The following is a 54871-nucleotide window of genomic DNA, read 5'->3' on the forward strand; positions in this document are numbered from 1 at the left end:
CGCCCGGTTACATTCCGAACCCGGAAGCTAAGCCTTACAGCGCCGATGGTACTGCAGGGGGGACCCTGTGGGAGAGTAGGACACCGCCGAACAATCTTTCAGAAGAGGCCCACACCGAAATGGTGTGGGCCTCTTCTTTTTTCTGCACTACGGTGACTTCATGAACAGCCCCGACAGTGACGAGAAGTACCTGGTCCGTGCCATACGCACCGACGAGTGGCCCGCCGTGAAGGCGCTGAGGCTCCGTGCGTTGCAGGACCCGATCGCCCACCTCGCCTTCCTGGAGACATACGAGGACGCCGCCGCCAAGCCGGACTCCTTCTGGCAGGACCGGGCCGTCGGGGCCGCCGAGGGCTCGACCGGAGTGCGCCAGTTCATCGCGGAGGATCCCGTCGGCGAATGGGTCGGGACCGTCACCGTGCTCATGGAGGAACCCGGCACGACGGACTGGGCCGGCTGCCCGGTGGACCGCTCCCAGGGCCATGTCGTCGGCGTGTACGTGCGGCCCGAGCACCGGGGCTGCGGACTCACCGAGGTGCTGTTCGACGAGGCCGTGCAGTGGGCCTGGGAGAGCGGTGTGGACCGGGTGCGGCTGTTCGTGCACGAGGACAACGGACGGGCCCAGCGCTTCTACCGGCGGTTCGGGTTCGTGCCCAGCGGCCACACCGTGCCGATGTCCGGCCACCCCGAACAGACCGAGCTGGAGTACGTCCTCGAGCGGGCCTGACGGCCGGGCCGGAAGGCCGGGTCGCACGACGGATCGACAGATCCTCAGGCGGGTACCGGCGGGGCTTCAGACGGGCAGCTCGTCGTGGGGCCAGCGAGCGCGGCCCTGTTCCCGGGAGCGGAGCAGGGCCAGAGTCGGCAGCCCCTGGCCGGCCCCCCCGGCCAGCAGCTCGGGGAGCTGCGGCAGCGGGGCCACGGCCGCCACGTCGTCCAGGACGAGGGCGAGTGGTGGGTCGAGCCGACCGGAGGATGACCGTTCGGCCATGCGCCGGCCGCGCTCGACCACGCTTGCGGCGAGCGCCGTCAGAAGGGGCATGGCGCCCGGATCGGTGCGGGGATCCTCGATGGATTCCCCCACCACGTAAAGCGTTCCCCCTTCGTTGACGAAGGAATCCAAGGCGAGCGCATCAGTTCGGTTGGGAGTGCAGGCTTCGCGGATGTTCACCGTGGAGAGCGCGGCGAGGGCACGGCTCGTCAGTCCCTGGGCGATGTCCCGGCGTTCGGTGTGCGAGGTGAGGGCGGCCTCGAGTTCGCCCGCCGATCCCGCGGCCGCCTTCGGGTTGGTGCGCAGGGCCCGTACGGCCTCCTGGAGCTGGGCGCCCTGCGACCAGCGGTGGACGTGGCGGATGGTGCGGCCGTCGATCGCGGCGGCGTGGAGGAAGCTGCGCAGCAGCGTTTGAGCGGTGTCCGCCACCGCCTGGTCGATCTTCGCGGTCGGGCGGACCGGGGCGAGCAGCGCGGCCGCCCGGGACAGAGCGGTCTGCTTGTCCTCGCAGCCGGCCGTGGGGGACCAGTGGAGACGGGCCGGGGTGTCGCACAGGTGCGCGGGGTCGTAGAGGAGGACCGGGCCGAGCTTGGCGCGGGAGTCCTTGGTGTCCTGCCACAGCGCCGGGTTCGAGGTGACCACGAGGGCGGGACCGGCCGCGTCGCGGATCGCCTGGGCTGCCGCGCCCTGCCGGTTCTCCCGCGGCGCGACGAGGACGGTGGGCCGCGCGGTCGCCGGGAACGACGCCGGCGGTGTCGGTGGGGGTGTCGAGGACGGGAACGGCGGCGAGGGGGGCGGTGCGCCGGTTTCCGGCTCGGCGGGCCGTACGGCCGGCCGGGGTGGGGTGAGCGGGTTCTGCGCGGGGGCGGGGGCTGGGCGCTGGCCGGGGACGTCGTGGGGCGCGGGAACCTCCCATGGGACCGGCGCCGGCTCCTGACGAGGCTCGGTCTTCGGGGCTCGGCCCCGGGCCGCTGCGCGGGCCTCCTCGCGGGCCGCCGCCTTCTCCGCCCGCTGCCGGGCCCGGACGGTCCGCCACCGGGTCACTGTGCCCAGCAGGAACACGGTCAGCACGAACAACACCATCAGCTGGCCGATGAACAGGCCCCAGAACAGCCCGTACCCGGAGAGCCGGTCCGCCGGGGTGTCGGGCCAGGCGCCGGGGATGTCGTGCGGCTCGGCGACGAGGTGCCGCATGGCCAGGGGCGTACGGGTGAAGGCGACGCCGGAGGGCCAGGAGCCGTGGGTGAACAGGCCGGCCAGGCCCGTGGCCGTCCACACCAGCAGGGTCATGCCGAGGAGGAAGGCGAGAAGGCCGATCAGCAGGCCGTCGGGGATGCCGCCCTGGCCCTCCCGACGCCCACCGCCCTGCCCGCGGTCGTCCGGTCTCACCGCTGCGTGCCTTTCTGTAGGCCCTAGGCCACCGTCGACTCGGAGGAGCCGCCCAGGTCGGGGACGTGCTGCTCCACGAAGGCCGCGGCCCGCGCCTCGGCCTCCAGTTCGGCGGCGCGCAGGGCGTCGTCGGCCAGGCGGTCGAGGGAGGACTCGGTCATGGCGCGGTCGGTGAAGACCAGCGGCCGTTCGGTCTCGGTGATCAGGTGTTTGACGACCTGGACGTTGCCGTTGACGTCCCAGACCGCGATACCGGGGGTGAGCGTCGGGATGATCTCCACCGCCCACCGGGGCAGGCCCAGAACCCGGCCGGTGGCCCGCGCCTCGTCGGCCTTCTGGGCGTAGATGGTCCGGGTTGAGGCCATCTTCAGGATCGCCGCCGCCTCCTTGGCGGCCGCGCCGTCCACCACGTCGGACAGGTGGTGGACGACCGCGACGAAGGAGAGGCCGAGCCGGCGCCCGAACTTCAGCAGCCGCTGGAACAGCTGGGCGACGAACGGGCTGTTGATGATGTGCCAGGCCTCTTCGACCAGGAAGATGCGCTTCTTGCGGTCGGGGCGGATCCAGGTGTGCTCCAGCCACACGCCGACGATCGCCATGAGGATCGGCATGGCGATGGAGTTGCGGTCGATGTGGGACAGGTCGAAGACGATCAGCGGCGCGTCCAGGTCGATGCCGACCGTGGTCGGGCCGTCGAACATGCCGCGCAGGTCGCCGTCGACCAGGCGGTCCAGGACCAGGGCGACGTCCAGGCCCCAGGCGCGTACGTCGTCTATGGCGACGTTCATCGCCTCGGCCGACTCCGGTTCCGGGTGACGCAGTTGTTCGACGATGTCGGACAGCACCGGCTGGCGCTGGACGATCGTCTCGTTGACGTAGGCGTGGGCGACCTTCAGGGCGAAGCCGGAGCGCTCGTCGAGGCCGTGGCCCATCGCGACCTCGATGATGGTGCGCAGCAGCGCCAGCTGGCCCGTGGTGGTGATCGACGGGTCCAGCGGGTTGAGGCGGATGCCGTGGTTGAGGGCGGCGGTCGGGTCGAGGCGGATGGGAGTTATGCCCAGCTCCTCGGCGATGAGGTTCCACTCGCCGACGCCGTCCTCGCCCTGGGCGTCCAGGACGACGACCTGGCGGTCGCGGAAGCGCAGCTGGCGCAGGACGTAGGTCTTCTCCAGCGCCGACTTGCCGTTGCCGGACTCGCCGAGGACCAGCCAGTGCGGGGCGGGCAGCTGCTGGCCGTACAGCTGGAAGGGGTCGTAGATGTATCCCTTGCCGGAGTACACCTCGCGGCCGATGATGACGCCGGAGTCGCCGAGGCCGGGCGCGGCCGTGGGCAGGTAGACGGCCTGGGCCTGGCCGGTGGAGGTGCGCACCGGCAGGCGGGTCGTCTCGACCTTCCCGAAGAGGAAGGACGTGAAGGCGTCCGTGAGTGCGGTCAGCGGGTCCCGCATCAGAGCATCAGCCCCTACCGTCGGATTCCGGTGGCGAACGGGAGCGTGTTCACGAAGGCGCGGTGGTGCTCGCGGTCGCACCACTCCAGCTTGAGGTACGACTTGCCGGCCGACGCCCTTATCGTCCGCTTGTCGCGGGCCAGGGCCTCCGGGGTGCGGGAGGAGACGGTGATGTAGCCGACGAGGTTGACGCCGGCGGCGCCGCTGGCGAGGTCCTCGCCGCGCTGGTCGATGCGGTTGTGGGCGGCGACGTCGCGAGGGTCGACGGTGCGGTTCATCTTGGCGGCGCGGCTGGCCTCGGCGACGTCGTTCGTCTTCTCGGTCAGCATGCGCTCGATGGCGACCTCGGTGGGTTCGAGGTCCATGGTGACGGCGACGGTGCGGATGACGTCCGGGGTGTGGACGAGGAGGGGCGCCAGGAAGTTGACGCCGACCGGGGTCATCGGCCACTCCTTGACCCAGGCGGTGGCGTGGCACCAGGGCTCGCGGGTCGAGGACTCGCGGGTCTTGGCCTGGAGGAACGTGGGCTCCCGGGCGTCCAGCTCGGCGGGCCAGGCGTTGCGCCGGGTCATGGCCTGGATGTGGTCGATCGGGTGGTCCGGGTCGTACATGGAGTGGATCAGCGAGGCGAGCCGGCCCTGGCCGAGGGGCTGGCGCACGCGGATGTCGGCCTCCTGGAGGCGCGAGCAGATGTCGGTCAGCTCGCGGGCCATGACGACGGCGAGGCCGGCGTCGCGGTCGAGCTTGCGGCCGGCCTGCGGGCGGGCGGCGCGGGCCATGGCGTGTGCCTCGGCGGCCAGTTCGCGGGTGAAGTGCATGCAGGCGACGAGGTAGGCGCGGTGCTGCTCGCTGCTGGTGGACACCATGGACTGCAGTTGGTCGTACGACTGCTGGAGCCAGCCCGGGGCGCGCTCGTCGCCGCGCTGGGCGACGTCCTTGGCGTGGGCGTCGGGGTCGGCGGGCAGGGTGCGGGCGAGCATCTGCAGGCGGGTGACGAAGCCGTCGCCGTTGGCCACGTGCTTGAGGAGGGTGCCGAAGCGGTCGACGAGGGCTTCCTGGTCCTCGGAGTCGCGCAGGCCGACGCCGGGGCCCTCGATCTCGATGGCGGCGGTGACGGTCTTGCGGTCGGCGTGCAGCAGGACGGCGATCTCGTCGGGGCCGAAGGGCGCGGCGAGCCAGGTGATGCGGCCGATGCCGGGCGGCGGGCCGATCTCGATCTCGCGGCCGTCGACGCGGGTGCCGGCCTCCATCACGCCGGAGCGGTAGGCGGCGTTGCGCTTGACGGTGCGCTTGTAGCTGCGGTTGATCTCGAACCACTTGTAGAAGGTGCGGTGCCGGTAGGGCACGTAGACGGCGGCGAGGGCCAGCAGAGGGAAGCCGGTCAGCAGCACGATGCGCAGGGGCAGTACGGGGACGAGGAGCCCGCACATCATGCCGATGGCCGCGCCCACGACGATGAGGGCGATCTCGCCGGTCTCGCGGTTGCGGCCGACGATCGCGTTCGGCCGGGCGCGGCCGATCAGATAAGTACGGCGGGGCGTGACCGCGGGGGACACGTGGGACTCGGTCGTCAACGCCCTTCACCTCCCGTGCGGTTGGTACTGCTGTTGCGGGTGCTGCTGGCGTGCGGGGTGTTCACCGGGCTGGGTGCGCGGGGGGCCGGGGTGGCGGAGGGGACGGCTCCGCCGCCGCCGTCGGAGGCGCGCGAGCCGTGCGCGGCGAAGCCTCCGGAGGCGGGGTTGGCGGGGCGGGGGCCGGAGGACGCGCCTGCTCCGCCGTTGCTGTCGGCGCGGGTGCTGTGGGTCTTGATGCCCTGGGCGACCATGGTGGCCGGGGAGCTGATGACGGCGGCGGCCTTGCGTTCGGCGCCCTGCATGATGCGGTTGTTGCGGCCGGCGGCGATCTCGTCGCCGAAGCCGGGGACGAAGCGGTAGATCATCGCGCTGGCGAAGATGGCGAGCAGGATGATGGCGAGGCCGGAGACGACGGCGCCGAGCGCGTCGGGGCCGCCGTCGGTGGTGAGGGCGCTGGCCAGGCCGAGCACGATGACGATGACCGGTTTGACCAGGATCACAGCGATCATGATCCCGGCCCAGCGGCGGACGTGGCCCCAGAGGTTCTTGTCGACCAGCCCGGAGTAGACGACGACGCCGAGCAGGGCGCCGACGTAGAGCAGGATGGCGCGCAGGAACATCTCCAGGTAGAGCACGCCGGCGGCGAGGATGGAGATGAGCGAGACCAGGATCAGCATGATCGGGCCGCCGCCGATGTCGGTGCCCTTGTCCAGGGCGCCGGCGAACGTGCCGAAGAACGTGCCGGTCTGGTCGCCGGTGGCCTTGGCCAGGACGTCGCTGACGCTGTCGGTCGCGGAGACGACGGTGTAGAGGATCAGCGGGGTGAAGGCGGAGGCGAGCACGGTCAGCCACAGGAAGCCGACGGCCTCCGAGATGGCGGTGGTCAGCGGTACGCCGCGCACGGCCCGCTTGGCGACGGCCAGCAGCCACAGCAGCAGGGTGAGGATGGCCGAGGCCGCGAAGACGATGGCGTACTGCTGGAGGAACTTCTGGTTGGTGAAGTCGACGGCGGCGGTCGACTGCACGGCCTTGCTGAGCTCCTTGATGGTCCAGGAGGCGGCGTCGGCGCAGCCCTTGGCCAGGGAGGAGAGGGGGTCGAGGGTGGCGGTGGGGTCGGAGGTGGTCGCTCCGCCTCCGCTGCTCTCGTTGCCGCGCTCGCAGTACTTCTTGGCCTCGCCGAAGATGAGGTCGCAGTTGTCCTTGCTGGGCGACGGCGACGGGGAGGGCGACGACGAGGCCGGGCCCGAGGGTGTCGTGCCGGGCGAGGGGGGCGCGGCGACGGCGCGGGTCGCCAGCAGCACGACCGACGTCTGCACGGCTGCCACGACTCCGGTGAGCCCCAGCGCGCGCTGCTTGCTACCGGGCATACGTGAACCCTCCGTACTCTTCGATGGCCTTGCTGATCTCGGCGGAGGTGGCGGCCCTGTCGTCACCGGGGACCGGGGCGGGGCCGTCCTTCTGCGAGTCGGCGACGATCTTCCAGTCGTTCCCGGCCCACCGCAGGTCGAACGTCCAGGTCTTCCAGGACGCGGTGATCGGGTCGGTCGAGCCCTTGCCGGACATGCCGATGAGCCCCATGTACCAGACCGCGACCCGGGCGTCGCTGTCGCTGTACTGCTGGACGGTGGTGCCGAGAGGGGCCACTCGGGAGACGAAGGTGTTGCCGGACGGCGCCTTGCCGTTGGCGTCCAGGCCCATCTTGCCGAGGAAGCCGGTGGAGTAGGCCTGGTCCATCGGGCCCTGGAGCTTCGCGGCCGCCTCGGAGGTGTAGAGGAGGCCCAGGAGGGTGTGCCGGCTGGCCTTGTTGAACATGCCGGTGGAGCCCAGTGCCACGGCGTAGTTCGCCGCCGCGCTCTGTGCTCCCTGTTCGTCGTGGGGGAAGCCGGAGGGGATGCCGGCGGTCTTCGTCGTCACCGGCCGCTTGCCGGTGGCGGCGGTCGCCGCCGCCTTCGGTGCGGCGCCCTTCCCGCCGTCGGCGGCCGAGCCGCCGTCGTCCCCGCCGCCGCCGCGGTTCGCGAAGGCGATCGCGCCGATCAGGAGGACGACCACGGCGACCACCGTGACCAGGCCGCGCGAGGACGAGCGGGGGCCGCGCCGGGCGCCTCCGTAGGGGTCGCCGGCGCGGTCAGGGAATCTGGTGCGGGTGCGTGCGCCGTCGTAGTACTCGTCGTCGGCGCGTGCGGAATCACCGAACCCGTGCTCGTCTCCGAGACTCATGCCCCGTACGCTCCCTCGACCTCGACCTCGACCTCGTACCGGAACGCGTAGAAGTACGACGGTAGCCGTGCTGGTTCCCGCGTGGGCGCGGTGTGGTGACTCGACATCAGGGAAACGCAACCTCGGCCGGTGGGCACGGTGGGTGGGTGGGGGCAGCGGGGGCACCGGGCGCGTCCGGAGGGTCCGGCCGGCGGCGCGGGCGGAGCACCGTGCGCGGCATGCGCGGGTGTGCGCCGGTCACACGGTCTACACGGCCATGCCGTACACGATGGTGAACAGCGTGCCGAGGGAGCCGATGATGAACACGCCTGTGAGGCCGGCGATGATCAGGCCCTTGCCCTGTTCCGCGCTGAACGTGTCGCGCAGGGCGGTGGCGCCGATCCGCTGTTTGGCGGCCCCCCAGACGGCGATGCCGAGGCAGAGCAGGATGGCCACCGCCATCACCACTTCGATCATCACCTTCGCCTCGTTGCCCAGGCTGCCGAAGGGACCCCAGTTGGGAGCGATCCCGCCGATGATGGTGTTGATGTCTCCCTTGTCGGCCGCAAAGAGCATGTAAGTCACCGCCCCTGGTGGGTAGTTCCGCGGCCCCTGCGGGCGTGCAGAGGTCAGGCCTCATTGTCGCCGACGATGATGCCCGCGTATGTCGACTTGGCGCCATTGCCTGGCGAGTTTCGTGCGTATGGTCACTGTGTGTATCACGGCAGGTCACGCCGGGCAATGAGGTGCGACCGGAACCTGCCGTGTGGTCCCGTCGTTGTCACTTTTCACGTCCCGGCACGGTTCCTGACGGCCAGTCGGGTGAGTGGCGTTCCGATGGTCTCACGCTTCGCCGGTCCGGCCACCCCTGCCGGTGACGACTGAGGGGGCGTGGTGGGGGAATCAGGTGCGGCGGAGACGCGGTGGGCGGCGCCGGTCCGTGCGCCGGCCGTGCTCCCCGACCGTGAACGGGACAAGGAGGACGATGCGGGGCACAGTGTGCGGTGAACGGGGGTTTCACAGGAAAATCTCAGCGAAGTCGGGATCCGTTTCTCACCTTCGTGGGTCACAGTGGGGCCTGATGAAGCGCACCTCAGGCATCCAGAGTCCCGCTCGTCACGGACGCCGTCGCCACCGCGCCCGGAACCAGGCGCTGTTCGTCGGCCTGACGCTGATCGCGGTGACCTCCGCGTCCGTCGCCGCCGCCGATGACGGGGCCGGCCCGCTCGGAGTGACCGCGGTGTCCGCCACGACCCCGCCGAGCGCCCGGGTCGGTGCGCTGTTCGGCGCGGACAAGGCCGGCGCCCTCGCCGGGAACCACTTCTGCACGGCCTCGGTGGTGCACAGCGCCGGCCGGAACCTGATCCTGACGGCCGCCCACTGCGTGACCGGCGACGGCGACCTCGTCTTCGTGCCGGGGTACCGCGACGGCAAGGCGCCGTACGGCGTGTGGTCGGTCAGGAAACGCTTCGTGCCCGACGGTTGGTCGCGCGACCAGGACGAGGACAGCGACTTCGCCTTCGCCGCGCTCGCGCCGCTCAAGGGGGACGAGATCGAGGACGTCGTCGGCGCCAACCGGTTCACCACGGGGCGCAAGACCGGGGCGACGCCGGTGACCGTCACCGGATATCCCGACGAGCGCGAGGTGCCGGTCAGCTGCACCAACCGGCCCAATGCGCACAGCGGTACCCAACAGCGCATCGAATGCCCGAAGTTCACCGGCGGCACCAGTGGCAGCCCGTGGGTCAACGGCAAGCACGAGGTCGTCGGCGTCCTCGGCGGGCACGAGATGGGCGGCTCCACCCCGGACGTCTCCTACAGCGTCGTCTTCGGCGACGAGGCGGCGGGGCTCTACGAGGACGCCGCCGGCGGAGTCGGCTGACCGGACCGTGGTCCGGCAGGCCCCCCGCGGTCGGGGCGCCGGTGGCCGAGACCGTGCGCCACCGGTGTGCTGCCCTCTCAAAAATCGAGCGGCGCGCCCCTAGACTGACGCCGGGAGACTCCCGTTCGCTGAAGGGCGGTTGACGGTGCGTAAGGGTCGGGTCGTAGCGCTCGCCGTCGTCGGCTCAGGGCTCTCCTTCGCACTGGCGCTGATCATCGGTGTGTACCTCGTCGCCGGGAACGGCGTCGGCGGCGTGGGCGGGGGGTCCGTCGGGCTCGCCAAGGGCGCCGTGCCGGCCGCCTACAAGTCCCTCGTGCAGAAGTGGGGAAATCTCTGCCCCGCCATCAACCCGGCGCTGCTGGCCGCGCAGTTGTACCAGGAGAGCGGGTTCGATCCGAACGCCAGATCGGCCGCCGCGGCCGAGGGGATAGCGCAGTTCATCCCCGGCACCTGGGCCACGCACGGCGTCGACGGCAACGGCGACGGCAGACGCGACGTCTGGGACCCGAATGACGCGATTCCGTCGGCCGCCTCCTACGACTGCGAGCTCGCGAAGTACGTGCGGACCGTGCCCGGCGACGCCACGCACAACATGCTCGCCGCCTACAACGCGGGGGCGGACGCGGTCATCAGGTACGGGGGCGTGCCGCCGTACGCCGAGACGCAGAACTACGTGAAGACGATCACCACGCTGGAGAAGAGCTTCGCCGCGCCCGTGACCCGGCTGGACCCCTCGCAGCAGGCGGCTCAGGCCATCTCCTACGCCCAGAGCAAGCTGGGGACGCCGTATCTGTGGGGCGGTGAGGGCACCGCTGAGCAGGGCGGACGGTTCGACTGCTCGGGGCTGACGCAGGCGGCGTACGCCAGCGCGAAGATCTCGTTGCCGCGGGTCGCCAACGACCAGTACAACGCGGGGGCGCATCCCAAGCGCGAGGAGCTGCTGCCGGGGGACCTGGTGTTCTTCTCCGACGATCTGACCAACTCGCGGGCCATCCGGCACGTGGGTATCTACGTCGGCGGCGGGTACATGATCGACGCACCGCGCACAGGGGCGGTGATCCGGTTCGACCCCATCGACACACCGGACTACTTCGGGGCCACCCGGGTGACCGAGGATGGCGCGAAAGCGCTCACCACCTCGGTGTGAACCGAGCGTGAACCCCGCCCCTGAGCTGCGGTGACGAGTCTCTCTTCGGTAACGTCTGCGTGATCGTTCGGTGGAGTGCGGAACGTATCGATCGGGCTCGTGCGTTCCTGTTGACGTAGCCAAGCCGACGTCGGACGGAGGGCGTGCGGTACGCGCGCGCACGCAGCGGGAGCGGATCTACGACCACGGGGGTGGCAGGAGCGGCGCACGCTGGGTGCGCCCGGAACGACACGACGAAGGGGCCGCAGCACCATGGCTGGACTCGCCGAATCCGGGTCGAACCCCGACGTCGACCTGCTCTACGACATCAACGGCCTCGCCAAGGACGCCCCCCACTGGTTCGACAAGGCCATGGAGTTCGTCGGCGAGTACGGGCTGCTGCTCGCCTCGGTGCTGCTGGTGCTGTGGTGCTGGTGGTCCGTGCGGCGGCGGGGCGGGGAGAACGCCGCGGCGTCGGTCGCCGCGCTGGTGTGGGCGCCGCTCGCGGCCGGGATCGCGGTGCTGGTGAACGTGCCGATACGGGGTTTCGTGGAGCGGCCCCGGCCGTTCCGGGACCACCAGGGGCTGGACGTGCTGGTCTCCGGGAAGACCGACTTCTCGTTCGTGAGCGACCACGCGACGATCACCATGGCGATGGGGGCCGCGCTGTTCGTGGCGAACCGGCGGTTCGGGCTGGCGGGGATCGGGATCGCGCTGGCCGAGGGGTTCTGCCGGGTGTACATGGGCGTGCACTATCCGACGGACGTGGTCGGGGGGTTCGCGCTGGGGACGGCTGTGGCGCTGTTGCTGTCGCCGTTGGCGATGGCGGGGCTCACGCCGGTGCTGAGGGCTGTCGAGAGGACTTCCTGGGGGGCGTGGCTGGTGCGGGGGCGGCGGGGCGAGGTGGGGGCCGTGGTCTCCGAGGCGTGCGGGGAGGAGCGGGCGTCGGCTGAGGAGCGGGACTTGGCCGCGTGAGCGGGCCGCGGTGAGCGGTGCCTGCGGCTGCGGTGAGTGGTGCTCGCAGCCACGGGCGGGCGGTCAGAGGCCTTGGGGGAAGGTGAAGAAGGCCGTGGGGTCGTACTGGTGCTTCAGCCGGCTCAGGCGGGGGGCGGCCGCGCCGTAGTAGGCCGTGCGCCAGTCGGTCAGGGTGGGGTCGGTGTAGTTCTGGTAGGCGGCGCCGGAGGCGTACGGCCGCATCGCGCCGTGGGCCGAGGTCAGCCAGGACTGGGCCGCCGTGCCCGCCGCGCCGGCGGTCCAGGAGGCGAAGTACTGGGCCAGTATCCGTGAGCGGCGGTGGACGAAGGCCGTCGCCGTCGGCGAGACGCGGTTGACCGCGCCGCCGAGCGCGGTGAGCGCGATGCTGCCCGCCCCGCCCCGCACCGCGCGGGTCCGGTCGAGGAGGGCCTGGACGCCGGCCGCGGGGATCGAGCGGTCGAAGAAGTCCGAGCGGGCCGCGTAGGTGTCGCGGTCGAGCCTGCCCTGCGGGGAGCGGCCGGGGGTCGGGCCGGGCAGGTGGCACTGGGGCTCGGTCGGGAAGGACGAGCAGCCGGCGTAGGACTCCATGGCGCTCTCGTAGGTGTGGCGGCGCAGCGAGACGCTCGAGGCGCGCGCGCCGATCCGCGCGGCCAGGCGGTCCACCGCGTTCTGCAGGTCGCCGTAGGTGCCGAGCGAGAACGCGGCGACGGACACCTTCGGGGCGCCGCCGGCGGTGTTCTCCAGGTGCAGGGAGGACCAGATCTCGTCCGGCTGGCTCGGCCCCCACTCCTGCCAGGCCGTCACCACCGCCGCCGCCCTGGCCCACGGCCAGGTGAGGTAGGCGGAGACCGCCTGGGGGGCGGGATGGGTGCGGAAGCGCAGTTCGGTGACGACGCCGAAGTTGCCGTTGCCGGCGCCGCGCAGCGCCCAGAACAGGTCCGCGTTCTCGGTGGAGTCGGCGGTCAGCACCTTGCCGTCGGCGGTGACGAGGGTGGCCTGGGTGAGGCTGTCGCAGGTCAGGCCGTAGGCGCGGGAGACCACTCCGTGGCCGCCGCCGAGGGTGAGGCCGGAGACGCCCACCGTGGGGCAGGAACCGGCGGGTATGGTCGCGCCCTTGGCGGCGAGCGCGCGGTAGACGTCGATGAGCTTGGCGCCCGCGCCGACCACCGCCGTGGTGCCGCTCGCGCGGATCCGGTCGAGCCGGGAGACGTCGATGACGAGGCGGCCGTCGCCGGAGGACCAGCCGGCGTAGGAGTGGCCGCCGTTGCGGACGGCGACGCGCAGGCTGTGGGCGCGTGCGTAGGACAGGGCCGTACGGATGTCGTCGGTGTGGGCGACGTAGGCGACGGCGGCCGGGCGCAGTCCGTCGAAGCGGGTGTTGTAGAGCTGACGCGCCGTCGGCCACCCGGCGTCGCCGGGGCGGACGAGGGCGCCGTCCAAGGTGCGGGCGAGGGCGGCCCAGTCGGCCGCGGTGCGGACGCTGCCCGCGGTGCGGTGCGCCGTGCCGGCGGACGAGGCCGACGAGGACAGCGAGGTGTGGGAGGCGCCCGCGCCGGACGCGCCGTCCACGGCCCCGCCGCCGTTCGTGCCGCCGCTGCAAGCGGCCGTGGCGAGGCCGGCGAGTGCCGCCGTCCCGCCCGATATGAACGCACGCCGTTCCATGTCGTGCCCTTCCTGTCGGCTCCCGTGGACCGAGACGACCGCCGGGCCCGGTGGGTTCCCTCGGGCGGGGTCCGCCGGAGCACGGGGAGGACCGCTGCGGGCGGTGGCGGGGAAGGTCCGGTACGTGCGGTGGCGCGCTCGGGGCGCCAGGGGTCCGCGGTTCCGCCGGGACCCGCACGTGCTCTCCCCGTGAGCGTTCCGTGACCTCACCGCACTGACGGCAGGGGTTCACCCCTCGTTCACTTCCGGCCATCGGCGGCTTCACCTGTTCTGCCTAATTTCGGCCTTACCCGGTGCTGGTGCGCGTTTTCGGCGCACCGGTGTCGCCCACTCTTCGCACGCCGCCGGACAGGACGGCGGCTCCTGGAAGGAACTCCCTCAAGTGAAGCTTCAGCGCAAGAACCGGCGGGCACTCGCTCTCGGCGCTCTCGCCGTCTCCGGCGCCCTGGCCCTCACGGCGTGCGGCTCCGACGACACGGGCGGCAAGGACGACGCCGGTGGTGGCAGCAGCACCGCGGCCTCCAACAGCTCCATCAAGTGCGACGGGGCCAAGGGCCAGTTGCTCGCGGACGGCTCCTCCGCGCAGAAGAACGCGATCGACGCCTGGGTGAAGGAGTTCAGCCAGGCCTGCGGCGTGCAGATCAACTACAAGGGCGGCGGCTCCGGCGCCGGCGTCACCGCGTTCGGCCAGGGCCAGGTGGCCTTCGCCGGCTCCGACTCCGCGCTGAAGCCCGAGGACGTGGCCGCGTCCAAGAAGGTCTGCTCCGGCGGCCAGGGCATCGACCTGCCGATGGTCGGCGGCCCGATCGCGGTCGGCTACAACGTCCCCGGCGTGCAGGACCTGGTGCTCGACGCGCCGACCCTGGCGAAGATCTTCGACGCCAAGATCCAGAACTGGAACGCCCCGGAGATCAAGAAGCTCAACCCGAACGCCAAGCTGCCCGACCTGAAGATCCAGGCGTTCCACCGCTCGGACGAGTCCGGCACCACGGACAACTTCACCAAGTACCTGAAGGCCGCCGCCCCGAGCGACTGGACGTACTCCGGCGGCAAGGCCTGGCAGGCCAAGGGCGGCCAGGCGGCCCCGCAGTCCTCCGGCGTGGCCCAGCAGGTCAAGCAGACGGGCGGCGCCATCGGCTACTTCGAGCTGTCGTACGCCAAGGACCTGTCCACGGTCGCCATCGACACCGGCGCCTCCGCCCCGGTCAAGGCCACCGTCGACAACGCCACCAAGGCCATCGCGGACGCCAAGGTCGTCGGCACCGGCAGCGACCTGGCGCTCCAGCTGAACTACGCCACCAAGGCCGACGGCGCCTACCCGATGGTCCTGGTCACCTACGAGATCGCCTGCGACAAGGGCAACAAGGCCGACACGCTGCCCGCCACCAAGGCGTTCCTGCGCTACATCGCCAGCGAGGACGGCCAGAAGATCCTCACCGAGAAGGACTACGCGCCGATCCCCGACGCGATCATCAGCAAGGTCCGCACCACCATCGAGGGCCTGAGCTGATCCGAGTGCGGCCGGTCCCCACCCGGGGCCGGTCGCACCGTCCGGTGCACCGCCGCCAGGAGCCGTACGACGTGTACGGCTCCGCAGACCGGAGAACCCGATGGACATATCCACACAGCAAACAGACGTCGCCGCGCCCTTCGGCCCGCCGGACCCGGCCGCGTCCCGGCGCGCCGCCCGCGGCGCCACCCGCCCCGGAGACCGGATCTTCGTCGGCCTGACCCGCGGGTCGGGCATCCTGCTCCTGGTGATCATGGCCGCTATCGCGGTCTTCCTCACCTACCGCGCGTGTCTCGCCATCAGCGACGACCACGGCAACTTCCTGACCACCTTCGAGTGGAACACCAGCCTCGTCCCGCCGAGCTTCGGCATCGCCGTACTGGTCTACGGCACGGTCGTCTCCTCGGTCGTCGCCATGGTCATCGCGGTCCCGGTCGCGGTCGCCATCGCCCTCTTCCTCACCCACTACGCCCCGCGTCGGCTGAGCGGCCCGATCTCGTACGTGATCGACCTGCTCGCCGCCGTGCCGTCCATCGTGTACGGCCTGTGGGGCGCGCTGGTCCTCGTCCCGCACATGGACGGGCTGTTCGGCTGGCTGGACGAGTACCTCGGCTGGACCGGGATCTTCTCCTGGGACGGCGGGGCGCCCCGCTCGATGCTCACCGTCGGCGTCCTGCTGGCGATCATGATCCTGCCGATCATCACCAACGTCAGCCGCGAGGTCTTCCGCCAGGTCCCGCGGATGCACGAGGAGGCCGCGCTCGCCCTCGGCGCCACGCGCTGGGAGGTCATCCGCATGTCGGTGCTGCCCTTCGGCCGCTCCGGTGTGATCTCCGCGTCGATGCTGGGCCTCGGCCGCGCGCTCGGCGAGACCATGGCCGTCGCCACCGTGCTCTCCCCGACCTTCGACATCAAGGCCAGCCTGCTCGACCCGGGCGGCGGCACCTTCGCCCAGAACATCGCCAGCAAGTTCAGCGAGGCGACAGAGTTCGGCCGGGACGCGCTGATCGCCTCCGGCCTGGTGCTCTTCGTCATCACCCTGCTGGTCAACGGCGCGGCCCGGCTGATCATCGCCCGCCGCAAGGAGTACTCGGGGGCCAACGCATGAGCACCGCAGCGATGTCCGACAAGCGACGCGGCAGCAGCCTGCGCGGCGCCTCCCTGCCCCGCTGGTCGCCGTGGGCGATCGCGGCCGGCTCGCTGGCCCTGGCGGTCGTCGTCGGCCTGGCCGGCGGGCTGCACAACCATGTCCAGTGGGGCCTGATCGCCGCCGTCCTCTTCGTCCTGGGCACCTACGGGATCGCCGCCCGCGTCGAGGGCCGCCGGCAGGCCAAGGACCGGGTCATGACCAGCCTGGTTTGGGTGGCCTTCCTGCTCGCCGTGGTGCCGCTGGTCTCCCTGGTGTGGGTGACCGTCAAGCGCGGTGTGAAGGTCCTGGACGTCTACTTCCTCACCCACTCGATGGGCGTGGTCGCCGACACCGAGCCGGGCGGCGGCATCTACCACGCCATCATCGGCAGCCTGGAGCAGGTGGGCCTGGCCACCCTGATCGGCGCGCCGGTCGGCGTGCTCACCGCGATCTACCTGGTGGAGTACGGGCGCGGCTCCCTCGCCCGGGCCGTCACCTTCTTCGTCGACGTGATGACCGGCATCCCGTCGATCGTCGCCGGTCTGTTCATCCTCAGCCTGATGCTGATGACGAAGACCCAGCCGTTCGGCTTCGCCGGCTCCCTCGCCCTGGCCATCCTGATGATGCCGGTCGTGGTCCGCTCCACCGAGGAGATGCTCAAGCTCGTCCCGAACGAGCTGCGGGAGGCCTCCCTCGCCCTGGGCGTGCCGAAGTGGCGCACGATCCTGAAGGTGGTCCTGCCCACCTCCCTGGGCGGCATCATCACCGGCGTCGTGCTGGCCGTCGCCCGCATCGCCGGCGAGACCGCGCCCGTGCTGCTGCTGGTGTTCGGCAACCCCTTCATCAACACGAACCCCTTCGAGGGGGCCCAGTCCTCGCTGCCGCTGTACATCTACCAGCAGTACGCGAACAGCGCGGGCGAGGGAGCGGCGTACGACCGCGCGTGGGCGGCCTCGCTCACCCTGATCGCCTTCGTGATGATCCTCAACCTGGCTGCCCGCGGCGTCGCCCGCTGGAAGGCGCCCAAGACCGGTCGTTGAAGCACCGCCGCGCGGCCGGCGCCGCGCGGGCCCTTCCGGCGACACCAGACTTTTTGGAAGTGAACCAGTCATGGCCAAGCGAATCGACGTGAGCGGGCTCACCGCCTACTACGGCTCCCACAAGGCGATCGAGGACATCTCGATGACGGTCGAGCCGCGTTCGGTGACGGCCTTCATCGGGCCGTCCGGCTGCGGCAAGTCGACGTTCCTGCGCACCCTGAACAGGATGCACGAGGTCACCCCGGGCGGGCGGGTCGAGGGCAAGGTGATGCTCGACTCCGAGGATCTGTACGGCGCCCAGATCGACCCGGTCTCCGTCCGCCGCGAGGTGGGCATGGTCTTCCAGCGGCCCAACCCCTTCCCCACCATGTCGATCTTCGACAACGTGGCGGCGGGGCTGCGGCTGAACGGCAAGTACCGCAAGAGCGAGCTGAACGACGTCGTCGAGAAGTCGCTCAAGGGCGCCAACCTGTGGAACGAGGTCAAGGACCGGCTGAACAAGCCGGGCTCGGGCCTGTCCGGCGGCCAGCAGCAGCGGCTGTGCATCGCCCGCGCGATCGCGGTCGAGCCGAAGGTGCTGCTGATGGACGAGCCGTGCTCCGCCCTCGACCCGATCTCGACCCTCGCCATCGAGGACCTGATCGGCGAGCTGAAGGAGCGCTTCACGATCGTCATCGTCACCCACAACATGCAGCAGGCCGCCCGCGTCTCGGACCGCACCGCGTTCTTCAACCTGGCGGCGGTCGGGCAGCCGGGCCGGCTGATCGAGATCGACGACACCGCGCGGATCTTCTCCAACCCGTCGGTGCAGGCCACGGAGGACTACATCTCCGGCCGCTTCGGCTGATCCCCGGGACCGTCCCCGAGGCTCCCCCCCGGGGGACGCCGGGGATCATCGAGTCCCCTCACGGTGCTGCATGGCGGTGCCACCGTGAGGACGCGGAAGGGCCCGCCCCCGGAAAGCCGGGGGCGGGCCCGTCCGTCATGTGCGCGGCGCGCGGGCGGTCCTACAGGAACGCCAGCTTGATCAGGGAGAAGGCGAGCGCCGACACGAGTCCGGCGGCGGGCATGGTGATGAACCAGCCGAGGACGATGTTCTTCGCCACGCCCCAGCGGACCGCGTTGACCCGCTTCGTCGCGCCCACGCCCATGATCGCGGAGGTGATCACATGGGTGGTGGAGATCGGGGCCTTGAACAGGAACGCCGTGCCGAACATGATCGACGCGCCGGTCGCCTCGGCCGCGAAGCCCTGCGGCGGGTCCAGCTCGATGATCTTGCGGCCCAGGGTGCGCATGATGCGCCAGCCGCCCGCGTAGGTGCCCAGCGACAGCATCAGCGCGGAGATCAGCTTCACCCACACCGGGATGGGGTCGCCGTAGGTCTCGGCGCCGCCGATGACCAGGGCCATCACCACGACGCCCATGGTCTTCTGCGCGTCCTGCAGGCCGTGGCCGAGGGCCATGCCGGCCGCCGAGACGGTCTGCGCTATGCGGAAGCCGCGCTTGGCCTTGTGCGGGTTGGCCCGGCGGAAGATCCACATGATGGCCGTCATCACCAGGTAACCGCCGATGAGACCGACCACCGGGGACAGGAACATCGGGATGACGATCTTGTCGACGACGCCCGACCAGTGCACCGCGGTGCCGCCCGCCAGCGCCGCGCCCACCAGGCCGCCGAACAGGGCGTGCGAGGAGGACGAGGGCAGGCCGAAGTACCAGGTGATCAGGTTCCAGACGACGCCGCCGACCAGGGCCGCGAAGAGGATGCCCATGCCGTGGCTGCCGGTGGGGGTGTCGATGAGGCCTTCGCTGACCGTCTTGGCGATGCCGCTGCCGAGGAAGGCGCCGGCGAGGTTCATCACCGCGGCCATCGCCAGGGCGGCCCGCGGGGTGAGCGCGCGGGTCGACACCGAGGTGGCGATGGCGTTGGCGGAGTCGTGGAAGCCGTTGGTGTACGCGAAACCGAGCGCGACCAGGATGGTCACAACAAGAGCGAGGGTGTCCATGGACGCCTCAGGACTCCTTGACCGCGATGGTCTCCACCGTGTTCGCCACGTGCTCGAAGGCGTCCGCCGCCTCTTCCAGCACGTCCACGATCTGCTTGAGCTTCAGCACCTCGATCGCGTCGTACTTTCCGTTGAACAGGTGGGCGAGCAGCTTGCGGTGGATCTGGTCCGCCTGGTTCTCCAGACGGTTCACCTCGATCCAGTACTCGGTGAGGTTGTCCATGGTCCGCAGGTGCGGCATGGCCTCCGCGGTGAGCTCCGCCGCCCGCGACAGCACCTCGATCTGCTGTTCGACGCCCTTGGGCAGTTCCTCGACGTTGTAGAGGACGACCAGGTCGACGGCCTCCTCCATGAAGTCCATGATGTCGTCGAGGGACGAGGCGAGGGAGTAGATGTCCTCGCGGTCGAAGGGCGTGATGAAGGAGGAGTTCAGCTGGTGGAAGATCGCGTGTGTGGCGTCGTCGCCTGCGTGTTCCGCGGCCCGCATACGCTCTGCGATCTCGACCCGGGCGGAGGCGTCCGCCCCGAGCAGTTCCATCAGGAGCTTGGAGCCCGTGACGATGTTGTCCGCGGACGCGGCGAACATGTCATAGAAGCTCGTCTCCCTGGGGGTCAGACGAAAGCGCACGTGGGGTCCTCGGGGTGCTTCGGTTTCGGTCAGGGTGATGCTAAGCGCATCATCCGGCCACGGCTAAGGGGCCGTCCCCAGTGTCGCCCATCAGGCACAGTGGTCGGCACGGGGGCGGGCCAAGGGTCCTGTACCCCGGGAAATTCGTTACGATATACCGGGCAGGGGTATGTCTGCCCTGATTCTGTTCCCAGCGGGAGGACGCGATGACGACCACCGAGGCCGGCGCGACGGCGCCCTGCGAGAGCGGACAGGCCGGGCAGGAGCACGCCGCGGGGCACGCCACCTACGGCTACCACAAGCAGAAGGACGAGCACCTCAAGCGGCTGCGCCGGATCGAGGGGCAGATCCGCGGCCTGCAGCGGATGGTCGACGAGGACACCTACTGCATCGACATACTCACCCAGGTGTCGGCCTCCACCAAGGCCCTGCAGTCCTTCGCGCTGCAGCTGCTGGAGGAGCACCTGCGGCACTGCGTCGCCGACGCCGCCGTCAAGGGCGGCTCCGAGATCGACGCGAAGGTCGAGGAGGCCACCAAGGCGATCGGCCGGCTGCTGAGGACGTGACATGCGCGACGCGGTGACGTAGGTCACTCGGGGTCGCGGACGGCGTACGGATCACCGGCCGGTGTCGCTGCGCCGTTCCTCGGTCACTCTCAGCACCTCGTCGATGCTCTCCAGGCTGAGCCGACCCCGGGCCGCCGAGGCGGCGATGATCAGCTCCCCGCACAGTTCGATCTCCGCGAGGGCCACGTGGTCCTGAACTGCCGTACCGCCGACCGGAGCCACGCGCGTCACCTCGTCTCTGCCGTCACAGACTTCCTAGTGCTGTCGCAGCACCAGAGTAGGGAGGGTGGTGCGCCGGGCGCATGGCACGGACGGGCTAGTTCACGGCCTAGTCCGCCTCGGCGATGCGGCCGGTGTAGATGTCCCGGGCCCGCGGCAGGATCACGGTGACCGGGGTGCCGAAGGCGAACAGCAGCGTCGTGGAGTCCACGGCCACGGGGCTGCGGCGCCGGCCGTTGACGAAGGAGAAACTCTGCCGGAGCTTGCGGACGCGGCCCTGGTCGTCGAGGTAGACGTCGAACGGCACATCGGCCGTGGCGAACCCTTTCGCCGCCGCCCGCAACGCCGCCTCCTCGGCCCCCGGCACATTCCGCGCCGCCAGCGCCAGGTCCGCCGTGCCCCGGAAGTGCCGCACCGCCACGCCCGCCACCTCGGTCCGGCCCACGTACGTCGCCTTGCGCGTGCCGCGCAGCACCTCGGCCGCAGTGAACGGGTCGGTGGCGCCGCCGGTGACGAGGTTGCCGTCGGAGAGCGTGGCCGTCGCCACCCGCACCCACTTGTCGGCGGGCACACCCGCGCCCCGGTTCTTCATGAACAGCGCGCCCGGAGCGAGGAGTTCGACGATCGGCACGTGCTCGGCCGCCCCGGTCGGGTCCTGCGGCAGCACGACGGTGAGCTGTCCGCGCCGTCGGCGGAAGTCGTAGGCGCCCTCGCCGCGGATCGTCACCCGGGTCCCGCCGGTGGCCATCTCCATCGCCGTGCGCGCCTGCGAACTGCCCGCCGTCAGCAGGGCGTCGGGGGCCTGGCGCAGGGTCTGCACCGGGTCGGTGGCGGCGCGGGCGTCCTCGGAGGCCGCGCCCACGCCGGCGCATCCCGAGGCGCACGCGCAGAGCAGCAGCCCCGCCGCGAGCACCGCGCCGTCCCTCTGCCGTCGCTGCCGCTTGGCCATCGCCTGCCTACCCCCAGCCGGTACGTCCGTCACGGGCCCCCTACTCGTCCGGATAACGACGGGTAGGGGGCCCCGTCACGCGCCGGGGTCCGTCCACAGGAAACCGCAACCGGCCGTTCACCCGGGCTGGGTAGCGTGGTGCGCGTGGCGCAGCAGGAGGGGCATGGCCCCGCGCAGGAGCAGTACCGGTCGGACCGGGACCGTCAGGGGCGCCCGGACCATCGCACGACGACCGCCGAGCAGGGCCGCTTCTGCGTGGCCCGGTGCACCTGCGGCTGGCGCGGTCCCGCCCGCCGGGCGCGCAGCCTGGCCCGCACGGACGCGGAGGGACACGCCCGCGACGCCTGAGGGGCGCGGCGGCGCGGCGGGCGGGTGCGGTGGTGGTGCGGCCGTGTGGTGCTCAGCCGGCGCCGATCGTTCGCTTCTGCCAGGACTGCTGGAAGGCGAACCGGGCCGCCTCCACCTCGTGCCGCTGGTCGGCGTGGAGCACGCCGAGGGCGTACGCCGTCGCCGGGGCGATGCGCGGGGTGCGCGCCGCCGAGGACGCGGCCGCCGCCGCCTCGGAGGCCTCCCGGTGCAGGTTGAGCGCCTGACCGGCCGCCAGCAGCAGCGGATCCACCGGCAGGCCGGGTTCCTCGCCGCCGCGCAGCGCCTCGCCGGCGTAGCGGTGCAGGCGCAGCAGCAGACGGACCTGGTGCCAGGGGGCGTCCTGCGGGTGCGGGGTCGGGTCCGGCGACAGGCCGTGGACCAGCGCCTGGGCGTTGTACGGGCTGCCCGCGGTGACGAGGGGGAGCGCGGCGACGGCGTCGGTCAGGCGTTCCTCGGCCGCGGTGGCGAGGGGGCGGGGGTCGGTGGCGTGCGCGGCGGGGGCGAGGGGGACGTCGCTGGCGAGTAAGGCGACCTTGTCGGCGACGGCGTGGAAGCGGGCGGAGCCGAGGGCTTGCAGGGCGGTGGAGTGGGCGCGGGTGCGGGCGAGGGTGAGCTGGCGGTCCAGCAGGGCGCCGGCTTTCGCGGCGCCCACGGTGAGGTTGCCGCGGTCCGCCGGGGCGGGGTGGCTCCGGTCCGGGGGCGCGGGCCGGCCGCGGTCCGGGGTCGCGGCGTGGGGCAGGGCGCGGGCGGTGCCGGGTGCCGCCGCGGCGGGTGCCTCCCCCAAGCTCTTCGAGCAGGGGGTGCCCCCAGCGCCCACCCTCCCCCGAGCACCTCCGACAGGCTCCGGTGCCGGGGGGACCCCCATCGCCCCAGCGGCACGGCTGCCCGCGTCCGCGTCGGCGCGGGTGCCCGCAGCTGTGCCGGTGCGGGGGCTCGGGGCCGCGTCGGTCAGGGGGGAGAGGCGGTTGAGGGCTCGCAGGAGGCGGGTGAGGCGGGACTGGCAGGCGTGTTCGAGGGCCAGGGTGCCCGAGAGCCAGGCCAGTTCGGGGCGCAGCTCCTCCGACCAGGTCTCGTCCAGCAGGGGGCGGAAGGTGTGCAGGCTGCCGCTGATGCGGCGGGCCGAGCGGCGCAGGGCGCGCGCCGCGTCGACGGTCTCCGCCGTGCCGCCCGCCGCGCCCGCGCCGGCCTCGCGGTGCAGGCGCAGGGCGCGCAGGAACTCCGTCGCCTGGGCCCGCAGATAGGCCGCGAGGGCGTCGGCGGTCACGGGCGCGATGGCGGCCGTGGGGTCCGTCGGGTCAAGGTGTCGCTGTGCCACGCCGGCGCCTCCGGGCGTCTATGAGCATCTCCTGGATGTTGCGCAGGGGCTGGCCGTCCGGGTCGGTCGCGTGCCGGGTCCACTCGCCGTCCGGGCCGAGGTGCCAGGAGGCGGTGGTGTCGGACATGCCGGTCTCCAGCAGCCGGTTGAGCGTGGCCCGGTGGGTGGGGTCGGTGACCCGGACCAGGGCCTCGATACGGCGGTCGAGGTTGCGGTGCATCATGTCGGCGCTGCCGATCCACACCTCCGGCTCGCCGCCGCCGCCGAAGGCGAAGACGCGGGAGTGCTCCAGGAAGCGGCCGAGGATGGAGCGGACGCGGATGTTCTCCGACAGACCCGCGACGCCCGGGCGCAGCGCGCAGATGCCGCGCACCCACACGTCGACGGGGACGCCGGCCTGCGAGGCGCCGTACAGCGCGTCGACGACCGCCTCGTCGACCATGGAGTTGACCTTGACGCGGATGAACGCGGGCCGCCCGGCGCGGTGGTGCTGGATCTCCTTGTTGATGCGGGAGACCAGGCCGTCGCGCAGGGACTTGGGGGCGACGAGCAGCCGGCGGTAGGTCTCGCGGCGGGAGTAGCCGGAGAGGCGGTTGAAGAGGTCGGAGAGGTCGGCGCCGACCTGCGGGTCGGCGGTGAGCAGGCCGAGGTCCTCGTAGAGGCGGGCGGTCTTGGGGTGGTAGTTGCCGGTGCCGACGTGGCTGTAGCGGCGCAGCGTGTCGTCGCCCTCCTGGCGGACCACCAGGGACAGCTTGCAGTGGGTCTTCAGGCCGACGAGGCCGTAGACGACGTGGCAGCCGGCCTCCTCCAGTTTGCGCGCCCACTTGATGTTGGCGTGCTCGTCGAAGCGGGCCTTGATCTCGACCAGGACGAGGACCTGCTTGCCGGACTCGGCCGCGTCGATGAGGGCGTCGACGATGGGGGAGTCGCCCGAGGTCCGGTACAGGGTCTGCTTGATGGCGAGGACGTCGGGGTCGGCGGCGGCCTGCTCCAGGAAGGCCTGCACGGAGGTGGAGAAGGAGTCGTAGGGGTGGTGCAGGAGGACGTCGCGGCTGCGCAGCGCGGCGAAGATGTCCGGCGGGGAGGCCGACTCGACCTCGGCGAGGTCGCGGTGGGTGCCGGCGACGAACTTCGGGTACTTCAGCTCGGGCCGGTCCAGGCTGTGGATGCGGAACAGGCCGGTGAGGTCGAGGGGGCCGGGCAGCGGGTAGACCTCGGCCTCGCTGATCTTCAGCTCGCGCACCAGGAGGTCCAGGACCTCGCGGTCGATGGACTCCTCGACCTCCAGGCGCACCGGCGGCCCGAAGCGGCGTCGCATCAGCTCCTTCTCCAGGGCCTGGAGCAGGTTCTCGGCGTCGTCCTCCTCCACCTCGAGGTCCTCGTTGCGGGTGAGGCGGAAGGTGTGGTGCTCCAGCACCTCCATGCCCGGGAACAGTTCCTCCAGGTGGGCGGCGATGACGTCCTCGAGGGGGACGTAGCGGCCGGGGGAGCTCTCCAGGAAGCGGTTGAGCAGCGGGGGGACCTTGACGCGGGCGAAGTGGCGGTGGCCGGTGACCGGGTTGCGCACCACGACGGCCAGGTTGAGGGAGAGGCCGGAGATGTAGGGGAAGGGGTGCGCGGGGTCGACGGCGAGGGGGGTCAGCACGGGGAAGATGCGCTGGCGGAAGAGGGTGAACAGGCGGGCCTGCTCCTTCTCCGTCAGCTCGCTCCAGCGGACCAGGTGGATGCCCTCCTCCGCGAGGGCGGGGGCGACGTCCTCGTGGTAGCAGGCGGCGTGCCGGGCCATGAGCTCGCGCGAGCGCGCCCAGATCATCTCCAGCACCTCGCGCGGCTGGAGCCCGGAGGCGGAGCGGGTGGCGACGCCGGTGGCGATACGGCGCTTGAGGCCGGCCACCCGGACCATGAAGAACTCGTCGAGGTTGCTGGCGAAGATGGCGAGGAAGTTCGCCCGCTCCAGCAGGGGGGTGTCGGGGTCCTCGGCGAGTTCGAGGACCCGCTCGTTGAACGCCAGCCAGCTGCGTTCGCGGTCGAGGAAGCGGCCCTGGGGCAGGGTCTCGGCGCCGTCCTGCGACTCCTCGTAGTGGTCGAGGTCGGCGTCGATGTCGGGATCCAGGTCGGAGACCGGGGCCGCCACGGTGTGCGGGCGGTGGGCGGCTATCGAGCCCACGGAGGGCTGGATCTGCTGGATCTGTGCTGCCTGGGCGTCTGGCTGGCTCATGAATCCATTCTTCCGCGCCGGACGGAATCCAGGCGCGTCGGAAAGCGCAGGCGGGAGCGCGGTGGCGGGCCCCTCGGGGGGCGGCGGGGGCTCGGGCACGGCGGGCTTCATTGAGTGAGCGTCGCAAGGCTGTCTGAATGACCGGTTACGGCGACATGACGTGTGGGACAGCGGGGCGTGGCCCGCGGGCGATCCGCACGGCGCTGACCGGTGCGGCCAGGCATGCGTGCGGCGCGGACCGGTGCGGCCAGGCATGCGTACGCTCCTGGCCGGGGACGGCCGGGGACGGCCGGGCTCGCGTCCGGGGAGCGGTGTCCCGGGCGCCCGGAAAGTCACCGCCCCCGGGGTGAACCGGACGGCGGGGTCCGTCCGATGAGGAGACGTGAGCGGAACGAGAAGCGACGGGGAGCTGCTGCGGGCCATCGCGGCGGACCGGGACCGGCGCGCCTTCGAGGAGCTGTACCGGCGGTACGCGCCATGGCTGGCCGCACGGCTGCGCGGGCGCTGCGCCGATCCCGCGCTGGTCGACGACGTCGTCCAGGAGACCTTCCTCGCCATCTGGCGCGGCAAGGCCGTCTACCGCGAGGAGGGCTCCCCGGACGCGGCCGGGTGGCTGTGGCGGATCGGCGCGCGGCGGCTGATCGACGCGCTGCGCGGCGACGGGGCGCGCGGCCGGCTGCGCCAGGCGCTGGCCCGGCTGCGCCATCGCGACGAGGCGTCCGCCGAGGAACGCGTGCTTTCGGGGGTCGAGCACGGGGACCTCGCGGGCGCCCTCACCCGGCTGTCGCCGGAGCTGCGGGCCGTCCTTCAGGCCACGGTGATCGACGGACTCACGACCCGGGAGGCGGCCGTCCTGCTCGGCATTCCGCCCGGCACGGTCAAGACGCGGGCCCTGCGCGCCCGCAAGCAACTGCGGGAGGCGCTGGCATGAGCGGCGACACCAATCCTCGTAGGGCCTGGCACCTGGCGGAGGAGGACCTGCGCGCCTACGACCGCGGCGAGCTGGCCCCGCCGCTGCTGTGGTCCGCGGACACCCACCTCGCCGGGTGCGCCGAGTGCCGGGCGAGTCTGGCCGGCCTCGCCGACCCGGCCGCGCTCGACGCCGGCTGGGCCCGGCTGGACGCGGAACTGGACGCACCGCGCCCGGGACCGCTCGAAAGGCTGCTGCTGCGGCTGGGCGTCGCCGACCACACCGCGCGGCTGCTCGCCGCCACCCCGGTGCTGCGCCGCTCCTGGCTGCTGGCCGTGACGGCCGTACTGGTCATGGCCGCGGCGGCCTCCGACGCCCTGCGCGGGGCCGACGCGCCCACCCTTTTCCTCGCGCTCGCCCCGCTGCTGCCGCTCGCGGGCGTGGCCCTGGCGTACGGGCCCGCGTTCGACCCGACGTACGAGATGGCCGTGGTCGCGCCGCTGCACGGGTTCCGACTGGTGCTGGTGCGGACGGTGGCCGTGCTGGTCGTCGGGCTCGGCATGAACGGGCTCGCCACCCTCGCGCTGCCCGGCTACGGGATGCGGGCGCTGGCCTGGCTGCTGCCCGCACTCGCCCTCACCGCGACCGGGCTCGCGCTCGTCCCCCGGCTCGGCACGGTCCTCGCGCCCGCCGTGACCGGCGGCGGCTGGGTGCTCCTCCTGGCGGTGGCCGTGCTCCGGCGGCACGGCGACGCGCCGCTGCCGCCGTTCACCCCGGCCGGGCAGGGTGCCGCCGCCGCCGTCGCGGCCCTCGCCGTCGCGCTCCTCGTCCACCTGCGCGACCGCTTCGACAGCGCCGCCCGCACACCGTCCGCCGGCCTCCCGTACGGAGGCGCACCGTGACGTACGTCGGCCCCGTTCCCTCCGCGTCCCGCGCCCGCCCCGTCGGTGCGCCCCGCGCCCGTCTCGTCCTCGCCCCTTCGCACGGGAGTGCCTCGTGACCCTCACCGTCTCCGCCTCCGGGCTCACCCTCCGCTACGGCGGCACCGCCGCCCTCGACGACGTGGCGCTGCGTCTGGAGGAGGGCATCACCGCGCTGCTCGGGCCCAACGGGGCCGGCAAGACCACCCTGCTGCGGGTGCTCGCCACCGCCGTGCCCGCCGACCGCGGCGCCTTCACCGTCCTCGGCCACGACCCGGCCACCACGGCGGGCCGCCTCGCGATACGCCGCACTCTCGGCTACCTGCCGCAGACCCCCGGCTTCCACCCGGACTTCACGGCGTTCGCGTTCGTCGACTACGTGGCGATCCTCAAGGAGCTCACCGACCGCGCGGCCCGCCACCGCGAGGTGCGGCGCGTGCTGGAGGAGGTCGACCTCGGCGACGTGCGCGGCCGGCGCGTCAAACGGCTCTCCGGAGGCATGCGCCAGCGCGTCGCCCTGGCCGCCGCCCTGGTCGGCGACCCCCGTTTCCTCGTCCTGGACGAACCCACCGCGGGCCTCGACCCCGAGCAGCGGATGCGTTTCCGGGACCTGATCACCCGCGCCGGCGAGCGCCGCACCGTACTGCTGTCCACCCACCAGACCGAGGACGTCGCCATGCTCTGCCATCGCGTGATCGTCCTGGCCGGCGGCCGGATCCGCTTCGAGGGCACCCCGGCCGAACTGACCGCGCGGGCCGCCGGCCGCGTGTGGTCCAGCGCCGAACGCGACCCGGGAGCACGCGCCGGCTGGCGCACCGGCGCCGGCGCCTTCCGCAACGTGGGCGACCCGCCCGAGGACGCCGACCTGCTCGAACCCACCCTGGAGGACGGCTATCTGCTCGCCCTCGACGACACCGGCGCGCAGGTGAGCGCCCGATGACCACGACCGTCACGCCCCCGGCCGCCGCGGTGGCCCCCGCCCAGGCCACCGACGGGCGGCGCGTTCGGGCCGTCCTCGCCCTCGCCCTCTTCGAGGCGCGCGACGTGCTCCGGCAGGTGGTCTTCCTCTCCTTCCTCGTGGTGTACGTGGCCACGGCCGTCTGGCAGATGTACGCCGGCCACCCCGGCTGGCACGAACTCACCGGCCATGAGGGCATGGCCGACTACCCGGCCCTCCAGGACGCCGACCGGGCCACCCAGAGCAGCGCCCTGCTGATCGGCGCCGCCCTGTTCCTCTGTGCCAACCGGGCCGTGCTGCGCTCCCGCCGCCGGGGCACCGACCAGCACTTCGACGTCCTGGTCATGGAGCCATGGCGGCGCACCCTCGCGCACGCCCTCTCGGTCGTCCCGTTCGCCGTGTTCACCGGCCTGTTCGGCGCCGTGCGCCTCGGGTGGGCGGCGCTCCGGCCCGGCGCGGTCGGGCACGGCTCGCCGGCCGAACTCCTGGTGGCCCCGCTGACGGTGCTGCTGTGCGGGGTCGCGGGCGTGCTGCTGGCCCGGCTGATCCCCTCCTCGTTCGCCGCCCCGATCCTCGCGGTCGTCGTCTACGTCGCCGTGCTGGACTTCCTGGTGCTCGCCGACGACGCCCACTGGTCACGGTGGCTGTCCCCGGTCGTGACCGAGACCGGCGGGGACCCGCTCCCCTCCGACCTGGTCGGCCGCCCGGCCGGCTGGCACGCGCTCTACCTCGCCGGTCTGACCGCCGTCCTGCTGTGCGCCGCGCTGCTGCGCGGCGGCGGCCGCTCCGCGCGGATCAAGGCGGCCACCGCACTGGCGCTCGCCGCCACCGCCACCGGGATCGCCGGCCAGTCCCCAGGCCCCTCCGCCGGGCTCCGGGCCGCCCGGGCGACGGTGTCCACACACCCGGAGAGCGTCGAGAGCTGCGCCGTGCGCGGTGCGACGACCTACTGCGCGCTGCCCGAGTGGACCGGCCGCACCGCCGACTGGGCCAAGGCCACCGACCGCGTCCGCTCCCTCGCGCGCGGCGACGCCGCGGCCCGGCCGCTGACCGTGCGCCAGCGCGTGGAGGCCCGCTACGGACTGGACGGCGACGCCACCTACGACCCGCTCACCACGCCCGGCGCCGTCACTGTGGGCACCCGCTGGGGTGGCAACCGCGTCCCCGAGTTCTCGGTCGGCCTTGCCTCCGTCCTGGTCGCGGGCACCGAGAAGGCCGGCGGGAAGCTGTGCGACGGCCGGGTCGTCACCGTCATGTGGCTCGCGCTCGGCGCCGGCGCCGACCCGCTCGGGGACCTGCGCGCCGTACGGCTGGACGACAGCACCGAGGGCGGCGCCTACGTCCTGACGCCGACGTCCGGCCTGATGATGAGCGCCGGCCAGACGGAGGTCGTGAAGGCGCTGCTGCGCCGCCCGCGCGCCGAGGCGGCGGCCCGGGTCGGGGACCACTGGACGGAGCTGACCACGCCCGGCGTCTCCACCGCCCGGGTGGCCGCGCTGCTGGGCGTCCCGGCCGCCGGGCTGGGCGGGGAGGCGGGCAACTCGTGCCAGGGGTGAGCGTGACGGACGGCATGAGGCGTACGGCCCTGGTCCGGCAGCTGGCCGGGACGGTGTGGCGGGTGCTGCCCTGGCGGGTGCTCGGGGCGGCCGGCGGGCTGAGCGCGGCGATCGCCGCCGGCACCCGCCTGCCCGGGCAGGCGCCGGGGACGGTGACCGGGCTTCTCGTGCTCAGGGCGGCCGCGCTCGTCGGGGGGCTCGGGCTGGCGTTCCTGTTCGACGATCCCGCCCGGCACACCACCGAGGCGGTGCCGGTGCCGCGGCTCGTGCGGGCCGGGCTGCGCCTGGCGCTGATCGCGCCCCTCGTCGCGGCGTGGTGGGCGGCGGTGCTGCTGCTCGTACCCGGTGCGGCCCGGCCACCGGCCGGCGCCCTCACGCTGGAGGCCGCCGCGATCGTGGCGACGGCCGTGGCCCTGGCGGCGGCGTCCGTGCGGCTGCGGACCGAGCCCGGCCCCGGCGCGGGCGCGGCGCTCACCCTGCTCGTCCTGGCCGTCGCCGCGCTGCTGACGCCGCACCCGTGGAGCCTGCTGGTGCCGCCCGGCGACCCGGGCTGGGCGGTGGCGCACCGGTGGTGGGCGGCGCTGCTCGCGGCGGCGGCGGCCGTGTGCGCCGCGTGCCTGCCGCAGCCGGTGCACCGGCTGCGGCGCGGCGCCCGGACCCGCACGCCGGGCCCCGATGTCACGTCCGCGTGCGGCGCCTGACGCGCGCGCGGCCCGGCGGTGTGCGAGATCGTCGGACCGTCACGTCTCCGTGCGGTACATGAGGTCCGTCTCGTACGTCGTGAAGCCCAGCCGTTCGTAGACCGCCACCGCCGCCTTGTTGTCGGCGTCCACGTACAGCATCGCGGTCGGCAGGCCGGCCTCGGCCAGGTGCCGCAGGCCGGTCACCGTGAGGGCCTTGCCGAGGCCGCCGCCCTGGGCGCCGGGCCGTACCCCGAGCACGTACACCTCGCCCAGCCGCTCCTCGGCGTGCACCTTGGTCCAGTGGTAGCCGACCAGCCGGCCCGCCCGCTCGGCGAGGAAGAAGCCGCTCGGGTCGAACCAGGGCTGGGCCTTGCGGTCGTCGAGGTCGCGCTGGGTGAGCGAGCCCTGTTCGGGGTGGTGGGCGAACGCCTCGGCGTTCACGGCGAGCCACGCGGCGTCGTCCTGGCCGGGGACGAAGGCACGTACCGTCACGCCCTCGGGCAGCGGCGGCTCGGGCAGCGTGAAGTCCGCCAGCGGCCGCCGCATCTGGCGCAGTTCGCGGAAGAGGGTGAGGCCGAGGACCTGTGCGAGGTGCCGGGCGGCGGAGTGCCCGCCGTGCGCCCACACCCGAAGCCGCTTGCCCGAGGCGGCCAGCAGCGCCGATCCCAGCGCCCGGCCGTGCCCGTGCCCACGGTGCGCCGGGTGGACGACCAGTTCGGCGGCGGGCGCCTCCACGGGGTCGGTGTCCTCCAGCTGCGCGTAGCCGACGAGTTCGCCGTCGACGGCGAGCAGCAGGTGCGTGACGCCCTCGCGGGGGCCGCCGCGCAGTTGCAGCCGGCCCTGCTCGGACACCGCCTGCCGGCCGTCCTCGCGGGCCGCCGCCGCCAGCAGCGCGAGCACGGCTTCGGTCTGTTCCGCGGTCAGCTCGGAGACGGTCTCGAGGCGGCGGGCGATCGGTGCGGTGTCGTCGCTGGTCATGGCTCAGAGAGTACAGAGCCGCGGCGATCGCCCGGCAGTGGTGTGCGGCAGGGCGGTACGACGGGGCCCCGCGACCGGGTGGGTACGACGGTGCCCCGCGTCCGGGTGGGTACTGCGTGGTTCCGCGACCGATCGGTACGGCGGGGGTTCCGCGACCGGTCGCCGCTCAGGCGAGGCCCGGCGCCTCCGGCGGCGGCGTGGGCGCGCCCGGCAGCCGTACGGTGGCCACCGTGCCGCCGCCGGCGGCCGGGGAGAGGGTGACCTCGCCGCCGGACTGCCGGACGGTGCGGGCGACGATGGACAGGCCCAGTCCCGAACCGGGCAGCGCGCGGGCGCTCGGGGAGCGCCAGAACCGGTCGAAGACGTGCGGGAGTTCGTCGGCGGGGATGCCGGGGCCGTGGTCGCGGACCGTGAGGACGCCGTCGGTGAGCCGCACCTCGACCGTGCCGCCCTCGGGGCTGAACTTCACCGCGTTGTCCAGGATGTTGACGACCGCGCGCTCCATCGCCGCAGGCTCCGCGCGGACGAACCAGGGCTCGACGTCCGCCGTGATGGTCAGCTCCGGGCCGCGCAGGCGGGCCCGGCGCAGCGCCGCCTCCACGGTGTCCTGCAACGCGATGACCTGGATGCGCTCGCCGCGCTGGCTGTCGGAGCGGGACAGTTCCTGGAGGTCGCCGATGAGCGAGGCCAGCTCGGTCATCTGCGCCTTCACCGAGGCCAGCAGCGCCTTGCGGTCCGCCTCGGGCAGCGGGCGGCCGGTCTCCTCGCTGCGGGTGAGGAGTTCGATGTTGGTGCGCAGGGACGTCAGGGGGGTGCGCAGTTCATGGCCGGCGTCGGCGATCAGCTGCTGCTGGAGGTCGCGGGAGGAGGCCAGGGAGGCGGTCATGGAGTTGAAGGAGCGCGACAGGCGGGCGATCTCGTCCTCGCTGTCGTCCTCCACGGGGATGCGGATGGTCAGGTCCTCGGTGCGGGCCACGTGCTCGACGGCCTCGGTGAGCCGGTCGACGGGGCGCAGACCGGCGCGGGCCACCGCGAGGCCCGCGGCGCCGGCGCCGACGACGCCTATCCCGGAGACGAGCAGCAGGATCAGCGCCAGGTCGTTGAGGGTCTTGTGGGTGCTGTCCAGGGGGGTCGCGATGAGCAGGGCGGCGCCGGGGAAGAGGTGGGGTTCGGTGCCCAGGCCCTGGGTGACGACCAGGGGGAGCGTCAGCACCCGTACGGAGGTGCCGTCGTCGGCGGTGCCGTAGCGGAACACCAGCGGCCCGCTGCCCGCGGTCGCGCCCGAGCCGGACTCCTTGATGACGGCCTGGTCGGAGGCGGTGACCTTCACCACGCCCGCGGAGTTCGAGGAGACACAGGGGGTGCCGTCAGTCCTGACCAGCTGGAGGTAGTAGTTCCCCCGGGTGCGCAGTTCGCTCGGTGAGCCCTGCGGGGTCTGGGTGCAGTCGCTGAGGGCGCCCACCACGTCGGAGTAGTGCTGCGGCTGCTGCGTGGCCTGTTTCAGGTCCTCGTCGACCTGGGCGAGCAGCCGTCCCCTGACGATGAACCAGCACGTCACCGACACCACGGCGACGCCGAACGCCACGGCCGCCGCGACCAGCAGCGCCAGCCGGGACCGCATCGGCAGGGAGCGGTAGCGGCGCACGGCCCGGTTCACTCCGCGCCGCCCTGCCGCAGGACGTAGCCGACGCCGCGCACGGTGTGCACCACGCGGGGCTCGCCGCCGGCCTCGGTCTTGCGGCGCAGGTACATCACGTACACGTCGAGCGAGTTGGACGAGGGCTCGAAGTCGAAGCCCCAGACCGCCTTCAGGATCTGCTCGCGGGTGAGGACCTGGCGCGGATGGGCCATGAACATCTCCAGCAGCGTGAACTCGGTGCGGGTCAGCTCCACCGGGCGGCCGCCGCGCGTGACCTCACGGGTGGCGAGGTCCATGCGCAGGTCGCCGAACGCGAGCACGTCGCCCTCGTCGGCCGCGCCCGCCACGGCCGCCGCGTAGGAGCTGCGGCGCAGCAGGGCGCGGATCCGGGCGAACAGCTCGTCCAGCTCGAACGGCTTGACCAGGTAGTCGTCCGCCCCAGCGTCCAGGCCGGTGACCCGGTCGCCGACGGTGTCGCGGGCCGTCAGCATCAGGATGGGGGTGGTGTCACCGGTGCCGCGGATGCGGCGGGCGGCGGTCAGGCCGTCCATGCGCGGCATCTGGATGTCGAGGACGACCAGGTCGGGCCGGTAGGCGGCCGCCTTCTCCAGCGCGTCCGCGCCGTCCACGGCGACCTCGGTGCCGTAGCCCTCGAAGGCGAGGCTGCGCTGGAGCGCTTCGCGCACCGCGGGTTCGTCGTCGACGATCAGGATGCGCTGGGGGTCACGGTCGCGGTCGCCGTCGGCGGGGCTCATCGGTCGTCGTTCCTCGGGTCGTCGTGGGGGCTCTGGGGCGGTCGGTCGGTCCCGGGCGGGACGCTCCTCAGGCTCGCATGTTTTCCGGCCGCCCCGTGCGCTTCACGCCGCCATCGCCGTCAGCCGGCGCAGCGGCACCTTGTGGCGGTGCGGACGCGCGGCCGGGGTGCGCAGCCCCATCAGCTGGGGGACCGCGGCGGCCTCGGGGATCCGGTGCGCGGCGGGGGCGGGCTCGGGCTCGGGAGCGGGCGTGTCGGCGACGGCGGCCGGAGCGGCGGCCGGAGCGGCGGCCATCGTGGCGGTCGTGGCGGTCGTGGCGGTCGTGGCGGTCGTGGCGGTCGTGGTGGTCGTGGTGGTGGCCGGGGCCGGGGCCGGGGCGAGCCGAGCGTGGGCCGGTGCGGTCCGGGCGGGGGTGCGGCCGGACGGGAGGCCGTCCGGGAGGCAGTCCGCCAGGCCGTCCACCGGCAGGTTCGCCGGGCTGTGGAGTTCCTTGGCGACGGCCAGGGCGAGGGCGACGCCCGCGGGGACGGTCACGCCGACGGTGTCGGCCTTCTCGTGCGCGATCTGCTGGATCATGACGTACTCCTGTTCGCCGGTTCTCGTCCCCCCACTGTGTCCGTCGGTTCCCGCCCCGGTTCGTCGGTCGGCTCGTCGGCCCGGTCGGCTCCCGGTCCGGCGCCGCCTCAGTTCTGGGCGCCGGAGCGCAGCGTGGCCAGGTCGGACTTGACGGTGTTGATCGGGATGGCGAAGCCGAGGCCGACGCTGCCCGCGCTGGAGGAGTCCGAGTCCGCCGCCGACGAGTACATCGCCGAGTTGATGCCGACGATGTTGCCGTTCATGTCGATCAGCGCGCCGCCGGAGTTGCCCGGGTTGAGGGAGGCGTCGGTCTGGATCGCCTTGTAGGTGGTCGTGGAGGAGCCGGTGTCGCCGTTGAACTGCCGGCCGCCGAACTGGAAGGGCCACTGGCCGTCGCCCTGTCCCTGTCCCTGCTCCTGGCCCTGGTTCTCGTCGGTGGACACGGTCACGTCCCGGTGCAGCGCGGAGACGATGCCGCTGGTGACGGTGCCGGTCAGCCCTTCGGGGGAGCCGATCGCGACGACCTGGTCGCCGACCGCCACGCCGTCGGAGTCGCCGAGCGACGCCGCCTTCAGCCCGGAGGCGCCCTCCAGCTTGATCAGGGCGAGGTCCTTGGAGCTGTCGGTGCCGACGACCTGCGCGGTGTAGGTGTCGCCGTCGCTGGTGCGCGCCTTGACCGATGTGGCGCCCGCGACGACGTGGTTGTTGGTGACGACCTCGCCGCCGGCGGTGACGATCACCCCGGAGCCGGTGGAGGTGCCGTTGGCGAGCGTGGCGGTGATCTCCACGACGCTCGGGCTGACCGCCTTGGCGATCGCGGAGATGCTGCCCCGCCGGCTCGTGGGCACCACGCTGGTGCCGACGGTGCCGGTGGCGACCGTGTCCTTGCCGGTCAGCTCCTGGAAGGCGAACGCGGTGCCGCCGCCGACGGCCGCCGCCGCGATCGCCACGGCGGCGAGCAGCGCGAGCGGACCCTTGGCCCGCCTCTTGGGCGCGGGCGCGGGAGCCGGGGCGCCGGCCGGTGCGGCCGGCAGGAGAGCGGTGCCGCCGTCGCCGCCGTCCCCGCTCTGACCGCCGTAGCCGTACGCGGCCGTCGGCGCGGTGGCCGCGGGGGTCGCGGGCTGCGCCGGGGGGTACGCGGGAGGGGGCGGCCACTCCGGGTTCACGGGGGTGGAGGCGTGCTGCTGCCGGTACGCGAACGGGTCCTGCCCGTCACCCTGGGGGTACTCGTACTCGCCGCTGCGGCGGATGCTCTCGGTCATGTCAATGAGAGTGACCCGGGATCATGAGAGCTTCCTGAGGCCCCGCTGAGAAGCCCGACAGAACCTCGTATGCCCGATATAAGGACGCTACGCAGGGCTACCGCGACGGACGGTGACGGGGCCGGGAGGTCCCGCGCGTGGAGTCGACGGGGCCCGGCGTGGACGGGGCCCCGTGGCCCCCTACGCGCCGAGCATCCGCCGCCCGTCGCCGAGGGCCGTCGCGGGAGCGGACGCGGGGCCGCTGCGCCCAGCCGTCACGCGCAGCCGCAGGACCTGCGGACCACCAGCCGCGACGGGAACACCTTCAGCCGCTCGCGCCGCGAGCCCGCGACCCGCAGGCCGTCGTCCAGCACCAGGTCGACCGCCGAGCGGGCCATCGCGGAGCGGTCGGAGGCGACCGTCGTCAGCGGCGGGTCCGCCAGCGCCGCCTCCTTGATGTCGTCGAACCCGGCCACCGCCAGCTCGCCCGGCACCTCGATGCGCAGCTCGCGCGCGGCCCGTAGCAGGCCGATCGCCTGGTCGTCGGTGGAGCAGAAGATCGCCGGGGGCCGGTCCGGCCCGGCGAGGACCTCGAGCCCGACCCGGTACGCGTCGTAGCGGTTGTACGGCGCCTCGAACAGGCGTCCCTCGGTCGGCAGGCCGGCCTCGGCCATCGCGCGCCGCCAGCCCTCGACGTGGTCGGAGACCGGGTCGCCCACCGCCGGGGTGTCGGCCGTGCCGCCCAGGCACGCCACGTACTCGTAGCCGTGCTCCAGCAGGTGCCGCACGGCCAGCTGCGCACCGCCCAGGTCGTCGGTGACCACGGCCACGTCGTCGATCGCCTCGGGCCGCTCGTGCAGCAGCACCACCCGGGCGTCCCAGGCGTCGATCTCGGCGGCGGCCAGGTCGTTGAGCGCGTGCGAGACCAGGATGAGGCCGGAGACGCGCATCCCGAGGAACGCGCGCAGATAGTGGACCTCGCGCTCGGCGACGTAGTCGGAGTTGCCGACCAGGACCATCTTCCCGCGCTCGGCGGCCGCCCACTCGACCGCGTGCGCCATCTCCCCGAAGAAGGGCTGGCGGGCGTCCGGGACGATCAGGCCTATCAGGTCGGTGCGCCGCGAGGCCATCGCCTGGGCGACCCGGTCGGGCCGGTACCCCAGCTCCTTGATCGCGGCGAGGACGCGCTCGCGCGTGGCCGGGGCGACCGGCCGGGGTCCGTTGTTGATGACGTAGCTGACCACGGCGGTGGAAGTCCCCGCCAGTCTCGCCACGTCGTCCCGAGTCACCTTGGCCACGCGCGGAGTCTACGCGGATGGATCGACGCCGGGCAGGGCGTATCACAGCTTGGATGTGCGGCCGCAACGCCCTGCCGCGCCCCCCGTCAGGCCTCCGCCGGGGCCTGTGCGCGGACCGCGTCCGCGGAGTCGTCCGCCTCGCCCCGTTCCGCCCGGTTCGTCTTGGCCTTCGCCTTGCTCTTCGCCTCGTCCGCGCCCCGGTCGGCCTTCTCGGGCGTGACGAAGCGGTAGCCGACGTTGCGGACCGTGCCGATCAGCGACTCGTGCTCGGGGCCGAGCTTGGCGCGCAGCCGCCGCACGTGCACGTCGACGGTGCGGGTGCCGCCGAAGTAGTCGTAGCCCCAGACCTCCTGGAGCAGCTGGGCGCGGGTGAAGACGCGGCCCGGGTGCTGCGCGAGGTACTTCAGGAGCTCGAACTCCTTGAAGGTGAGGTCCAGCACCCGGCCCTTGAGCTTGGCGCTGTAGGTCGCCTCGTCCACGGACAGGTCGCCGTTGCGGATCTCCATGGGGGAGTCGTCGACGCTGTTGTGCTGCCGGCCCATGGCCAGCCGCAGCCGGGCCTCCACCTCGGCCGGGCCCGCCGTGTCCAGCAGCACGTCGTCGATGCCCCAGTCGGCGGTGACGGCCGCGAGGCCGCCCTCCGTCACGACGAGGACCAGCGGACAGCCGGGGCCGGTGGAGCGCAGCAGCTGGCACAGGCTGCGCACCTGCGGCAGGTCGCGGCGCCCGTCGACCAGGATGACGTCGGCACCGGGCGTGTCCACCAACGCGGGCCCCTCGGCGGGGGCCACGCGCACGTTGTGCAGCAGCAGGCCGAGGGCGGGGAGCACCTCCGCCGAGGGCTGCAGGGCGTTGGTCAGCAGCAGCAGAGAACTCATCGCGGCCCACCTGCCCGGGTCACGCGTTCTTCGTGCACGGTTCGCTCGTCCATGGCGTCTGGTTCCTCCTCGGGTCCCTGCGAGGACGTCTGCGGCACTCATCGTCGCTTCGTCTTGGTGCGGATCCCGCGCCCCTGGGACCCGCCGCGGATCCCGGGACCTCCGGTGAGGAACCCCAAGAGCCACTGTGCTTCCGCCGCGCCGTACACCCGCGGTTTCCCGCGTCGTATACAACGCTTCCGAAAGCACGAAAGGACCCGGGGGCTTCGCTGCCCGAGTCCTCTTCCCAGCAGAATAGCCGACATGAGCTCGGATTCGGCAGGTCATGTGGCGCGTTCGACGGTCGTCCCGGAGTCTGAGACGGTGCCGCGTACACGTGTCAGGAGGCTTCTGCGCACCGTCGACGGGGTGGCGGTCGACGCGCTGTACGAGCCCGGGGCGGCCGTGCGCGAGGGCGCCGAGGACGGCTCCGGCGCCCCCTACGGGACACCTTCCGTCGGCCCGGTGTTCGTGATCGCACACGGTTTCACGGGCGACCTCGACCGCCCGCACGTGCGCCGGGTGGCGCGGGTGTTCGCCCGGTACGGGGCGGTGGTGACGTTCTCCTTCCGCGGCCACGGGGCCTCCGGCGGACGGTCCACGGTCGGCGACCGGGAGGTGCTGGACCTGGCGGCGGCGGTGGCGTGGGCCCGTGGCTTCGGACACGCGCGCGTGGTGACCGTCGGCTTCTCCATGGGCGGCTCGGTGGTGCTCCGGCACGCGGCGCTGTACCGGCGGGAGGGCGACGCGGGGGGCGGGGACGGCGCGGAGCGGTCTTCGGGGCGTGTGGAGGCCGGGGCGGGAGCAGGGGCGGGGTCAGGGTCAGGACCAGAAGCGGGGTCAGGGGCAGGGTCAGGGGCGCACACGGGTGCGTGGGCGGACGCCGTGATCTCCGTGAGCGCGCCGGCGCGCTGGTACTACCGGGGCACGGCCCCCATGCGCCGGCTGCACTGGCTGGTCATGCGTCCCGAGGGCCGTCTGGTGGGCCGCTACGGCTTCCGCACCCGGATCCACCACCGCGATTGGGACCCGGTCCCGCTGTCGCCGGTGGCGGCGGCCGCCCGCATCGCGCCGGTGCCGCTGCTGATCGTGCACGGCGACCGGGACGCCTACTTCCCACTCGACCACCCCCGCATGCTGGCCGCGGCCGCCGGTGACCACGGCGAACTGTGGCTGGAGCCCGGCATGGGCCACGCCGAGAACGCCGCTCCCGGCGACCTCCTGGACCGTATGGCGCGCTGGGCTCTCGCACAGGCGGGCTAGCCTGAGGCTGTTCATTGCCGGTTCATCACCGGACGACTAGGGACTCAGAGGGACGGGATGGCAAAGGTCACGGTGCGCTACTGGGCGGCGGCGAAGGCCGCGGCCGGGGTCGCCGAGGAGCCGTACGAGGCTCTGACGCTCGCCGAGGCGCTCGACGCCGTGCGCGAACGGCACCCCGGCGAACTCGCGCGCGTCCTGCGGCGCTGCTCGTTCCTCATCGACGGCGACCCGGTGGGAACGCGCGGGCATGAGACCGTACGGCTGATCGAGGGCGGCACGGTCGAGGTGCTCCCTCCGTTCGCAGGAGGGTGAGCGATGACCGACCGGCCGTATGAGGTGCCGCCGCACGAGGGCACGCACGGGGCCCCCTACGAGGGGTACGACCCGTACGCACAGCAGTACCCGCAGGCGCAGCAGTATCCGCAGGCCCAGCCCCAGCAGCATTCCCAGGCCCAGCAACAGCCGCACTCCCAGGCCCAGCAGTACCCGCAGCAGCACCAGCCGCAGGCGTGGCCCGGGCAGCAGCAGGCCTACGACGACCCGCACGCCGACCAGCAGTACACGCAGGAGTGGCAGGGGCAGACCTGGGAGACCCAGACCTACAGCCGGATCGACGCCGGCGCGCAGCCGGCGGCCCAGACCGCCTACATGGCCCCGCTGGACCGCCAGGCCCCCGAGGGCCCCCAGAACCCGGCGTACCTGGTGAACCCGGCGACCGCCTACGCCTCCCAGCCGCAGCCGCAGCCGCAGCCGCAGCCGCAGCCGCAGCCGCAGCACCAGCCGCAGGCACAGCCGCAGCACCAGCCGCAGGCACAACACCAGCCGCAGCCGCAGTCACCCGCGTCCGGCCCCGCGCCCGCAGCGGCGTACGCGCAGCAGACTCCCGCGGCCACCCCCGCCCCCGCCTCCGCGCAGCAGCCCCGGGCGGTCGCGGCACCCGCGGCGGCTCCCGCGGCCCCCGCCGAGGCCGGCGCGCCCGGCTACGGTCCCGCCACCCTCGGCGGCAACGCCCGGATCACCGACGCGCAGCGCGCCCGGGCCGAGGGCCGCTCGCCCATCATCGACCCGGGGATGCAGCCCGCCGCGCTCACCGCGCTGCTCGGGCTGCTGCTGGCCGGCGCCGCGCAGGCCGGCACGTACGCGCTGCTCGTGCCGCTGGTGGTGCTCCAGGCCGTGACGGCCGCGGGCTGGTTCCGGCTGAACGGCATGTGGCCGGCCCGGCAGGGAATCGCCCTCGGCTTCGCCGGCGCGCTGGTCAGCGACGCGGCGGTGCTGGGAGCGGGCCGCGCACACGCGCCCGCGGCGATCCTGGGCACGCTCGGGGTGTGGGTGCTGCTCTCCCTCGTCCTCCAGCTGCGCTCCCACGCCGATCCGGACGAGCGGATGTACGGCCTGATGGCGACCGTCGCCGCGGCCGCGCTGGCCATCCTCGCGACCGGGTACCTGGCCGGCGGCAAGGACGCGGTCACGGTCGGCGCGGCGGCGGTCGCGGTGGCCGTCCTCGCGCGCGCCCTGCCGCTGCCGACGGCGGCCTCGGTCGTCGTCGCGCTGCTCGCGGCGGCGGGCGCCGGCATCGTGGCCGGCGGGATGGCGGGGCTGGACTCGAAGGGCGCGCTGCTCGGCGCGGGCGCGGCGGTGTGCGCCCTGATCGGCCATCGCGCGGCCGCCTACGACTACCCCTCGCGCTTCGTCCACTTCACCGCCGGCGTCGCCCTGCCCCTGGCGGCGGCGGCTCCGGCGGTGTGGGTGCTGGGCCGGGCGCTCGGCTGACACGCGGCGGCGGGCGTCCCTGACGCCCGCTCCGGGGAACGTCCGCCCGGGGGCCCGCCCGCCCGCTCCGGGGAACGTCCGCCCGGTCCGCCCGCCCTCGTGCCGGGGGGTGCGGCACGCCCGCCGTCCGGACGGGTCCGACATGACCGGACGGATCCCCTCCGGGGCGGTCGTCCCCTGTCACAGGTGATCGACAATTCTCCGGACCGGCGGAATCCTCGGGCTAGGCTCGCGGCGGGCGGCCGTCCGGCCGCCGGAGACCGCACAGGTGGGGGAAACACCGCATGCGCGCGCTGCGAGTACTTCTGATCGTCGTAGTGATACTGGGAGTGCTGTTCGCCGTGGTCGACCGGGTCGCGGTGTACTTCGCGGAGGACCAGGCCGCGGACAAGCTCCGGACCACGGAGAACCTGGCGAGCACGCCCGACGTGTCCATCAAGGGCTTCCCCTTCCTCACCCAGATGGCGAGCGGCGAGCTGGACGACGTCGAGGTCGGCATCAAGGACTACGAGGCGGACACCGGCAAGAGCGGCCAGAAGATCCGTATCGACGACCTCAAGGCCCACATGCGGGACGTGTCGTTCTCCGGCGACTACAGCTCGGCCACGGCGGCCACCGCCACCGGCACGGCGACCATCGCCTACGACGAGCTCCTGAAGGCCGCCAAGTCCGAGCCGACCGACATCGGCCTCGGCCTCAAGGCCCAGGTCGTGGGCCTCTCGGACGGCGGGAACGGCAAGATCAAGGTGGCCGTCAAGGTCTCGGGCCTGGGCCAGGACCAGCCGGTCTCCGTGCTCAGCTCGGTCTCGGTGAAGGACAACAAGATGCAGGTCCACGCCGACGACCTGCCGAGCCTCCCGGGCGTGTCGCTGGTCGAGGGGCGGGTCCGGTCGATCACCGACTTCCAGCAGGCCGTCGACCAGCTGCCCGGCGGCATCCAGCTGGACTCCGTGCGGGCGGCCAAGGACGGGCTGGAGATCTCGGTGAAGGGTTCGAACGTCAAGCTCGCCGGGTAGACGGACTCGGCGAGGCCGGACGCCGGAAACCGCACGTCGGGAATGCCCCCGTCGGGAATCCCCCCGTGGGTGAGCCGGACGTCGATCCGGACGCCGGATGCCGGACGCGGACGCCGAACGTCAGGAAGCCGCACGTCGGGAAGCCGCCCGAAAACCGACGTCGGAACCGGACGCCGGATACCGCACGTCGAAAAGCCGGATGCCCGAGATCCGACTCGGAACCGGACGCCGGAAGTCCGGTGCGGGACGTGCGCCGCTCGCCCGTCCGGCGTTGTCCGACTGGCGAGACGTCGTCGTCCGCGCGTCAGATACGGAAGCGTGTGCGAGGCCCCGGGAGCGGTGCGGACCGGCGCGGCGAAAGCCCGGATCCCGGCACCGATCCCGCTATGTGGACGATCCCGTCTCATCATGCGACACATCGGTGACACGGCAGCCTCTCTCTCCCTACGATCGGGGCTTATGAAGCGACAGGCGGATCTCACAAAGCGGCGGGCAGTGGACCTGTGCCGCGTTGCCGCCATGCTCTGTCGCACTTTCTGAGCGGGAGTTCCGCCTCCCGCGTCCGCCGGCCCCGCCACCTGGCCCGGGGCCGTCCGCGCGCCCCGCACGCCGACGCCGAGACGTCGGACCGGCTGCCCGCGCGCCCCTCGCACTCGCACGCCCCGCCGCAACTGCCCCGGAGGAGATTGAGCATGAGCCGTAGCGACGTACTGGTCGACGCCGACTGGCTCCAGGAGCACCTGGACGACCCGAGCATCGCCATCGTCGAGGTGGACGAGGACACGTCCGCGTACGACAAGAACCACATCAAGAACGCCATCCGGATCGACTGGACCCAGGACCTGCAGGACCCGGTCCGCCGTGACTTCGTCGACCAGGCCGGCTTCGAGAAGCTCCTGTCCAAGAAGGGCATCTCCAACGACCACACGGTGGTCCTGTACGGCGGCAACAACAACTGGTTCGCCTCGTACGCGTACTGGTACTTCAAGCTGTACGGCCACGACAGCGTCAAGCTCCTCGACGGCGGCCGCAAGAAGTGGGAGCTGGACGCCCGCGAGCTGGTCGACGGCACCGACGTGCCCGAGCGCGCCGCGACCGAGTACCGGGCCAAGCCGCAGGACACCTCCATCCGCGCGTTCCGCGACGACGTGGTCGAGGCCATCGGCGCGCAGAACCTGGTGGACGTCCGCTCGCCCGACGAGTTCTCCGGCAAGCTGCTCGCCCCGGCGCACCTGCCGCAGGAGCAGTCGCAGCGCCCGGGCCACGTCCCGACGGCCGCCAACATCCCGTGGTCCAAGAACGCCAACGACGACGGCACCTTCAAGTCGGACGACGAGCTCAAGGCCCTCTACGCCGCCGAGGACGTCGACCTGGCCAAGGACACCATCGCCTACTGCCGCATCGGTGAGCGCTCCGCGCTGACCTGGTTCGTGCTGCACGAGCTGCTCGGCGTGCAGAACGTCAAGAACTACGACGGCTCCTGGACCGAGTACGGCTCCCTCGTGGGCGTGCCGATCGAGCTCGGCTCCGGCAAGTAATCCCCCGACCGACCTCTCAAGACCTCTCTACAGGAGTACGACATGTGCGGAGCGAAGGCCGGCGGCCCCGACGCCTCGACGATCAAGCCCGGTGAGACGACGATCCAGGGCCAGGTGACCCGCGACGGCGAGCCCGTGACGGGCTACGTCCGCCTGCTGGACTCGACCGGCGAGTTCACCGCGGAGGTCCCCACCTCCGCGACCGGTCAGTTCCGGTTCTACGCGGCCGAGGGCACCTGGACCGTACGTGCCCTCGTCCCCGGCGCCACCGCCGACCGCACGGTCGTCGCCCAGCAGGGCGGCCTCGCGGAGGTCGCGATCGCGGTCTGAGACCGCGCCGACCGCTCGGACGCGGAAGGGCCGCACCCCTCGGGTTGGACGCCTGGGGTGCGGCCCTTCGGCATGCCCGCGCCGCCGCCGCGGTCCTACTCTGGAGTCATGTACGCACGTCGGCGGCATCTGTACTTCGCCATGATGGGCACCTGCGTCACGCTGTTCGTCCTGGCCTGGGGCGTCGTGCGCATCTGGTCGGTTCCCGCGGCGGTCGGCATGTGCCTGTTCGCCATGGTGATCCCGCCGGTCGCCGCCATGGTCGCCAACCGGCGGGGCCCGGACGACCGCTGGTGGGACGACCCGTCCGGCGACCCGACGTCCGACGAGTGGTGGGACGAACTCGACGGCAAGAAACGCCCGCACGAGCCCCCTCAGTAGACGAGCGCCTGCGTCTCCTCGCCCAGGGCCTCCTGCACGAAGACCTGCGCACCGGCGATCCGGACGCCCTCGATCACGTCCTTCTCCGTGATGTCGCGCCGGGCCGCGCACTGTGTGCACAGGGTGACGCGGCCGGCCGAGAGGATCGAGTCGATCAGGTCGGGCAGCGGTGCCGCGTGCGGCAGCTCGAACTCGGCGGCGCGGCCCGGCAGCGCGAACCAGGAGGACTCGCCGGTCAGCCACAGCGAGACGTCCACGCCACTGGCCACGGCCACCGCCGCGACCGTGAACGCCTGGGAGCACCGCTCGGGGGCGTCCGCGCCCGCCGTCACCTTGATCACGAGCTTCTTCGCCATGGCTGAATCGTAATCAACTCCCTTACAACTCGGTGCAACACCCACGGGTCTCCTGTGAGGCGCGCGAAGGGAACGCGCGCTTCACGTTCTGAGGGGGGATGCCGTGCAGAAGGCCGAAGAAGCCGAAGAAGCCGAAAAAACAGAAGAAGCCGGAGAAGCCGGAGAAGCCGGAGAAACGGCAGCGACGGGAGAGGCGGGGGAAACCGGGGGAGCACCGAGGGCGGAAGGCGGTCGGGAGCCTGTCGGCGCGGGGGCGGTCCGGCCGCGGCGCCGCCGGGGCCGTACGGCCCTGCTGATCGCCACGGCCGCCGTCCTCGGCGTCGTCGCCGGCACCTGCACCGGCTATCTGGTCCAGGCCGACCGGGAGCCCGCCGCCCTGCCTCCGCTGTCGCAGCCCGTGCTGCCGAGGGCCGAGGGGCCGGCTCCCGAGCCGCTGACGGCCGCGCAGGACCACCGGGTGAAGACCGAGGGGGACCTGCGCAAGCTGTTGCTGCCGAAGCCACGCGGAGCCAGGGAGGCCGAGTGGCTGAAGGGCGACGACGGCTGGTTGGACCTGGCGCGCTACGCCGGATACTTCGAGAAGCCCGGAGACGCCTTCGACTGGTTGGTCAGGGAGGAGTACCGCCGGGGCGCCGCCACCGCCTGGGAGGGCGACACCTCGACCGTGGACATCAGGCTGCTCCAGTACCGCCAGGTGGACACGATGGGCGCCGCCGATGTGACCCGCTCCAATCAGGAGTACCGCCGGGGCAAGGACGGAGTCAGGAGCTGGCCGATCCCCGGTGCGGGGGAGAGCATGGCGTACGTCCTTCCCCGTGCGGACGCCGGACACGGTCGTGCGAGGAATTACGGCGCCGAGGCCTTCGCCTGGCGAGGCGACCTCGCCCTGGAGATCTTCATCGACTCGGACAAGCCGGTTTCCAAGGCGCAGATCATCGATCTCGCCCAGCGGCAGTTGGAGCGCCTGTGAGCGAGAACGGGATGGACGGGCACCAGGTGGAAGAGAACCGAGCGGGAAAGGAAGCGGCGCCGGAGCGACCCGTACGCCCCGCCCGCAGGGGTCGTGTCGCGGCCGCTGCCGGGGCCGTGCTCCTCGCCGCTGCGGTCGTCGCCGGCGCCGGGTACACCGTCGTGACGGTCCAGGACGCGGACCGGGATCCCGGCGCTCCCCGCTGGGCGCTGCCGCGGGAGAAGACGGCGGGGACGAAGCCGGCCGCACAGACCGGACTGGCCGGGATGCTCGCGCCCTACGACACCCTCTGGGAGCGCGGCCCCGACCTGGGGGAGTACGGCTCCGACGCCCGGCTCAGCGGGCAGCGTGCCACCGCCCTGCGCAAGGAGGCGTACCGGGACCTGCCCCGTACCCGGCGCAAGCGGTTGGAGCAGGAGATCGACCGGGAGCGCATCCAGGGCATGGCGATGCGCAGCTACGTCCAGGCAGCCGGCGACATCTTCCAGAAGGACACGGCCGTCACGGTGAGCATCGTGCTGACGCAGATGAAGGACAGGGCCGCCGTCCGCTCCATGGTGACGTTCCAGAACGCGTTCCTCACGGCCCTGGACGTGTTCCGCGAGGGACCGGAGATCAAGGGCCACAAGAACGCGGGATGCTTCCTGTCCCCCACGGGAGAGGACAGCGACGTCCAGGGCGGGGACGGCGACAAGGGCATCGAGGGGATGGTCTGCTCGGCGTACGAGGGGAACGTCCTGGTCAGCGTCACCGCGACGGGTCCGCGTTCCCTGAACACCAAGCAGGTCGCCGCTCTGCTGACCGAGCAGCTCGACCGCATCGAGGAGCCGGGGAAGGCCGTATGACGGAGCAGACGCGATCGCTGGAAGCGCGGGACGAGGCACCGCGGGCTACCGCGCCCCAGGCGCACGCGGTGGTGACGCCGACGCCTCCCGCTGAGCCGGCCGCGCCGGTACCCCCGCCGGCCGCGCCGAAGGAGCGGCGGGTGCTGCGTGCCGTACTGCGGTGGGCCGCCGCCGTGGCCGTCTTCGCGGTGGCCGGCACGTGGACGGCGTACGGCATCATCCGGATGGAGCGGACCGACGTCCCGGGGCTGGCGACCGAGTCCGACGGGCGGTGGGACTATCCGACACTGAGCGCACCGCCACTGCCCTCGGGCAGCCCCGGGCCGCTCGCCGAGGACAATCCGGCCGGCGCGCACTACGCCGACCTGCGCGCCCTCGTCCTGCCCGCTCCCAGGGGAGCGACGGAGGACGAGGCGCTGCGCGGCGAGGGGGGATGGCTGCCGGCCAAGGACTTCCTGGCGCAGTACGCCATGCAGCGGGACCGGACGGAGCTGGGGCAGAACCTCACCGACCTCGGCCTGCGGCACGTCGCGGCCCGCGGATGGACCACGCGGGACGGAGTCCGGACCCGTGTCTTCCTCCTGCAGTTCGGCACGGCGGAGGTCGCGGAACGGGCGCGTGCGGACTTCTGCGGGGCGGACACGGTCTCGCACGAGCTGCGCGACGTCCACAGCTCGCACCTGGACGAGGACTTCCCCGCCGACGCCGCGGTCGGCGAGGTCTCCCGCTTCGCCTTCGCCGAGGACGAGCCGTACGGCGACCGCCAGGTCCGGCAGGCGTACCTCCAGGCCGGTGACGTGGTGGCGCTGGTCGTCCAGTCCGGTGCGGGCGCGGCCCCCGCGGTCCCCTTCCAGCAAACCGTGACACTCCAGAGCGAACTGCTCGCCTGAGCGCGCGGACGTACCTCGGGGAGAGGGCCGGAGCCCGGCCGACTAAGCTGGGCACCGGCCCTGTGTACGTACGTACCGCACCGCGCTCGACAAGGAGCACCCCGTGGAGATCTTCTTCGAAACCCTGCTGGTCCTGGTCTGCGTCGGCGTCCTCGCGTTCGCCGGTCTGACCGTGAAGAAGCTGTACCAGGGCCAGCGCTGACGACATCCAGGGACTGCCGCTCATGATCGAGATTCCGTCCGACCTCCACAAGGACCTGGTCCCCCTCGCCTTCCTGCTCGGCGACTGGGCCGGCGCCGGTGTGCACGACTTCCCGGGCTCCGAGAAGTGCAACTTCGGCCAGGAGGTCACCTTCACCCACGACGGCCGGGACTTCCTGGAGTACCACTCCCGTACCTGGGTCCTGGACGAGGACGGCAACAAGGTGCGGCCGCTGGAGACGGAGTCCGGCTTCTGGCGGATCGACGCCGACCGCAAGGTCGAGGTCACGATGACCCGCGACGACGGCGTCATCGAGATCTGGTACGGCGAGATGGCCGACAAGAAGCCGCAGATCGACCTGGTCACGGACGCGGTGGCCCGCACCGCCGCATCCGCCCCCTACAGCGGCGGCAAGCGGCTGTACGGCTACGTCAAGAGCGATCTGATGTGGGTCGGCGAGAAGCAGACCCCGGACGTCGAGCTGCGCCCGTACATGTCGGCCCACCTGAAGAAGGTCGTCACCCCGGAGGACGTCGAGCGCTGGGCCAAGGCCCTCCCGGACGACCTGCCGGACGACGGCATCGCCTTCTTCAAGTAGTCCTAGACTCTTGGTGTGGTGAGCACCGACTGGAAGAGCGACCTCAGGCAGCGCGGCTACCGGCTGACGCCGCAGCGGCAACTCGTGCTCGAAGCGGTGGACAGCCTGGAGCACGCGACCCCCGACGAGATCCTCGGTGAGGTGAGGAAGACCGCGTCGGGGGTCAACATCTCCACCGTCTACCGGACGCTGGAGCTGCTGGAGGAACTGGGCCTGGTCAGCCACGCCCATCTCGGCCACGGAGCGCCCACCTACCACCTCGCCGACCGCCACCACCATCTGCACCTGGTCTGCCGGGACTGCGAGAGCGTCATCGAGGCCGACGTCGAGGTGGCGGCCGACTTCACGGCCAAGCTGCGGCAGCAGTTCGGTTTCGACACCGACATGAAGCACTTCGCGATCTTCGGCCGCTGCGAGGACTGTTCGCTGAAGAGTTCAACTACCACGTCGTAGGCTGGCCGTATGAAGAGCCCCCTGCTGTCGCTGCCCGGAGCCGTCGCCGCCGAGGGCGTGGACGAAGGCGTCGCCGCCCACTACGGCGACCTGTTCCGCGAGCAGCGCGCCCTCGCGGACGGCACCGGCTTCGTCGACCTGTCCCACCGAGGCGTCGTCACCGTCACCGGCGAGGACCGGCTGAGCTGGCTGCACCTGCTGCTCACCCAGCACGTGAGCGACCTGCCCCCCGGCCGGGCCACCGAGGCGCTGATCCTGTCCGCGCACGGCCACATCGAGCACGCGCTCTATCTGGTCGACGACGGCGAGACGGTCTGGGCGCACGTGGAGCCGGGCACCCAGGAGGCGCTGATCGCCTACCTGGAGTCGATGAAGTTCTTCTACCGGGTCGAGGTCGCCGACCGGAGCGCCGACATCGCCGTCGTGCACCTGCCGGCCGGCTCCATCGCCGAGGTCCCCGAGGGCGTCGTCGTACGGGAGACCGCGCACGGCCGTGACCTGTTCCTGCCCCGGCAGGACCTGGAGTCGTACGCCGGGAAGGCCGGGCCGCCCGCTGGGATCCTCGCCCACGAGGCGCTGCGCGTCGAGCAGCACCGGCCCCGCCTCGGCTTCGAGACCGACCACCGCACCATCCCGCACGAGCTGGGCTGGATCGGCACGGCCGTGCACCTCCAGAAGGGCTGCTACCGGGGCCAGGAGACCGTGGCCCGGGTGCAGAACCTGGGCAAGCCGCCGCGTCGGCTGGTCTTCCTGCACCTCGACGGCAGCGATGTGCACCTGCCGCCGCCCGGCACCGAGATCCGGCTCGCCGACGAGGGCCCGGACGGCCGGAAGATCGGTGTGCTGACCACCTCGGTGCGCCATTACGAGCTCGGCCCGGTCGCCCTGGCCGTCGTCAAGCGCAACGTCCCGGTGGACGCCCCGCTGACGGCGGGGGAGACGGCGGCGGCGCAGGAGACCGTCGTCGAGCCGTAGGGCCCGCAGCTCGGGGATTGCCCCGGACGCCCGTGGGAGCGCGCGGGCCGACCCCGTAAGGGCCCGGGGGAGCCCGTAAGCCCGTAAGTCTCGGGTCTCACATCTCCAGCAGGACGGTGAACGGGCCGTCGTTCGTCAGCGACACCCGCATCTTCGCGCCGAACCGGCCCGTCGCCACCGTCGCGCCCAGGGCGCGCAGCTGGGCGACCACCTCGTCGACGAGCGGCTCGGCGACCTCGCCGGGCGCCGCCGCGTTCCAGGTGGGGCGGCGGCCTTTGCGGGCATCGCCGTAGAGCGTGAACTGGCTGATCACCAGCAGTGGGGCGCCCGTGTCGCCGCACGACCTCTCGTCGTTCAGCATGCGGATCGACCAGAGCTTGCGGGCGAGCTGCGCCGCCTTCTCCTTCGTGTCCTCGTGGGTGACCCCGACGAGGACGCACAGCCCCTCGCCCTCGATGGCCCCCACCGTCTCGCCGTCCACGACGACGCTCGCCCCGTCCACCCTCTGCACCACTGCACGCATGGCGACCATGATGCCGCGCGACCGGACGCGCTCCCACGGCGGGCCGGTGCGTCCATATCGTGCTTCTTTCTGATCCGTAACCCCCCATCTGGGGGTGATCGGGCGCACTCGTTCACATACGGGCCACTTGGGGTGGCACGATGCTTCCGTACGCGCCGGTCGAGGGGACGGTTGAGGCTCATGAGCACATCGAGTACCGAGCAGCAGGCGCAGCCCGGGGCGATCTCGCCGCTTGGCGCGACGGTCGCGGAGACCCACCGGCCACCGGTGCAGCGCACCGACAGCCCGCCGCTGCCGACGGAACCGCCGGCCGGTTCGCCGGAGCCGCAGGCCACGAGGACGGCCCCGGCCGGGGACGCGGTGACCGGCGTGGGCACGGCCCCGGCCGTCGAGCCGCCCGCCGCCGCGGACGGGGCCGGGACCGGGACGTCCGGCCCGGCTGCCCCGAGCCTGCCGGAACTGCGCACCCTGCGCCGCCAGGCGCAGCGGGACGAGGCCGACCTCAGTTACGTACGGCGGCTGCTCCAGGGGCGGATCGACATCCTGCGCGCGGAGCTGGCCCGGCGCGGCTCGGACGCCGCCGCCGGGGCGGAGCCGGAGACGGCCTCCGGGGCAGGGGCGGGGCTCACCTCCGTGGTGCACGCCGGTCAGGGACCCGTCGTCGACCGGCTGGCCGAGATCCTCAAGGACGCGCCCGCCCGGCAGCGTTCCTCCGCCCGCCACGTCACCCTCGGCACGCCGCACAGCGAGGAGGTGCGCAGGCTGGCCGCGGAGATGCTCGGCGAGGTCGAGCTGTCGGACCTGAGCGCCCGTACCGACCTGGAACTCGGCGCGGCGATGGGCCGGCTGGTGCGCTACGAGCGGCAGGTGTCCCGACGCCGGCAGCACCTCCAGCGCACGGCCGACGACTGCGGCGCGGAGATCGCCCGCCGCTACCGTGACGGCGAGGCCCAGGTGGACGACCTGCTGATCTGAGGACCAGCCGGTCCGGTGACCTGCTGGCCGGATGGTCTGGTGGTCAGGTGGTCGTGGTCCCATCGCCTGACGGCTCGCTGCCAGGGGGAGGGCGCGTTGATGCTGGACGTCGTGGACGGGGCCGGGCTGACCGGCGGGCGCTGGCGGCTGGAGGCGTCGGCGGACGGGGCCTCCTGCGCGCCGACCACCGCGAGCGCCGATCTGACGATGGACGTCGCGGAGTTGGCGGCGCTGTGGCTCGGTGACGAGTCGGCGGTGCGGCTCGCCGCGCTCGGCCGGGTGCGGGAAGAACGAGCGGGCGCCGCCCGTGTGGCCGACGCCCTGCTGCGTACGTCCAGGCGGCCGTGGTGCCCGGACATCTTCTGAACTTCTCCCGAACTCCTTCCGGACTCCTTGCGGCCGGCGGTGGTGACAGGGATGACGCATCCGTAGCGTGCTGTGCTGTGCCGTATCGCGGTGTGTGGCTGTGCGCGACGCTTTTCAGTTGTGGCTGTGCGAGACGGTCTTCAGTTGTGGCTGTGCGGAACGACGGTCTTCAGTTGTGGCTGTGCGCGCGGGCCGGGCTCCCGGCTCCCCTCCGGAGAGGAGCACCGGTCCCGCGTGGTCTTGTCTGTCACCTCGGTGGCCAACCCGTGAAGGTTCGACCAGGTCGCTCAAGTTGGCGACCAACTTCCTTCTTTCTTATCTCCACTTGGGTGTGCCGCATAACCATCCTGTGATGAACTGGTCGAAGATGGCGGGAAGTTGTTCCTGCCCTTGGTTCCCGCTCGCCCGCCTCCTCGGAGAACGCCGCGCCGGGCCGGTGCCGGGGGCCGGAACCGGCCATGGTCACCGGACGGGTCCGGCGAGCAGCGTCAGCAGCACCACGGCCCCGGCGAAGCCGACGGCGGGGTTCTTGGCCTTCACGCCGACGGTGAACAGCAGCAGCCCGACGAAGCCCCACGTGCCGTACTTCCACTGGACGATCTGCTCGAGGCCGGCGGCGGAGAGGGCGGACAGAAGAGCGGGAGCGAGCACGGTGATTCCCCCTTCGGATGTGCGTGGGCGGGACGGGAACGGGAGGCGCCGGTCGCTTGTGGAGACGAACCTTCCGCCAACTGGCCCAAGTTGGTAACCAACTATGTTGAAGTTGTCCCCACTTGGCTGCCACTTCTAAACAACTCTCAAACAACTGCCGTGAGATGGATCAAAGTTGTAGCGTTTTGGTCGTGACCCAGGAGAACGCGTCCGTGAACGGCAGCCGAAGGAGCCCGTCGGCCCAGGAGATCGCCGAGACCCTGCGTGAGCGGATCCGCACGGGTGACCTCAAGCCGGGCGACCGCCTGCCCACCCAGGCCGAACTCGCCGACGAGTTCGGGGTGGAGCGCGGCGCCGTCCGCCAGGCCCTGCGCGCGCTCCAGGACGACGGCCTGCTTAGCAACGTCAGCAAGGGCAGCCCGCCGAGGATCGCCGAGGCCGCCCCCGTGCGCGAGGAACCGCAGCCGACCCTCGTGGGGCTCGCGCCCCGGCTGACGGACGCGTTCTCGGCGCGGCGGGTGCGCATCGACGTGGTGTGCCACACCGCGGAGACGCTGATGGTGGCCCTCGGCGAGCCGATGCGTCTGATCCACGAGGGCCGGATGCGCCCGGACGCGATCGACGTGCGCGTCCTGGTGCCGTCCAGGGACATCGATCTCGCCTTCCCCGTCTCCGCGACGGGCGACGGCGAGGAGGGGGCCCTCATCCACCAGCGCTGGCTGCAGATGCGCAACGCCCAGGCCCAGGTGCTCCGGCACAACCTGATGTCCCTGCGCGCCACCCACGGCCTCGACGTGCGCGTGACCTTCCGCGCGCTGCCCTTCACGCCGCCGGTCAAGCTCTATCTGCTCAACGGCGAGGAAGCGCTGCTGGGTTACTACACGCTCACCCGGCGGGACGAGGGCTGGGGCGAGGAGACCCTGGACATGTACGACGCCCTCGGCTCGACGTCCCTGCTCTTCTCCTTCGTCAGGCGCGCCGGGCGGCGGGACGCGGTGTTCGTCGCCGAGTCCCAGAAGTGGTTCGACGCCCTCTGGGACACCATCACCACGGAACTGTCGCTCTCCTCCTAGCCGTCGCGCGGACGTTGGCGGCAGCGGCCGTAGCGGGCCCGGGGCGGTGGGAGTCCGCCGCACTAGGGTCGTGGACATGACCGCATCGAGCACCGTGTCCGGCACCGTCGTCGACGGCCTCCGGGGCGTTCCCACCACCACCCTCGCCGACCTGCTGGGCCGTGCCCACGTCATGGACCACGGGATCCGGCCGCTGTGGCGGCCGGTGCCGCGCGTGGCCGGGCCGGCGTTCACCGTGCGGTGCCCGCCCGGCGACAACCTCATGCTGCACGCCGCGATCCACCGGGCCGCCCCGGGCGCGGTGATCGTGGTGGAGTCCGGCGACCTGGCATACGCGCTGGCCGGCGGCAACGTGTGCGCGGTGGCGCAGCGCCGGGGCGTGGCCGCGTTCGTCGCCGACGGCCTGATCCGCGACCTCGCCGAGGTGCGGCGGGCGGGCTTCCCCGTCTTCGCCCGCGGGCTCGTCCCGATCCCGGGCGCCAAGGCGGTCGTGACGCCCCTGAACGAGCGGGTGCGGTGCGCCGGTGTCGAGGTCGACGCGGGCGATGTGGTGGTGGCCGACGAGGAGGGCGTCGTCACGGTCCCGGCGGCCCGCGCCGAGGAGATCCTCACCGCGGCCCGCGCCCGGCTCGCCGAGGAGGCGGCCCAGACCCTGGACGACTGGGAGGAGTCCCACCGGCGCCGCATCGACGCCCTCCTGCGCGAGCACGGCCACGAGGAGCGGGCCTGACTTCTCCCCGGCCTCCCGCTTCCCAGGCCGCCGCGCTCGGCGTCGCGGTCACGGCCGAGGGCCGACCGGGTGACGTTGCGCGCTGTTGCAAGCAGTGTGCTTGCAATTGTTAGCGAAGTGGGTGCATGGTGGAGGCATGGCATCGCTCAACGTCGGCAATCTCGGTGAGTACCTGCGCGAGCAGCGGCGCAACGCGCAGCTGTCGCTGCGGCAGCTCGCCGACGCCGCCGGGGTGTCGAATCCGTATCTGAGCCAGATCGAGCGCGGGTTGCGCAAGCCGAGCGCGGAGGTGCTCCAGCAGGTCGCCAAGGCGCTGCGGATCTCAGCCGAGACGCTGTACGTGCGGGCCGGGATCCTCGACGCCGAGCGGGACCGGGACGAGGTGGAGACGCGCGCCGTCATCCTCGCCGATCCCACGCTCGACGAGGGGCAGAAGCAGGTGCTGCTCCAGATCTACGAGTCCTTCCGCAAGGAGAACGGGTTCGGGCCCGGCAAGGCCGACCGCCGGGAGGAGGCCGCCCGAGGCGACGACGCCGCGACGGGCGCCGCCCCGGAAGGCCCCGGCGACACCGGCGGCGCCATACGGTCCGCCGGCGTGCCCGGCACGGACGGCGGCCGGCCCGCCGCCGAGGGCCGTGCCCGCAGATCCGGCGACGACGCCGGTCCGCGGGAAGCGGCCGGTTGATCCGACGGCCCCGTGGACCCGGCCGGTGCGGCGGCTCCCCGGGGGCCGGACGGACGGGCGGCCACCGCGGCAGAACACCACCCTCAGCCGAAAGCGATCCGGGAGGATCATCACCATGGCCATCACCGACGACCTGCGCAAGACCCTCAGCGACCCGAAGCCGCTCTACTTCGCCGCGGGCACCGCGGACCTGGCCCTGCGGCAGGCCAAGAAGGTGCCCGCGCTGGTGGAGCAGCTGCGCGCCGAGGCCCCGGCCCGGATCGACGCCGTGCGCAACACCGACCCGAAGGCCGTCCAGGAGCGGGCCACGGCGCGGGTGAAGGAGACGCAGGAGACCTTCCAGACCCGGTTCACCGGCTTCCTGAACTCCCTCGACACCGACCTGAAGAAGTTCGGCACCAACTTCGACGCCGACCTGAAGAAGCTCGGCGAGACTGCCCAGGACCTCGCCCTGCGCGGCGTCGGCGTCGCCGCCGAGTACGCCGTCAAGGCGCGTGAGACCTACGAGAAGGTCGCCGAGCAGGGCGAGCAGGCCGTGAGGACCTGGCGCGGCCAGGCCGCGGAGGGCATCGAGGACATCGCCGAGGGCGTCGAGGAACTCGCCGTCGCCGTCGAGCCCGAGCCCGAGCCGAAGACGCGGCCCGCGCCCGCCGCCTCG

At 72.6% G+C, this 54871-nt stretch carries 56 protein-coding genes, 1 rRNA gene and 1 pseudogene (1 of these 58 cut by a window edge); 35 read left to right on the forward strand and 23 right to left on the reverse strand.

All coding sequences use genetic code 11. The annotated features are described in order from the left end of the window. Both rrf and ACH5A8_RS16435 read left to right on the forward strand, forming a co-directional pair. Positions 1-92: ribosomal RNA gene (gene rrf, locus ACH5A8_RS16430) — 5S ribosomal RNA — on the forward strand; the annotation flags it as partial. Between the two features lie 68 nt (positions 93-160). Then, positions 161-727, forward strand: a complete 567-nt coding sequence (locus ACH5A8_RS16435) for a GNAT family N-acetyltransferase (RefSeq protein WP_399002431.1) — start codon at positions 161-163, stop codon at positions 725-727. 66 nt (positions 728-793) lie between these two features. On the opposite strand, the gene ACH5A8_RS16440 is transcribed toward ACH5A8_RS16435, so the two are convergent. From ACH5A8_RS16440 to ACH5A8_RS16465, 6 genes are all read right to left on the reverse strand, one after another. After that, the gene (locus tag ACH5A8_RS16440) at positions 794-2380 is read right to left on the reverse strand and encodes a type IV secretory system conjugative DNA transfer family protein (RefSeq protein WP_399002433.1); all 1587 of its coding nucleotides are present in this window, start codon (positions 2378-2380) and stop codon (positions 794-796) included. 23 nt (positions 2381-2403) lie between these two features. Beyond that, entirely contained in the window at positions 2404-3828 is a 1425-nt protein-coding gene (locus ACH5A8_RS16445; RefSeq protein WP_399002435.1) for an ATP-binding protein, read from the reverse strand. A 14-nt stretch (positions 3829-3842) separates the two neighbouring features. Continuing rightward, a complete protein-coding gene (locus tag ACH5A8_RS16450; protein ID WP_399002437.1) occupies positions 3843-5402 on the reverse strand; it encodes an SCO6880 family protein in 1560 nt (519 codons plus the stop codon). Next, positions 5399-6769: a hypothetical protein gene (locus ACH5A8_RS16455; protein ID WP_399002438.1), complete on the reverse strand. Its 1371-nt coding sequence runs from the start codon at positions 6767-6769 to the stop codon at positions 5399-5401. Before ACH5A8_RS16455 ends, ACH5A8_RS16450 begins: the two co-directional genes overlap by 4 nt. Then, on the reverse strand, positions 6759-7619 hold the full coding sequence (locus ACH5A8_RS16460) for a hypothetical protein (RefSeq protein ID WP_399002440.1): 861 nt from the start codon (positions 7617-7619) through the stop codon (positions 6759-6761). The genes ACH5A8_RS16455 and ACH5A8_RS16460 overlap by 11 nt, the downstream gene beginning before the upstream one ends. Positions 7620-7865: 246 nt before the next feature. Continuing rightward, on the reverse strand, positions 7866-8174 hold the full coding sequence (locus ACH5A8_RS16465) for a hypothetical protein (RefSeq protein ID WP_009189392.1): 309 nt from the start codon (positions 8172-8174) through the stop codon (positions 7866-7868). A gap of 505 nt (positions 8175-8679) precedes the next feature. Between ACH5A8_RS16465 and ACH5A8_RS16470 the strand changes: the two genes are divergently transcribed. From ACH5A8_RS16470 to ACH5A8_RS16480, 3 genes are all read left to right on the forward strand, one after another. Beyond that, complete coding sequence (locus ACH5A8_RS16470) at positions 8680-9480, forward strand: trypsin-like serine peptidase (RefSeq protein WP_399002442.1); 801 nt, start codon at positions 8680-8682, stop codon at positions 9478-9480. A gap of 145 nt (positions 9481-9625) precedes the next feature. Further along, positions 9626-10627: an NlpC/P60 family protein gene (locus tag ACH5A8_RS16475; protein WP_399002444.1), complete on the forward strand. Its 1002-nt coding sequence runs from the start codon at positions 9626-9628 to the stop codon at positions 10625-10627. A 252-nt stretch (positions 10628-10879) separates the two neighbouring features. Then, positions 10880-11581 carry a phosphatase PAP2 family protein gene (locus ACH5A8_RS16480; RefSeq protein ID WP_399002446.1) on the forward strand — a complete coding sequence of 234 codons (702 nt, stop codon included), beginning with the start codon at positions 10880-10882 and terminating at the stop codon, positions 11579-11581. A 63-nt stretch (positions 11582-11644) separates the two neighbouring features. Here the strand turns inward: ACH5A8_RS16480 and ACH5A8_RS16485 are convergent, their stop codons facing one another. After that, the gene (locus ACH5A8_RS16485; protein WP_399002448.1) at positions 11645-13243 is read right to left on the reverse strand and encodes an FAD-binding oxidoreductase; all 1599 of its coding nucleotides are present in this window, start codon (positions 13241-13243) and stop codon (positions 11645-11647) included. 382 nt (positions 13244-13625) lie between these two features. Between ACH5A8_RS16485 and pstS the strand changes: the two genes are divergently transcribed. From pstS to pstB, 4 genes are all read left to right on the forward strand, one after another. After that, positions 13626-14753, forward strand: a complete 1128-nt coding sequence (gene pstS / locus ACH5A8_RS16490) for a phosphate ABC transporter substrate-binding protein PstS (protein ID WP_399002450.1) — start codon at positions 13626-13628, stop codon at positions 14751-14753. A 100-nt stretch (positions 14754-14853) separates the two neighbouring features. Continuing rightward, positions 14854-15861: a phosphate ABC transporter permease subunit PstC gene (gene pstC, locus ACH5A8_RS16495; RefSeq protein WP_399002452.1), complete on the forward strand. Its 1008-nt coding sequence runs from the start codon at positions 14854-14856 to the stop codon at positions 15859-15861. Next, positions 15858-16922: a phosphate ABC transporter permease PstA gene (gene pstA, locus ACH5A8_RS16500; protein ID WP_399002454.1), complete on the forward strand. Its 1065-nt coding sequence runs from the start codon at positions 15858-15860 to the stop codon at positions 16920-16922. The genes pstC and pstA overlap by 4 nt, the downstream gene beginning before the upstream one ends. Before the next feature lie 70 nt (positions 16923-16992). Beyond that, on the forward strand, positions 16993-17769 hold the full coding sequence (pstB, locus tag ACH5A8_RS16505) for a phosphate ABC transporter ATP-binding protein PstB (protein WP_399002456.1): 777 nt from the start codon (positions 16993-16995) through the stop codon (positions 17767-17769). 160 nt (positions 17770-17929) lie between these two features. Here the strand turns inward: pstB and ACH5A8_RS16510 are convergent, their stop codons facing one another. Both ACH5A8_RS16510 and ACH5A8_RS16515 read right to left on the reverse strand, forming a co-directional pair. Next, positions 17930-18928, reverse strand: coding sequence for an anion permease (locus tag ACH5A8_RS16510; protein WP_399002458.1), 999 nt, complete (start codon positions 18926-18928; stop codon positions 17930-17932). A 7-nt stretch (positions 18929-18935) separates the two neighbouring features. Further along, positions 18936-19556, reverse strand: coding sequence for a DUF47 domain-containing protein (locus ACH5A8_RS16515; protein ID WP_399002460.1), 621 nt, complete (start codon positions 19554-19556; stop codon positions 18936-18938). Positions 19557-19762: 206 nt separating this feature from the next. Between ACH5A8_RS16515 and ACH5A8_RS16520 the strand changes: the two genes are divergently transcribed. Beyond that, positions 19763-20122 carry a metal-sensitive transcriptional regulator gene (locus ACH5A8_RS16520; protein WP_399002462.1) on the forward strand — a complete coding sequence of 120 codons (360 nt, stop codon included), beginning with the start codon at positions 19763-19765 and terminating at the stop codon, positions 20120-20122. 51 nt (positions 20123-20173) lie between these two features. On the opposite strand, the gene ACH5A8_RS16525 is transcribed toward ACH5A8_RS16520, so the two are convergent. Then, a complete protein-coding gene (locus tag ACH5A8_RS16525; protein WP_399002464.1) occupies positions 20174-20353 on the reverse strand; it encodes a hypothetical protein in 180 nt (59 codons plus the stop codon). Between the two features lie 97 nt (positions 20354-20450). Beyond that, on the reverse strand, positions 20451-21290 hold the full coding sequence (locus tag ACH5A8_RS16530; RefSeq protein ID WP_399002466.1) for a hypothetical protein: 840 nt from the start codon (positions 21288-21290) through the stop codon (positions 20451-20453). 144 nt (positions 21291-21434) lie between these two features. On the opposite strand from ACH5A8_RS16530, the gene ACH5A8_RS16535 reads away from it, so the two are divergent. Next, positions 21435-21638 (forward strand): hypothetical protein, encoded by a 204-nt coding sequence (locus tag ACH5A8_RS16535; protein ID WP_399002468.1) that lies wholly within the window; start codon positions 21435-21437, stop codon positions 21636-21638. Positions 21639-21690: 52 nt separating this feature from the next. Here the strand turns inward: ACH5A8_RS16535 and ACH5A8_RS16540 are convergent, their stop codons facing one another. Both ACH5A8_RS16540 and ACH5A8_RS16545 read right to left on the reverse strand, forming a co-directional pair. Further along, complete coding sequence (locus ACH5A8_RS16540) at positions 21691-22974, reverse strand: CHAD domain-containing protein (protein ID WP_399002470.1); 1284 nt, start codon at positions 22972-22974, stop codon at positions 21691-21693. Then, on the reverse strand, positions 22955-25303 hold the full coding sequence (locus ACH5A8_RS16545; protein WP_399002472.1) for an RNA degradosome polyphosphate kinase: 2349 nt from the start codon (positions 25301-25303) through the stop codon (positions 22955-22957). The genes ACH5A8_RS16540 and ACH5A8_RS16545 overlap by 20 nt, the downstream gene beginning before the upstream one ends. 271 nt (positions 25304-25574) lie before the next feature. On the opposite strand from ACH5A8_RS16545, the gene ACH5A8_RS16550 reads away from it, so the two are divergent. The 5 genes from ACH5A8_RS16550 to ACH5A8_RS16570 all read left to right on the forward strand — a co-directional run bounded on the left by ACH5A8_RS16550 (position 25575) and on the right by ACH5A8_RS16570 (position 30237). After that, positions 25575-26123: an RNA polymerase sigma factor gene (locus ACH5A8_RS16550; protein ID WP_399002474.1), complete on the forward strand. Its 549-nt coding sequence runs from the start codon at positions 25575-25577 to the stop codon at positions 26121-26123. Continuing rightward, the gene (locus tag ACH5A8_RS16555) at positions 26120-27004 is read left to right on the forward strand and encodes a zf-HC2 domain-containing protein (protein WP_399002476.1); all 885 of its coding nucleotides are present in this window, start codon (positions 26120-26122) and stop codon (positions 27002-27004) included. Before ACH5A8_RS16550 ends, ACH5A8_RS16555 begins: the two co-directional genes overlap by 4 nt. A 94-nt stretch (positions 27005-27098) precedes the next feature. Beyond that, positions 27099-27962 carry an ABC transporter ATP-binding protein gene (locus ACH5A8_RS16560; RefSeq protein ID WP_399002477.1) on the forward strand — a complete coding sequence of 288 codons (864 nt, stop codon included), beginning with the start codon at positions 27099-27101 and terminating at the stop codon, positions 27960-27962. Continuing rightward, positions 27959-29536 carry an ABC transporter permease gene (locus ACH5A8_RS16565; protein ID WP_399002479.1) on the forward strand — a complete coding sequence of 526 codons (1578 nt, stop codon included), beginning with the start codon at positions 27959-27961 and terminating at the stop codon, positions 29534-29536. Before ACH5A8_RS16560 ends, ACH5A8_RS16565 begins: the two co-directional genes overlap by 4 nt. 2 nt (positions 29537-29538) lie before the next feature. Then, entirely contained in the window at positions 29539-30237 is a 699-nt protein-coding gene (locus ACH5A8_RS16570) for an ABC transporter (RefSeq protein WP_399002481.1), read from the forward strand. A 39-nt stretch (positions 30238-30276) separates the two neighbouring features. Here ACH5A8_RS16570 and mshD read toward each other — a convergent pair whose 3' ends face one another. From mshD to ACH5A8_RS16605, 7 genes are all read right to left on the reverse strand, one after another. After that, entirely contained in the window at positions 30277-31197 is a 921-nt protein-coding gene (gene mshD, locus ACH5A8_RS16575; protein ID WP_399002483.1) for a mycothiol synthase, read from the reverse strand. 166 nt (positions 31198-31363) lie between these two features. Beyond that, on the reverse strand, positions 31364-32854 hold the full coding sequence (locus tag ACH5A8_RS16580) for an ATP-binding protein (RefSeq protein ID WP_399002485.1): 1491 nt from the start codon (positions 32852-32854) through the stop codon (positions 31364-31366). Then, entirely contained in the window at positions 32851-33591 is a 741-nt protein-coding gene (locus ACH5A8_RS16585; protein ID WP_399002487.1) for a response regulator transcription factor, read from the reverse strand. Before ACH5A8_RS16585 ends, ACH5A8_RS16580 begins: the two co-directional genes overlap by 4 nt. 102 nt (positions 33592-33693) lie before the next feature. Then, positions 33694-34167: a hypothetical protein gene (locus tag ACH5A8_RS16590; protein ID WP_399002489.1), complete on the reverse strand. Its 474-nt coding sequence runs from the start codon at positions 34165-34167 to the stop codon at positions 33694-33696. Between the two features lie 107 nt (positions 34168-34274). After that, positions 34275-35429 carry a S1C family serine protease gene (locus ACH5A8_RS16595; protein WP_399002491.1) on the reverse strand — a complete coding sequence of 385 codons (1155 nt, stop codon included), beginning with the start codon at positions 35427-35429 and terminating at the stop codon, positions 34275-34277. 254 nt (positions 35430-35683) lie between these two features. Beyond that, on the reverse strand, positions 35684-36706 hold the full coding sequence (locus ACH5A8_RS16600) for a LacI family DNA-binding transcriptional regulator (RefSeq protein WP_399002493.1): 1023 nt from the start codon (positions 36704-36706) through the stop codon (positions 35684-35686). A gap of 86 nt (positions 36707-36792) precedes the next feature. Next, positions 36793-37584 (reverse strand): winged-helix domain-containing protein, encoded by a 792-nt coding sequence (locus ACH5A8_RS16605; protein WP_399002495.1) that lies wholly within the window; start codon positions 37582-37584, stop codon positions 36793-36795. A 303-nt stretch (positions 37585-37887) separates the two neighbouring features. Between ACH5A8_RS16605 and ACH5A8_RS16610 the strand changes: the two genes are divergently transcribed. The 7 genes from ACH5A8_RS16610 (at position 37888) to ACH5A8_RS16640 (ending at position 43921) form a co-directional block, all read left to right on the forward strand. Beyond that, a complete protein-coding gene (locus tag ACH5A8_RS16610; protein ID WP_399002497.1) occupies positions 37888-38886 on the forward strand; it encodes an alpha/beta hydrolase in 999 nt (332 codons plus the stop codon). 57 nt (positions 38887-38943) lie between these two features. Continuing rightward, on the forward strand, positions 38944-39198 hold the full coding sequence (locus tag ACH5A8_RS16615) for a MoaD/ThiS family protein (RefSeq protein ID WP_399002499.1): 255 nt from the start codon (positions 38944-38946) through the stop codon (positions 39196-39198). A 3-nt stretch (positions 39199-39201) separates the two neighbouring features. Then, a complete protein-coding gene (locus tag ACH5A8_RS16620) occupies positions 39202-40656 on the forward strand; it encodes a hypothetical protein (RefSeq protein WP_399002501.1) in 1455 nt (484 codons plus the stop codon). 284 nt (positions 40657-40940) lie between these two features. After that, positions 40941-41672, forward strand: a complete 732-nt coding sequence (locus ACH5A8_RS16625; protein WP_399002503.1) for a DUF2993 domain-containing protein — start codon at positions 40941-40943, stop codon at positions 41670-41672. 692 nt (positions 41673-42364) lie between these two features. Beyond that, entirely contained in the window at positions 42365-43210 is an 846-nt protein-coding gene (locus tag ACH5A8_RS16630; protein ID WP_399002505.1) for a sulfurtransferase, read from the forward strand. A gap of 42 nt (positions 43211-43252) precedes the next feature. Beyond that, positions 43253-43540 (forward strand): DUF1416 domain-containing protein, encoded by a 288-nt coding sequence (locus ACH5A8_RS16635; RefSeq protein ID WP_010351646.1) that lies wholly within the window; start codon positions 43253-43255, stop codon positions 43538-43540. 108 nt (positions 43541-43648) lie between these two features. Next, on the forward strand, positions 43649-43921 hold the full coding sequence (locus ACH5A8_RS16640; RefSeq protein ID WP_399002507.1) for a DUF3099 domain-containing protein: 273 nt from the start codon (positions 43649-43651) through the stop codon (positions 43919-43921). On the opposite strand, the gene ACH5A8_RS16645 is transcribed toward ACH5A8_RS16640, so the two are convergent. After that, complete coding sequence (locus ACH5A8_RS16645) at positions 43915-44277, reverse strand: DsrE family protein (protein ID WP_399002509.1); 363 nt, start codon at positions 44275-44277, stop codon at positions 43915-43917. The genes ACH5A8_RS16640 and ACH5A8_RS16645 overlap by 7 nt on opposite strands. Before the next feature lie 103 nt (positions 44278-44380). Here ACH5A8_RS16645 and ACH5A8_RS16650 point away from each other — a divergent pair, with 103 nt between their 5' ends. From ACH5A8_RS16650 to ACH5A8_RS16675, 6 genes are all read left to right on the forward strand, one after another. Then, entirely contained in the window at positions 44381-45247 is an 867-nt protein-coding gene (locus ACH5A8_RS16650) for a hypothetical protein (RefSeq protein ID WP_399002510.1), read from the forward strand. After that, positions 45244-46092: a hypothetical protein gene (locus ACH5A8_RS16655; protein ID WP_399002512.1), complete on the forward strand. Its 849-nt coding sequence runs from the start codon at positions 45244-45246 to the stop codon at positions 46090-46092. Before ACH5A8_RS16650 ends, ACH5A8_RS16655 begins: the two co-directional genes overlap by 4 nt. Then, entirely contained in the window at positions 46089-46982 is an 894-nt protein-coding gene (locus ACH5A8_RS16660; RefSeq protein ID WP_399002514.1) for a hypothetical protein, read from the forward strand. The genes ACH5A8_RS16655 and ACH5A8_RS16660 overlap by 4 nt, the downstream gene beginning before the upstream one ends. Before the next feature lie 224 nt (positions 46983-47206). After that, positions 47207-47782 carry an FABP family protein gene (locus ACH5A8_RS16665; RefSeq protein WP_399002516.1) on the forward strand — a complete coding sequence of 192 codons (576 nt, stop codon included), beginning with the start codon at positions 47207-47209 and terminating at the stop codon, positions 47780-47782. A 15-nt stretch (positions 47783-47797) separates the two neighbouring features. Next, positions 47798-48235 (forward strand): Fur family transcriptional regulator, encoded by a 438-nt coding sequence (locus ACH5A8_RS16670; RefSeq protein ID WP_399002518.1) that lies wholly within the window; start codon positions 47798-47800, stop codon positions 48233-48235. Between the two features lie 9 nt (positions 48236-48244). Beyond that, entirely contained in the window at positions 48245-49210 is a 966-nt protein-coding gene (locus ACH5A8_RS16675; protein WP_399002520.1) for a YgfZ/GcvT domain-containing protein, read from the forward strand. Between the two features lie 97 nt (positions 49211-49307). On the opposite strand, the gene dtd is transcribed toward ACH5A8_RS16675, so the two are convergent. Further along, a complete protein-coding gene (gene dtd / locus ACH5A8_RS16680) occupies positions 49308-49733 on the reverse strand; it encodes a D-aminoacyl-tRNA deacylase (RefSeq protein ID WP_399002522.1) in 426 nt (141 codons plus the stop codon). Between the two features lie 180 nt (positions 49734-49913). Between dtd and ACH5A8_RS16685 the strand changes: the two genes are divergently transcribed. Both ACH5A8_RS16685 and ACH5A8_RS16690 read left to right on the forward strand, forming a co-directional pair. Then, on the forward strand, positions 49914-50708 hold the full coding sequence (locus ACH5A8_RS16685) for an ABC transporter permease (protein WP_399002524.1): 795 nt from the start codon (positions 49914-49916) through the stop codon (positions 50706-50708). Positions 50709-50792: 84 nt separating this feature from the next. Continuing rightward, a pseudogene (locus ACH5A8_RS16690) lies at positions 50793-51074 on the forward strand (sterol carrier protein domain-containing protein); the annotation flags it as partial. A gap of 462 nt (positions 51075-51536) precedes the next feature. On the opposite strand, the gene ACH5A8_RS16695 reads toward ACH5A8_RS16690, so the two are convergent. After that, a complete protein-coding gene (locus ACH5A8_RS16695) occupies positions 51537-51725 on the reverse strand; it encodes a hypothetical protein (RefSeq protein WP_399002526.1) in 189 nt (62 codons plus the stop codon). A 185-nt stretch (positions 51726-51910) separates the two neighbouring features. Between ACH5A8_RS16695 and ACH5A8_RS16700 the strand changes: the two genes are divergently transcribed. From ACH5A8_RS16700 to ACH5A8_RS16715, 4 genes are all read left to right on the forward strand, one after another. Then, positions 51911-52798: a winged helix-turn-helix domain-containing protein gene (locus ACH5A8_RS16700; RefSeq protein WP_399002528.1), complete on the forward strand. Its 888-nt coding sequence runs from the start codon at positions 51911-51913 to the stop codon at positions 52796-52798. Between the two features lie 76 nt (positions 52799-52874). Further along, positions 52875-53528: an RraA family protein gene (locus ACH5A8_RS16705; RefSeq protein ID WP_399002530.1), complete on the forward strand. Its 654-nt coding sequence runs from the start codon at positions 52875-52877 to the stop codon at positions 53526-53528. A gap of 136 nt (positions 53529-53664) precedes the next feature. Continuing rightward, positions 53665-54213, forward strand: coding sequence for a helix-turn-helix domain-containing protein (locus tag ACH5A8_RS16710; RefSeq protein WP_399002532.1), 549 nt, complete (start codon positions 53665-53667; stop codon positions 54211-54213). 115 nt (positions 54214-54328) lie between these two features. Beyond that, on the forward strand, positions 54329-54871 hold the 5' portion of the coding sequence (locus ACH5A8_RS16715; protein ID WP_399002533.1) for a hypothetical protein. It continues 180 nt past the right edge of the window; the window shows 543 of its 723 coding nt (coding positions 1-543); the start codon lies at positions 54329-54331; the stop codon falls past the right edge of the window.

This window comes from Streptomyces sp. NPDC018610 (genome assembly GCF_044391765.1).
GTDB lineage: Bacteria > Actinomycetota > Actinomycetes > Streptomycetales > Streptomycetaceae > Streptomyces.

Excerpts from the sequence above, each read along its gene's own strand:
- ACH5A8_RS16510 (WP_399002458.1), bottom strand. The coding sequence starts at position 18,928 with ATGGACACCCTCGCTCTTGTTGTGACCATCCTGGTCGCGCTCGGTTTC.
- ACH5A8_RS16685 (WP_399002524.1), top strand. The coding sequence starts at position 49,914 with ATGAGCACATCGAGTACCGAGCAGCAGGCGCAGCCCGGGGCGATCTCG.
- ACH5A8_RS16545 (WP_399002472.1), bottom strand. The coding sequence starts at position 25,303 with ATGAAGCCCGCCGTGCCCGAGCCCCCGCCGCCCCCCGAGGGGCCCGCC.
- ACH5A8_RS16665 (WP_399002516.1), top strand. The coding sequence starts at position 47,207 with ATGATCGAGATTCCGTCCGACCTCCACAAGGACCTGGTCCCCCTCGCC.
- ACH5A8_RS16520 (WP_399002462.1), top strand. The coding sequence starts at position 19,763 with ATGACGACCACCGAGGCCGGCGCGACGGCGCCCTGCGAGAGCGGACAG.
- ACH5A8_RS16620 (WP_399002501.1), top strand. The coding sequence starts at position 39,202 with ATGACCGACCGGCCGTATGAGGTGCCGCCGCACGAGGGCACGCACGGG.
- ACH5A8_RS16675 (WP_399002520.1), top strand. The coding sequence starts at position 48,245 with ATGAAGAGCCCCCTGCTGTCGCTGCCCGGAGCCGTCGCCGCCGAGGGC.
- ACH5A8_RS16470 (WP_399002442.1), top strand. The coding sequence starts at position 8,680 with ATGAAGCGCACCTCAGGCATCCAGAGTCCCGCTCGTCACGGACGCCGT.
- ACH5A8_RS16530 (WP_399002466.1), bottom strand. The coding sequence starts at position 21,290 with ATGGCCAAGCGGCAGCGACGGCAGAGGGACGGCGCGGTGCTCGCGGCG.
- ACH5A8_RS16585 (WP_399002487.1), bottom strand. The coding sequence starts at position 33,591 with ATGAGCCCCGCCGACGGCGACCGCGACCGTGACCCCCAGCGCATCCTG.
- ACH5A8_RS16435 (WP_399002431.1), top strand. The coding sequence starts at position 161 with ATGAACAGCCCCGACAGTGACGAGAAGTACCTGGTCCGTGCCATACGC.
- ACH5A8_RS16710 (WP_399002532.1), top strand. The coding sequence starts at position 53,665 with ATGGCATCGCTCAACGTCGGCAATCTCGGTGAGTACCTGCGCGAGCAG.
- ACH5A8_RS16615 (WP_399002499.1), top strand. The coding sequence starts at position 38,944 with ATGGCAAAGGTCACGGTGCGCTACTGGGCGGCGGCGAAGGCCGCGGCC.
- ACH5A8_RS16610 (WP_399002497.1), top strand. The coding sequence starts at position 37,888 with ATGAGCTCGGATTCGGCAGGTCATGTGGCGCGTTCGACGGTCGTCCCG.
- ACH5A8_RS16590 (WP_399002489.1), bottom strand. The coding sequence starts at position 34,167 with ATGATCCAGCAGATCGCGCACGAGAAGGCCGACACCGTCGGCGTGACC.
- ACH5A8_RS16605 (WP_399002495.1), bottom strand. The coding sequence starts at position 37,584 with ATGAGTTCTCTGCTGCTGCTGACCAACGCCCTGCAGCCCTCGGCGGAG.
- ACH5A8_RS16630 (WP_399002505.1), top strand. The coding sequence starts at position 42,365 with ATGAGCCGTAGCGACGTACTGGTCGACGCCGACTGGCTCCAGGAGCAC.
- ACH5A8_RS16455 (WP_399002438.1), bottom strand. The coding sequence starts at position 6,769 with ATGCCCGGTAGCAAGCAGCGCGCGCTGGGGCTCACCGGAGTCGTGGCA.
- ACH5A8_RS16625 (WP_399002503.1), top strand. The coding sequence starts at position 40,941 with ATGCGCGCGCTGCGAGTACTTCTGATCGTCGTAGTGATACTGGGAGTG.
- mshD (WP_399002483.1), bottom strand. The coding sequence starts at position 31,197 with ATGACCAGCGACGACACCGCACCGATCGCCCGCCGCCTCGAGACCGTC.
- dtd (WP_399002522.1), bottom strand. The coding sequence starts at position 49,733 with ATGCGTGCAGTGGTGCAGAGGGTGGACGGGGCGAGCGTCGTCGTGGAC.
- ACH5A8_RS16460 (WP_399002440.1), bottom strand. The coding sequence starts at position 7,619 with ATGAGTCTCGGAGACGAGCACGGGTTCGGTGATTCCGCACGCGCCGAC.
- pstB (WP_399002456.1), top strand. The coding sequence starts at position 16,993 with ATGGCCAAGCGAATCGACGTGAGCGGGCTCACCGCCTACTACGGCTCC.
- ACH5A8_RS16640 (WP_399002507.1), top strand. The coding sequence starts at position 43,649 with ATGTACGCACGTCGGCGGCATCTGTACTTCGCCATGATGGGCACCTGC.
- pstA (WP_399002454.1), top strand. The coding sequence starts at position 15,858 with ATGAGCACCGCAGCGATGTCCGACAAGCGACGCGGCAGCAGCCTGCGC.
- ACH5A8_RS16555 (WP_399002476.1), top strand. The coding sequence starts at position 26,120 with ATGAGCGGCGACACCAATCCTCGTAGGGCCTGGCACCTGGCGGAGGAG.
- ACH5A8_RS16660 (WP_399002514.1), top strand. The coding sequence starts at position 46,089 with ATGACGGAGCAGACGCGATCGCTGGAAGCGCGGGACGAGGCACCGCGG.
- ACH5A8_RS16480 (WP_399002446.1), top strand. The coding sequence starts at position 10,880 with ATGGCTGGACTCGCCGAATCCGGGTCGAACCCCGACGTCGACCTGCTC.
- ACH5A8_RS16595 (WP_399002491.1), bottom strand. The coding sequence starts at position 35,429 with ATGACCGAGAGCATCCGCCGCAGCGGCGAGTACGAGTACCCCCAGGGT.
- ACH5A8_RS16485 (WP_399002448.1), bottom strand. The coding sequence starts at position 13,243 with ATGGAACGGCGTGCGTTCATATCGGGCGGGACGGCGGCACTCGCCGGC.
- ACH5A8_RS16645 (WP_399002509.1), bottom strand. The coding sequence starts at position 44,277 with ATGGCGAAGAAGCTCGTGATCAAGGTGACGGCGGGCGCGGACGCCCCC.
- ACH5A8_RS16465 (WP_009189392.1), bottom strand. The coding sequence starts at position 8,174 with ATGCTCTTTGCGGCCGACAAGGGAGACATCAACACCATCATCGGCGGG.
- ACH5A8_RS16705 (WP_399002530.1), top strand. The coding sequence starts at position 52,875 with ATGACCGCATCGAGCACCGTGTCCGGCACCGTCGTCGACGGCCTCCGG.
- ACH5A8_RS16565 (WP_399002479.1), top strand. The coding sequence starts at position 27,959 with ATGACCACGACCGTCACGCCCCCGGCCGCCGCGGTGGCCCCCGCCCAG.
- ACH5A8_RS16445 (WP_399002435.1), bottom strand. The coding sequence starts at position 3,828 with ATGCGGGACCCGCTGACCGCACTCACGGACGCCTTCACGTCCTTCCTC.
- ACH5A8_RS16635 (WP_010351646.1), top strand. The coding sequence starts at position 43,253 with ATGTGCGGAGCGAAGGCCGGCGGCCCCGACGCCTCGACGATCAAGCCC.
- pstC (WP_399002452.1), top strand. The coding sequence starts at position 14,854 with ATGGACATATCCACACAGCAAACAGACGTCGCCGCGCCCTTCGGCCCG.